Source organism: Acinetobacter sp. V115_6 (assembly GCF_031799025.1).
Classification (GTDB): Bacteria; Pseudomonadota; Gammaproteobacteria; order Pseudomonadales; family Moraxellaceae; genus Acinetobacter; species Acinetobacter pittii.
Map to the genome: position 1 here is coordinate 57,672 of NZ_JAVQNO010000018.1, position 57,671 is coordinate 115,342.

At 40.1% G+C, this 57,671-nt stretch carries 49 protein-coding genes and 2 pseudogenes (1 of these 51 only partly in view); 11 read left to right on the forward strand and 40 right to left on the reverse strand.

Annotated elements, in window-relative coordinates:
* Positions 1-1,348, reverse strand: the 5' portion of a protein-coding gene (locus RMA94_RS06205) for a fatty acyl-AMP ligase (RefSeq protein WP_075383952.1). 542 nt of this gene lie to the left of the window's left edge; the window shows 1,348 of its 1,890 coding nt (coding positions 1-1,348); the start codon lies at positions 1,346-1,348; its stop codon lies beyond the left edge, outside the window.
* A gap of 698 nt (positions 1,349-2,046) precedes the next feature.
* Entirely contained in the window at positions 2,047-2,763 is a 717-nt protein-coding gene (gene abaR / locus RMA94_RS06210; RefSeq protein ID WP_057085479.1) for a LuxR family transcriptional regulator AbaR, read from the reverse strand.
* Positions 2,764-3,546: 783 nt separating this feature from the next.
* Here abaR and RMA94_RS06215 point away from each other — a divergent pair.
* Complete coding sequence (locus RMA94_RS06215) at positions 3,547-3,963, forward strand: DUF4902 domain-containing protein (protein ID WP_311082243.1); 417 nt, start codon at positions 3,547-3,549, stop codon at positions 3,961-3,963.
* Between the two features lie 63 nt (positions 3,964-4,026).
* The gene (abaI, locus tag RMA94_RS06220; RefSeq protein ID WP_311082245.1) at positions 4,027-4,593 is read left to right on the forward strand and encodes an acyl-homoserine-lactone synthase AbaI; all 567 of its coding nucleotides are present in this window, start codon (positions 4,027-4,029) and stop codon (positions 4,591-4,593) included.
* Between the two features lie 89 nt (positions 4,594-4,682).
* Here abaI and RMA94_RS06225 read toward each other — a convergent pair whose 3' ends face one another.
* From RMA94_RS06225 to RMA94_RS06255, 7 genes are all read right to left on the reverse strand, one after another.
* Entirely contained in the window at positions 4,683-6,035 is a 1,353-nt protein-coding gene (locus RMA94_RS06225; RefSeq protein ID WP_311082247.1) for an MFS transporter, read from the reverse strand.
* Between the two features lie 120 nt (positions 6,036-6,155).
* Entirely contained in the window at positions 6,156-7,181 is a 1,026-nt protein-coding gene (locus RMA94_RS06230; protein ID WP_311082249.1) for an enoyl-CoA hydratase/isomerase family protein, read from the reverse strand.
* 12 nt (positions 7,182-7,193) lie between these two features.
* Positions 7,194-7,967: an enoyl-CoA hydratase gene (locus RMA94_RS06235; protein ID WP_199978275.1), complete on the reverse strand. Its 774-nt coding sequence runs from the start codon at positions 7,965-7,967 to the stop codon at positions 7,194-7,196.
* A 21-nt stretch (positions 7,968-7,988) separates the two neighbouring features.
* On the reverse strand, positions 7,989-9,116 hold the full coding sequence (locus RMA94_RS06240) for an acyl-CoA dehydrogenase family protein (RefSeq protein ID WP_001160774.1): 1,128 nt from the start codon (positions 9,114-9,116) through the stop codon (positions 7,989-7,991).
* 11 nt (positions 9,117-9,127) lie between these two features.
* On the reverse strand, positions 9,128-10,777 hold the full coding sequence (locus RMA94_RS06245; RefSeq protein ID WP_311082252.1) for an AMP-binding protein: 1,650 nt from the start codon (positions 10,775-10,777) through the stop codon (positions 9,128-9,130).
* 77 nt (positions 10,778-10,854) lie between these two features.
* Positions 10,855-11,745 (reverse strand): 3-hydroxyisobutyrate dehydrogenase, encoded by an 891-nt coding sequence (gene mmsB, locus RMA94_RS06250; RefSeq protein WP_311082255.1) that lies wholly within the window; start codon positions 11,743-11,745, stop codon positions 10,855-10,857.
* An 11-nt stretch (positions 11,746-11,756) separates the two neighbouring features.
* A complete protein-coding gene (locus tag RMA94_RS06255; protein WP_202724738.1) occupies positions 11,757-13,274 on the reverse strand; it encodes a CoA-acylating methylmalonate-semialdehyde dehydrogenase in 1,518 nt (505 codons plus the stop codon).
* A 165-nt stretch (positions 13,275-13,439) separates the two neighbouring features.
* Between RMA94_RS06255 and RMA94_RS06260 the strand changes: the two genes are divergently transcribed.
* Complete coding sequence (locus tag RMA94_RS06260) at positions 13,440-14,321, forward strand: LysR family transcriptional regulator (RefSeq protein WP_151302948.1); 882 nt, start codon at positions 13,440-13,442, stop codon at positions 14,319-14,321.
* Positions 14,322-14,378: 57 nt separating this feature from the next.
* On the opposite strand, the gene RMA94_RS06265 is transcribed toward RMA94_RS06260, so the two are convergent.
* The 5 genes from RMA94_RS06265 to RMA94_RS06285 form a co-directional block, all read right to left on the reverse strand.
* Entirely contained in the window at positions 14,379-15,812 is a 1,434-nt protein-coding gene (locus tag RMA94_RS06265) for an amino acid permease (protein WP_044425014.1), read from the reverse strand.
* A gap of 370 nt (positions 15,813-16,182) precedes the next feature.
* The gene (locus tag RMA94_RS06270) at positions 16,183-17,622 is read right to left on the reverse strand and encodes an amino acid permease (protein ID WP_014208093.1); all 1,440 of its coding nucleotides are present in this window, start codon (positions 17,620-17,622) and stop codon (positions 16,183-16,185) included.
* 161 nt (positions 17,623-17,783) lie between these two features.
* Positions 17,784-18,143: a RidA family protein gene (locus RMA94_RS06275; protein WP_000071347.1), complete on the reverse strand. Its 360-nt coding sequence runs from the start codon at positions 18,141-18,143 to the stop codon at positions 17,784-17,786.
* Between the two features lie 10 nt (positions 18,144-18,153).
* Entirely contained in the window at positions 18,154-19,257 is a 1,104-nt protein-coding gene (gene alr / locus RMA94_RS06280; RefSeq protein ID WP_311082259.1) for an alanine racemase, read from the reverse strand.
* A 20-nt stretch (positions 19,258-19,277) separates the two neighbouring features.
* Entirely contained in the window at positions 19,278-20,543 is a 1,266-nt protein-coding gene (locus tag RMA94_RS06285) for a D-amino acid dehydrogenase (RefSeq protein WP_002118025.1), read from the reverse strand.
* Between the two features lie 136 nt (positions 20,544-20,679).
* On the opposite strand from RMA94_RS06285, the gene RMA94_RS06290 reads away from it, so the two are divergent.
* Positions 20,680-21,147: an Lrp/AsnC ligand binding domain-containing protein gene (locus RMA94_RS06290; RefSeq protein WP_005804788.1), complete on the forward strand. Its 468-nt coding sequence runs from the start codon at positions 20,680-20,682 to the stop codon at positions 21,145-21,147.
* A 41-nt stretch (positions 21,148-21,188) separates the two neighbouring features.
* Here the strand turns inward: RMA94_RS06290 and RMA94_RS06295 are convergent, their stop codons facing one another.
* Positions 21,189-22,334, reverse strand: a complete 1,146-nt coding sequence (locus RMA94_RS06295; RefSeq protein WP_311082261.1) for a heparan-alpha-glucosaminide N-acetyltransferase domain-containing protein — start codon at positions 22,332-22,334, stop codon at positions 21,189-21,191.
* Positions 22,335-22,408: 74 nt separating this feature from the next.
* On the opposite strand from RMA94_RS06295, the gene RMA94_RS06300 reads away from it, so the two are divergent.
* Positions 22,409-24,499, forward strand: a complete 2,091-nt coding sequence (locus RMA94_RS06300) for a TonB-dependent siderophore receptor (protein WP_311082263.1) — start codon at positions 22,409-22,411, stop codon at positions 24,497-24,499.
* 45 nt (positions 24,500-24,544) lie between these two features.
* On the opposite strand, the gene RMA94_RS06305 is transcribed toward RMA94_RS06300, so the two are convergent.
* From RMA94_RS06305 to RMA94_RS06335, 7 genes and pseudogenes are all read right to left on the reverse strand, one after another.
* Positions 24,545-24,922 (reverse strand): nuclear transport factor 2 family protein, encoded by a 378-nt coding sequence (locus RMA94_RS06305; RefSeq protein WP_017387409.1) that lies wholly within the window; start codon positions 24,920-24,922, stop codon positions 24,545-24,547.
* Between the two features lie 28 nt (positions 24,923-24,950).
* A complete protein-coding gene (locus RMA94_RS06310; protein ID WP_069035888.1) occupies positions 24,951-25,328 on the reverse strand; it encodes a ribonuclease E inhibitor RraB in 378 nt (125 codons plus the stop codon).
* Between the two features lie 127 nt (positions 25,329-25,455).
* Positions 25,456-26,121, reverse strand: coding sequence for an RluA family pseudouridine synthase (locus tag RMA94_RS06315; protein WP_151302858.1), 666 nt, complete (start codon positions 26,119-26,121; stop codon positions 25,456-25,458).
* Between the two features lie 111 nt (positions 26,122-26,232).
* Positions 26,233-26,427 (reverse strand): annotated as a pseudogene (locus RMA94_RS06320) (DUF1003 domain-containing protein); the annotation flags it as partial.
* Between the two features lie 24 nt (positions 26,428-26,451).
* Positions 26,452-26,955 carry a DUF2867 domain-containing protein gene (locus tag RMA94_RS06325; RefSeq protein WP_151302859.1) on the reverse strand — a complete coding sequence of 168 codons (504 nt, stop codon included), beginning with the start codon at positions 26,953-26,955 and terminating at the stop codon, positions 26,452-26,454.
* A 487-nt stretch (positions 26,956-27,442) separates the two neighbouring features.
* A complete protein-coding gene (locus RMA94_RS06330) occupies positions 27,443-28,642 on the reverse strand; it encodes an MFS transporter (protein WP_151302860.1) in 1,200 nt (399 codons plus the stop codon).
* Positions 28,643-28,842: 200 nt separating this feature from the next.
* Positions 28,843-29,427 (reverse strand): TetR/AcrR family transcriptional regulator, encoded by a 585-nt coding sequence (locus RMA94_RS06335; protein WP_202724741.1) that lies wholly within the window; start codon positions 29,425-29,427, stop codon positions 28,843-28,845.
* Between the two features lie 249 nt (positions 29,428-29,676).
* On the opposite strand from RMA94_RS06335, the gene RMA94_RS06340 reads away from it, so the two are divergent.
* Complete coding sequence (locus RMA94_RS06340; RefSeq protein WP_151302861.1) at positions 29,677-30,378, forward strand: SDR family oxidoreductase; 702 nt, start codon at positions 29,677-29,679, stop codon at positions 30,376-30,378.
* A gap of 88 nt (positions 30,379-30,466) precedes the next feature.
* Here the strand turns inward: RMA94_RS06340 and RMA94_RS06345 are convergent, their stop codons facing one another.
* From RMA94_RS06345 to RMA94_RS06370, 5 genes are read right to left on the reverse strand one after another with little or no spacing between them, the layout of a single operon-like run.
* Positions 30,467-30,943: a hypothetical protein gene (locus RMA94_RS06345; RefSeq protein WP_032064043.1), complete on the reverse strand. Its 477-nt coding sequence runs from the start codon at positions 30,941-30,943 to the stop codon at positions 30,467-30,469.
* Positions 30,944-30,971: 28 nt separating this feature from the next.
* Positions 30,972-31,325, reverse strand: a complete 354-nt coding sequence (locus RMA94_RS06350) for a hypothetical protein (protein ID WP_309171383.1) — start codon at positions 31,323-31,325, stop codon at positions 30,972-30,974.
* Between the two features lie 52 nt (positions 31,326-31,377).
* On the reverse strand, positions 31,378-31,893 hold the full coding sequence (locus tag RMA94_RS06355) for a hypothetical protein (RefSeq protein ID WP_309171384.1): 516 nt from the start codon (positions 31,891-31,893) through the stop codon (positions 31,378-31,380).
* A 14-nt stretch (positions 31,894-31,907) separates the two neighbouring features.
* A complete protein-coding gene (locus tag RMA94_RS06365) occupies positions 31,908-33,026 on the reverse strand; it encodes a hypothetical protein (RefSeq protein WP_404976523.1) in 1,119 nt (372 codons plus the stop codon).
* Positions 33,023-35,815, reverse strand: a complete 2,793-nt coding sequence (locus tag RMA94_RS06370; RefSeq protein ID WP_311082271.1) for a type VI secretion system Vgr family protein — start codon at positions 35,813-35,815, stop codon at positions 33,023-33,025. Before RMA94_RS06370 ends, RMA94_RS06365 begins: the two co-directional genes overlap by 4 nt.
* A gap of 261 nt (positions 35,816-36,076) precedes the next feature.
* On the opposite strand from RMA94_RS06370, the gene RMA94_RS06375 reads away from it, so the two are divergent.
* Entirely contained in the window at positions 36,077-36,769 is a 693-nt protein-coding gene (locus RMA94_RS06375; protein WP_311082272.1) for a tetratricopeptide repeat protein, read from the forward strand.
* An 11-nt stretch (positions 36,770-36,780) separates the two neighbouring features.
* Here RMA94_RS06375 and RMA94_RS06380 read toward each other — a convergent pair whose 3' ends face one another.
* Positions 36,781-37,254, reverse strand: a complete 474-nt coding sequence (locus tag RMA94_RS06380; RefSeq protein WP_311082274.1) for a DUF4844 domain-containing protein — start codon at positions 37,252-37,254, stop codon at positions 36,781-36,783.
* Between the two features lie 1,043 nt (positions 37,255-38,297).
* Here RMA94_RS06380 and RMA94_RS06385 point away from each other — a divergent pair.
* The gene (locus RMA94_RS06385; RefSeq protein WP_000011816.1) at positions 38,298-38,639 is read left to right on the forward strand and encodes a hypothetical protein; all 342 of its coding nucleotides are present in this window, start codon (positions 38,298-38,300) and stop codon (positions 38,637-38,639) included.
* 227 nt (positions 38,640-38,866) lie between these two features.
* Here the strand turns inward: RMA94_RS06385 and RMA94_RS06390 are convergent, their stop codons facing one another.
* The 8 genes and pseudogenes from RMA94_RS06390 to RMA94_RS06425 form a co-directional block, all read right to left on the reverse strand.
* Positions 38,867-39,376, reverse strand: coding sequence for an NUDIX domain-containing protein (locus tag RMA94_RS06390; protein WP_311082277.1), 510 nt, complete (start codon positions 39,374-39,376; stop codon positions 38,867-38,869).
* 266 nt (positions 39,377-39,642) lie between these two features.
* Positions 39,643-40,218: a DUF4126 domain-containing protein gene (locus RMA94_RS06395; protein WP_016142554.1), complete on the reverse strand. Its 576-nt coding sequence runs from the start codon at positions 40,216-40,218 to the stop codon at positions 39,643-39,645.
* Between the two features lie 123 nt (positions 40,219-40,341).
* Positions 40,342-40,476: a zinc ribbon-containing protein gene (locus RMA94_RS06400; protein WP_001983336.1), complete on the reverse strand. Its 135-nt coding sequence runs from the start codon at positions 40,474-40,476 to the stop codon at positions 40,342-40,344.
* A gap of 338 nt (positions 40,477-40,814) precedes the next feature.
* Positions 40,815-43,037 (reverse strand): annotated as a pseudogene (locus RMA94_RS06405) (AAA family ATPase).
* Positions 43,038-43,118: 81 nt separating this feature from the next.
* Positions 43,119-45,725: a Fe/S-dependent 2-methylisocitrate dehydratase AcnD gene (gene acnD / locus RMA94_RS06410; protein ID WP_309171389.1), complete on the reverse strand. Its 2,607-nt coding sequence runs from the start codon at positions 45,723-45,725 to the stop codon at positions 43,119-43,121.
* Positions 45,725-46,882, reverse strand: coding sequence for a 2-methylcitrate synthase (gene prpC, locus RMA94_RS06415; protein ID WP_002120737.1), 1,158 nt, complete (start codon positions 46,880-46,882; stop codon positions 45,725-45,727). The genes acnD and prpC overlap by 1 nt, the downstream gene beginning before the upstream one ends.
* Positions 46,883-46,948: 66 nt before the next feature.
* A complete protein-coding gene (gene prpB, locus RMA94_RS06420) occupies positions 46,949-47,833 on the reverse strand; it encodes a methylisocitrate lyase (protein WP_004706036.1) in 885 nt (294 codons plus the stop codon).
* Positions 47,826-48,536 (reverse strand): GntR family transcriptional regulator, encoded by a 711-nt coding sequence (locus RMA94_RS06425; RefSeq protein WP_001153627.1) that lies wholly within the window; start codon positions 48,534-48,536, stop codon positions 47,826-47,828. Before RMA94_RS06425 ends, prpB begins: the two co-directional genes overlap by 8 nt.
* Before the next feature lie 45 nt (positions 48,537-48,581).
* Between RMA94_RS06425 and RMA94_RS06430 the strand changes: the two genes are divergently transcribed.
* Both RMA94_RS06430 and RMA94_RS06435 read left to right on the forward strand, forming a co-directional pair.
* The gene (locus RMA94_RS06430) at positions 48,582-48,716 is read left to right on the forward strand and encodes a hypothetical protein (RefSeq protein ID WP_311082281.1); all 135 of its coding nucleotides are present in this window, start codon (positions 48,582-48,584) and stop codon (positions 48,714-48,716) included.
* 335 nt (positions 48,717-49,051) lie between these two features.
* On the forward strand, positions 49,052-50,266 hold the full coding sequence (locus tag RMA94_RS06435) for an amino acid aminotransferase (RefSeq protein WP_005309021.1): 1,215 nt from the start codon (positions 49,052-49,054) through the stop codon (positions 50,264-50,266).
* A gap of 48 nt (positions 50,267-50,314) precedes the next feature.
* On the opposite strand, the gene dld is transcribed toward RMA94_RS06435, so the two are convergent.
* The 4 genes from dld to lldP form a co-directional block, all read right to left on the reverse strand.
* Positions 50,315-52,021: a D-lactate dehydrogenase gene (gene dld, locus RMA94_RS06440; RefSeq protein ID WP_311082284.1), complete on the reverse strand. Its 1,707-nt coding sequence runs from the start codon at positions 52,019-52,021 to the stop codon at positions 50,315-50,317.
* Between the two features lie 297 nt (positions 52,022-52,318).
* On the reverse strand, positions 52,319-53,470 hold the full coding sequence (lldD, locus tag RMA94_RS06445; RefSeq protein WP_004706043.1) for an FMN-dependent L-lactate dehydrogenase LldD: 1,152 nt from the start codon (positions 53,468-53,470) through the stop codon (positions 52,319-52,321).
* Positions 53,467-54,219 carry a transcriptional regulator LldR gene (gene lldR / locus RMA94_RS06450; protein WP_311082286.1) on the reverse strand — a complete coding sequence of 251 codons (753 nt, stop codon included), beginning with the start codon at positions 54,217-54,219 and terminating at the stop codon, positions 53,467-53,469. The genes lldD and lldR overlap by 4 nt, the downstream gene beginning before the upstream one ends.
* Positions 54,220-54,238: 19 nt before the next feature.
* On the reverse strand, positions 54,239-55,906 hold the full coding sequence (gene lldP, locus RMA94_RS06455) for an L-lactate permease (protein WP_311082287.1): 1,668 nt from the start codon (positions 55,904-55,906) through the stop codon (positions 54,239-54,241).
* A 373-nt stretch (positions 55,907-56,279) separates the two neighbouring features.
* Here lldP and RMA94_RS06460 point away from each other — a divergent pair, with 373 nt between their 5' ends.
* Complete coding sequence (locus tag RMA94_RS06460; RefSeq protein WP_311082288.1) at positions 56,280-57,650, forward strand: phosphomannomutase CpsG; 1,371 nt, start codon at positions 56,280-56,282, stop codon at positions 57,648-57,650.
* Positions 57,651-57,671: the final 21 nt, after the last annotated feature.

Below are 57,671 nucleotides of genomic sequence, written 5' to 3' on the forward strand. Positions count from 1 at the left end.
CATATAGGTCTCCGTCTTTGACAAAGCCCATATCACCCGTTCTCAAGTAGTGCACTTGACTCGGCTGACCCGCGTCATCAATGATAGTAGCCGCAAAAGTTTCCTGATTGACCTCTGGCTTCTGCCAGTAACCTGCTGTAACGCTCTCACCTGCTAGCCAGATTTCACCAACTTCATGAGCCGCTACTTCTTGACGGGTATGCGGATTGACAATACGGCAATCAATATGTGCCGAGATCTTGCCACAGCTCACCACTTGCACGGCGGTCTGATCTTGACTGGCCTGTATCAGATTGGCATTTAACTTGTCACGATCGATTGAAATTGCATTGAGAGGGCCAGTTACGCCACTAACTAAAAGCGTAACTTCTGCCAATCCATAGCATGGCAAGAAAGTATCTAGTCTCAGTTTCGACTGGGTATTGAACTTTTCCATGAAGCGTTGCATGACGTGAGCCTTGATCGGCTCAGCACCATTAAACAGCACACGTAAACGACTCAGATCAAGTGATGCAGCCTGCTCATCAGAGATGCGGTGCAGACATAATTCATAAGCAAAGTTTGGTCCACCAGTAATCGTGACACCTTTTTCACTGATAAATTGCAACCATTTTAGAGGTTTACGAATGAAGTCCAGCGGTGACATGACATAGCAAGTCAGGCCCACATACACAGTTTGCAAAACTGAACCAATCAACCCCATATCGTGGTAAACAGGTAGCCATGTAAGGCCAATATCTTCAGGTTGTGTGCCAAAAGCTTCAGCAATCATGACTTCGTTTGCCATAATATTCTTATGGGTAACAATTACCCCTTTAGGCCAACCTGTTGATCCCGAAGTGTATTGTAGGAAGCAGATATCTTCTTCAGTAATGAGCGGGAAATCTTTTTGTACCAAATCACGCTGTAGCTCAGTATCAACGGCATGTAATATTAAGCTTTCATTTTGAGCTTTTAATGTGATCAGACCTGATAGCTCAAGAATCTTTTTGGTGGTGAGTACTATTTTTGGCTCACAGTCATTCATAATATTCAAAATATTAGAAAAACCATTACGATTAAAAGGTAGGCTGACGGGTACCGCGATAATTTTAGCTTTTAGACAGGCAAAGAACGATACGATAAAGTCCAACCCAGGCTCAAACAGCAATACAGCGCGATCACCACTGTCTACAAGATTCATTAATACCTGAGCTTGATGTTGAACCCGAGCGTTCAAATCTTTATACGTAAGAGACTGAATACCACCCGATTGACGCCCTAAATACTCGAAAGCAACCTTACTTCCATTTAAATTTGCGTGGGATTCCAATGTTGCAATGATATTATCCGTATCCATTACAGCCATAACTTACTCCGATTAATTATAATGCACCCTTAAAATTCGCTAATTTAGAAATTACATTTCTCGTCGGGGCTTTTAATAAAAATGAATATATTTTTTGTTTAAAATATAAATTCACATTATATTTTATGTGTGGGTGCCATTTATTACACCTGTAAGTGCTTACAGGTTGGCCTATATTTATAAAAATCGAGAAGCTGGACACCTTTTATAAATTGTCTTACTCATTTCTATTTTTTATTTTTGCAATTAGATTAAAAATTAAATTCATTTTTATCTTTACTTTTTTAGTATTAAACAAGTATCTAAAAGCTTTCAATCCATAAGCGAATTCTTAGCTCGTATAATTCTTTTATTGATATTTTAGTTTTTGATTTTTTGAGATTTAATTTCTTATAGCAATAAGCCATTTAAGTATAGATTAACAATCCACCTATATTATTCATTTAAAAATAAATCACACTTCAACATTATAATTTCTTACAAACAATATATAATTTTACAAATCAATATAATTAACTTTGACTTTCATATAAGATCATGAATAACAAAATAATATAGAACTAAATTTTCCCATTCGGTTTAATTTCAAAATAAAATTTAGATAAATAACTTTTATAATAAGTCGTGGTAACAATTAATTTAAAATATAAATATTACAAGCATTTACTTTATTCAGATGTATTATTTATACATATACTTTATAAAAGTCCTAACATCACAGCTCGGATAGCTGCTGAAATTTTATTATTCACATTTAACTTCTGCATTGAATTTCCGAGGTGAAAATTTACTGTTCTTTCCGTCACCCCTAGAATCTGGGCAATTTCTGCTGACGTTTTACCCTCAGCAGTCCAACGCAGTGCCTCTTTTTCTCGGTTCGTTAAATAAAGATTAAACTGAGCGAATTCCACCTCATTTACAACTTTAGCAATGCTAGAATGCACTGTCTGAGACAACCAATACATATTTGTATATTGTGCCTTTTGCTCTTTTTCCGACAATTGGTCACTGGATCTTGCGAGTGTTAACATCCCTCTGGTTCCAATAAAGTCACGACTTGACTGAGCCCAACCGACATTAAGGCCATAAGAGCGCGCCTCCTCCCAGAAATCTTTTTCTTCTTGTGTCTTTGCAGATTGGCTCGACCAGACAAGAGGTTGAAGTGATACCATACAATGCTGCACAGTTGGATCTACCTTCACATAATGCTGTTCCAAATAACGCTTTTGCCATGCTTCTGGATAATTATTCAACATAATCGTTTTTGGTTCAGCAATAGATAATGGCGACTGCATACCATAAGCACAATAATCAAATCCAAGCTTTGAAGCTGTAGATTTAACGATCTCAAACAGCTGGTATTCATTTTTTACGATCAGAAATTCTGATAATAAATCCTCTTGCCAATTTTCCATTTACTCTCATTAGACTCCATTCACAAATCATTTTTTGTTCAGTTGCATATTGTGAATTCAAACAATCCAATTGAAGCGTAGGTCTCTTCGTTTACCTTTATTTCAACAAAGCTTTTAAATACCTAATTTTATTTATCTGATTTCTCAATTTCAGATTTTGAATTCATCATCTAATTAACAACTCTTTTAAGCCAGATATGGTTGCAAATTATTCAGACAAACTAAATTTATGAGAGCTTCTAAGGTTGTTATATTCCATGTGCGGATTATGCTTGAAAAATTAAATTTTACAGGATGCATTTTATTCCAAAAAATAAGTATTTTAAAAAAAGATTAGAAGATCTATTAATTATTATTAATATTCAGTTTTCATTAATTTAATTAAACAATATTTTCTATCAACTATCTAGCCGGTATAATTTTACTAATTATTATGTAAAGAAACTAAATACACCTTTAATAATTTAATAAATCAAGCAATTACATTACAACTCACCTTGCTTAGGATTATTATTTTAACAATGAGACTTGATGCATACTAAAAGATCTACAACAACTCCAATCTATCTAGCATTTTTTAAAAGGCAGTTTGCATATTAAAACTACAAAATTCTCGTTTTTTCATAAGTAAGCCTTAATATCTGAATAACTCTCTAGTAAGAACAGCTTAACGGTGTATGCCATACAATTACATTTAACCTGTTAAACATAACAGTATTTTATTGGCAATAATTTATGTTATTTATCCATTGAACCCCAATTCAAGTCACTTGAACAGGTAGCATGGTCACCATCCCCCCTCATTTCTCAATATCAGCAGATGGTTTTATTCGACTGAATGAAAACCAGCTTATGAACTATCCACTCCAACATCTCATATCTATTGTTGAATCAACACAAATTGAAGATTCTCAAATTCTCTATTATGGTTTTACTGAATGGGCAACATCACTGCCCCCAGCTTTAAGTACGGGATGGGATTGGGAATTTATTGAGTACAATGGCATCACGAGTATAAAAAGAATTGGACTGCCTCGAAGCAATATTATGCTTGTTGATGTATCTGGTACAGATATTGGATTTGAAGTTACTGAAACACTAATTGAAAAGAAAATCGATACTTTGTTCTGGGAACAGTTCATTTATGCCCAAATCAATACAACCCAAACAATGGCTAAATTAACTCCATATTTCTCTTAGAAACCTGTAAATTCTTACAGTTACCGCTTCCCCACCTGTTAAGTAAAGTCACTTGAAAAATAAGTGGAAGCACTTGTAATGAATGTTATTGCTGGATTTCAAAATAATTTTTCAGAAGGCCTATATACTAAATTTAAAAATTACCGCTATAGGGTATTTGTTGAATATTTAGGTTGGGAGTTGAACTGTCCTAATAATGAAGAACTAGATCAGTTTGACAAAATCGATACCGCCTATGTCGTCGCTCAAGATAGAGAATCTAATATTATTGGTTGTGCCAGATTACTACCGACTACTCAACCTTATTTACTTGGTGAGATATTTCCTCAATTACTTAATGGAATGCCTATTCCTTGCTCACCAGAAATTTGGGAGTTATCAAGATTCTCAGCCGTAGATTTCTCGAATCCGCCATCTTCAGCTAGTCAAGCTGTGTCATCGCCCGTCTCTATTGCAATTCTGCAAGAATCTATCAACTTCGCAAGAGAACAAGGCGCAAAACAACTCATTACCACCTCTCCTCTGGGGGTAGAGCGGTTATTACGTGCTGCGGGTTTTCGTGCTCATCGTGCAGGCCCACCCATGGTTATTGATGGCTATGCGATGTTTGCATGCTTGATTGATATTTAATTTCTTATTTGGGACTCATACCTATTTTTGCATGAGTCCCAATTTTTATATAGTCAGGTAGCAATACGATTAAGAAACATGAATACCTATTAATCAATTTTGGTTTTTAAATTTAAATTCGACTTTTTATAATAAGCTTCATCCGTTTTAGCACTCCAATCACGCGGCATAAATGACGTCGATATAATTGCGACTACAGCCATACTTCCAATATAAAACATAATTAGATATGGATTACCCTGCCCGATACTCAACAATTTAGTAGCAATCATCGGTGCCAAACCACCACCTAATACGCCAGCTAACTGTACCGAAATCGAGATTCCACTATAACGAATTTCCGCTGGAAATTGACGTGCAAAAAGCTGAGCTTGCGGCGCATACATAATTGGGAACACAACACCAATCGCTAAAACAATTGCTGTCCAAACTAATACAGGATCTTTTGTGTTGAGCATGGTAAAGAATGGATAGCAGTAAAGCGCCAATATGCATAGACCAAACATAAACATATTGCGTTGGCCGACTTTATCCGAAAAATGTCCACATAACGGCGTCATAAATAAAATGACGGCTGCGCCGCAAATGGTGGCAAATAAAATGTCTTGGCGTGGAATTCCAAGTTGTGCAGTGGTATAAGCCAATGTAAATGTTGAGGCAATATAAAACCATGCATTCTCAGCTGCGCGAGCCAAAATAATGGTGATGAGTTGCTTTGGATGGTTTTTAAAAACCTGTAAAGCAGGAACTTTGACTTCTTCAGACTGTTGTTTTACTTTTTCAAAATCTGGTGACTCAGGCACTTTTACACGAATATACCAACCTACTGCCAGTAAAATAATGCTGGCAAGAAATGGTAAACGCCAACCCCAGCTAAACAGTGCTTCTTCAGGTAATAACGACACCAGACCCAACGCGATTGAGGCAAGCATTAATCCACCACCTGTACTGGCTTGAGGCAAGCTTCCCCAGAATCCTTTACCGCCTTCTGGTGCATGTTCAACGGCCATGAGCACAGCACCACCCCATTCACCGCCCATTGCCATACCTTGAATGAATCGCAAGACAACCAAACCAATCGCAGCCCAATATCCAATTGATTCATAAGTCGGTAATAAGCCAATCAGTACGGTTGGGATCCCCATGAGCATCAAGGTCAGTAGCAACATCGATTTACGACCAATCTTGTCACCAAAATGACCAAAGACTAAGCCGCCTAATGGCCTTCCAATAAACCCTACGGCATAGGTGGCAAATGCAGCAAGCACGCCCGTAAGTGCATCTAGATTTGGGAAAAATAGCTTATTAAAAATGAGCGCTGCCGCCGCACCGTAAATAAAAAAGTCATACCACTCAATGGTGGTGCCGACCATGCTAGAGATGCCTGCTAATCGATGTGACGACTTTTTAGTATTTGAACCGTTTCCATGTATTGATTGCATCGTAATATCCTTTTTAGATTTTCTTGTTTTATCTTTTTTATGCTTATGACCAGCCCTGACCATAAGCATTTTCAGGTCTCGCTTTATCTCCTTAAGCTTTTTATGTTTTTGTAATTCGGTTTAGCTCAATTTTTCTAAAATTGGCTCAAATTTCGAATTACGTTCTTGCCACTGTGGTTGTTTGTCTTTATCGACAATGAGAGCGCGGACACCTTCAATAAAGTCACCATGCTCAAACCAGATATCTTGTAAATCACGTTCAAGCTGCATGCACTGAGGTAAAGAGAGCCCTCGACCTAAATGTTGTAGTTTTAAACTGGTTTGTTTAGCAATAAATGAGCGCTGCTGCAAAATGCTGAGCATCTTACTTGCCCAAGTTTTTAAGCTTTCATCTTTTTCATTTTCAAGACTTTGCTCGATTTCATCTAAATGCTGATATCCAAAGTGTTTACGAATACCTTCAGCCAATTGTTTTAATTCGCTTTCGGCAGGGCGAGTAATAAATCGGGTAATGATGCGTTCAATTCCCTCTTTGCTTAAACTTGGCGCTTCAACGAGAGCATCTTGCAACGCTTGTAACTGCTCGCTTGGCACATGGTAGTCAATTAAATCGAGGTAAAGCGCATCGCTACTGCTGATCTGTTCACCCGTAATTGCCATATAAACGCCAATATCATCAAGGCGAGACAGAAAGTGTGTTGCACCCACATCTGGGAAAAAACCAATCGCTGTTTCAGGCATGGCAAATCTGGACTTTTCGCTGCTCACCACAATGTGACAAGCCTGAGCCAAGCCAAAACCGCCACCTAATACATAGCCATCAAGCACAACAATGATTGGCTTTTCATATTCACGCAGTATATTTAGCATTTTATATTCGGCACTAAAGTAGCCTTTGTAATCGGCCGTGCCATTTTTATAACTGTCATAGAGATAGCGGATATCTCCACCTGCGCAGAAGGCTTTTGGACTATTTGACTTAATTAACACTGCCTGAACAGCAACATCATTTCGCCACAGTTCCAATTGGGCACCAATACTTTTAATCATATCTAGCGACAATGCATTGAGATGAGTCACACGGTCTAAGGTAATAATGCCCAACTTACCTTGTTGCTCAATCATTAAGTGATTTTCTGTATTCATTTTATTGATCTCTTATTGATTTTTAAAATTTGCCTTTCGTTTTTCAACAAAAGCCTGCATGCCTTCTTTTTGGTCAAATGTTGCAAATATTGAATGGAACATGCGTCTTTCAAAACGTAAGCCTTCGGTTAGGTTTACCTCAAAAGCGCGGTTAATGGTTTCTTTAAGCATCATGTTTGCAGTTAAAGAGCGTGCTGCAATTTTTTCAGCGGCTTGTACGGTTTGTTCAAGTAATTCTTCTTTAGTAAACACACGTGCAACTAAACCACTTTGTTCTGCTTCTACAGCGTCCATTTGACGAGCGGTAAGGCACATTTCCATTGCTTTGGCTTTACCAATCGCATGGGTTAAGCGTTGTGTGCCACCAATACCCGGAATCACACCTAAAGTGACTTCGGGTAAACCAAACTTGGCGTTATCAGCACAATAAATAAAATCACACATCAGCGCTAACTCACAGCCACCACCCAATGCATAGCCACTCACCGCTGCAATTAGAGGTTTACGGCGCTGCGCAATACGGTCTGCAAGATGAAAAAAATCATCTAAATAAATATCAGGGAATGCCAAATCAGCCATTTCTTTAATATCGGCACCTGCGGCAAAAGCCTTTTCAGAACCTGCCAATACGATGCAACCAATTTCGCGGTCTTTTTCGAGCTGATCTAATGCCTGATTAATTTCACTAATTAATTCGCTGTTTAAAGCATTGAGCGCTTGAGGGCGATTTAATGTAATCAGTCCAACCCCATTACGCTTTTCTAATAAAATACTTTGCCACTGCATTATTTATTCCTTGTTCTGGTTTTATAGACTACGTGCAATCACTAAACGTTGGATATCACTCGTGCCTTCGTAAATTTGGCAGATACGGGCATCACGATAGATACGTTCAATTGGGAAGTCTCTGAGATAACCATAGCCACCAAACACTTGTAAGGCGCTCGAACACACGCGCTCCGTCATTTCCGAAGCAAATAACTTGGCCATTGAAGCTTCATTGAGACATGGTTGCCCCGCTTCTTTTAAACGCGCAGCGTAGTGAACCAGTTGTCTCGCTGCTTCAATTTCAGTTGCCATGCTGGCAAGGCGAAACGCGATGGTTTGATGCTCAAAAATTGGTTTTCCAAAAGTAATGCGCTCTTTGGCATAGCGAGTCGCTTCTTCGAGCGCCGCACGTGCTAGACCGACTGCTTGTGCAGCAATACCAATACGCCCACCTTCTAAATTGGCGAGAGCAATTTTCAGGCCTTCGCCTTCTTTACCCAGCATTAAGCTTTTATGGATACGTACATCTGTCAGCGCAATTTGGCAGGTATCCGACGCATGCAGACCTAGTTTTTCTTCAACACGAATCACTTCATAGCCTGGAGTTTCGCGTGGAACTAAAAAGGCACTAATGCCCTTTTTACCTGCGCTCGGATCGGTCACGGCAAACACAATAATGACACCAGCATTATCACCAGAGGTAATAAACTGCTTGGCACCATTTAAGATGTAATCGTCACCATCTTTCACTGCTCGGGTTTTTATGGCTCCCGCATCTGATCCAGTATGTGGTTCAGTTAAAGCAAAAGCGCCGATCATTTCACCTTGCGCCAGAGGTTTTAAAAAGCGCTCTTTTTGCTCGTCGGTACCAAACTTTAAAATAGGCACACAACCAACCGAGTTATGTACACTCATGATGGTTGAAGTTGCACCATCTGCCGCCGCAACTTCTTCGAGTGCCAGTACATAGGCTAAGTTACCCGTGTCTGAACCGCCCCATTGCTCTGAAACAAGCATACCCATAAAACCGAGTTGCCCCATTTGAGTCAGAGTTTCTTTTGGGAAAGTTCCGTCTCGGTCCCAATCGCTAGCATTAGGCTTAATTTGTTCTTGGGCGAAACTTTTCGCCATATCACGAATGAGTAATTGTTCTTCGGTAAATTGCATTATTATTTCCTTTACCCTGCTTTAGCTTGTTGTTTAGCAATTTCTTGATTACGCAATAAAAAGCGCTGAATTTTACCACTTGGAGTTTTAGGTAATTCACTCACAAATTCAACTAAACGTGGGTATGCATGTGCAGAAAGCCGTTTTTTTACAAATTGACTGAGTTGTTCAGCAAGCGTATCGGAAGGTTGAGCATCCGCAGCTAAAATTACGAAGGCCTTAACCACTTCGGTACGGTCCGGATCAGGCACACCAATCACTGCTGCTTCAATTACAGCATCGTGTTCGAGTAGTGCGCTTTCTACATCGAAAGGCCCAATACGATAGCCCGATGTAGTGATTACATCATCACTACGACCAACAAAGCTCATGCTGCCATCGGCATGAAGCTCGGCAGTGTCGCCAGTTAAATAGTAGTGACCCACGAAAGGCGATTTTCGGCTTTCTTTATAGCCGCCGAACCACATCATTGGAGACTGGCTAATGTCGACTGCTAAAATTCCTGGGGTGTCCGCTGGAAGCTCTTCACCTTGTTCATTGACAATCGCAACACGGTAGCCCGGGCTTGGGAAACCTGCTGAACCTGCATGAATTTCATGTTTTAAACCATGATGATTACACACCACCATACCCACTTCAGTTTGTCCGTAATGGTCATAAATCGGAGCATCAAGCACTTGTTTAAACCAGCGTATTACTTCTGGATTCAGCGGTTCACCGGCACTGCTCACTACACGGAACTGCCCTTTTAAAGGCGCCATTTGTGCTGGATCAGCCGCCATCATCATACGGTAAGCGGTTGGTGCACCTGCCAAGTTGTTAACTTTATAATCTTTCACAATTTGGCATAGGCTATCTGTGCTGAAACCACCTTCATAGAACAAAGTAGCGTGACCCAAGAATAACGGCCCAGTAATCGCATAGTACAGACCATACGCCCAACCCGGATCGGCAATATTCCAGAATGAATCTTCTTCGGTTAAACCAATAGCATCTTGCATATATCGACCAAAGGCAATTAGTGCTTTTAATGGCACTTCCAATGGTTTAGCTGGCCCTGTAGTGCCTGAAGTAAACATGAGCAAGAAAGGATCTTGGATGCTACGCATGACCAAATCACATTGATCTGACTGCTGCTTCACTTCATTCCAAAAGTTAAAATCGCCTGCTTTAAGCGGAGTACCTTGTGCGTCGGCGACAGTCACAATTGCAGGGCACTTTTCAATTTCATCAAGCTTGCTACGGTTGCCCATATCGGTCACCACCAGCTTACTTTGTGCAAGCTGAATACGGTGCTCAATCGCTTTTGGGCCAAATGCAGTAAATAGTGGTTGATAGACAGCACCAATTCGCCAAGCTGCAAAAATAGTCACGATCAATTCAGGTGTTCTTGGTAATAGACCTGAAATACGGTCGCCTGCTTTTACCCCTTGTGATTTTAGAAAGTTGGCAAATTGACTCGACCACTCTTTTAATTCACGGAAGGTATATTGCTCTTTTCGCCCGTCTTTTCCTTGCCAATACAGCGCAATTTTGTCGCCATCTACGTGTCGATCACAGCATTCATAACAAGCATTTAAGGCATCAAGTGAACCTGATAACATCTGTTTTGCAGTGCTTTCCAAATCGAAAGTCTGTGCAGCATTTTGATAATCCATCATATCTTTTCCCTCAGTCCGGATTTGTTGTTATTCACGACAGGGTTTAATGTGTTTAAAGCCATCCTTTGGCTTTACCGTTATGCCTCTTGTGGCAGGTATTGCTGAATAATGCTCGAAAAATCGAGATTGGCATTACCGCGCATGCACATTTGCTGATACAACTGTTGCACCATGCCACCTAATACAACGGGCTGTTTGACTTGGCCTGCCGCTTCGACAGCGAGTCCTAAATCTTTTAGCATCAGCTGAGTTGCAAAGCCGTCTTGGTAACCTCGAGATGCTGGCGCATTTTCATTAATATGTGGCCATGGGTTACACACATCCGAGCTCCAGCAACGACCGCTTGAGGTGTTAATGACGCCTGCCAATGCTTGTGGGTCGATGCCCAGCTTTACACCGAGTGCCATACCTTCGGCAACAGCAGCCATTGAAATACCTAAAATCAGGTTGTTGCAGATTTTGGCAATTTGACCTGCGCCGACATCACCACAATGAACAATATTTTTGCCCATGTGGCTAAGCACAGGTTTTACTTCGTTAAAGGTTTGATCATCGGCACCCACCATAAAGGTTAAGGTTCCTGCTTGAGCACCAATGGTTCCACCAGAGACGGGTGCATCACAGATTTTAATATTTTTACTATGCGCAATAGCAGCAATGTCTTTAATGGTTTGTGGGTCAATGGTACTGCTATCAATGCATAAGCTACCTGCTTTTAGTACTTCTAAAACACCATTTTCACCCAAGTAAACTTCTTTAACATGCTTGGCCGCAGGCAACATGCTAATGACCACATCAGCTTGTTTTGCTGCTGCCTGCGGGCTGTCGCAGACCACACCACCTGCCTCGGCAAAGTGCTGAATAGCAACGTCACTGAGGTCATAACCATAAACTTTGATTCCGGCTTTTAGTAGGTTATGGGCCATTCTGCCGCCCATATTGCCTAGACCGATAAAGGCGATATTCATCCGTGATCCCCTTAACGTAAACTAATGGTTGTATTTACACCGCCAACTTCATGGCTATCTTCAAACCAGCGACTGGTAATGGTTTTAGTTTGGGTATAGAACTGCACAGCCTGTTTGCCGTATGGTCCCAAATCGCCGAGTTTTGAACCTCTTGAACCCGTAAAACTAAAGAAAGGCACTGGCACAGGAATTGGAATATTGATACCAACTTGACCAATATCAATTAAGTTTTGGAAAGTACGTGCAATCGCACCGCTTTGTGTAAATAGACCTACCCCGTTACCAAATGGGTTGGCGTTGATAAGCGCAATGGCTTCATCAAGTGTGTCTACACAAATAATTGAAAGAACTGGACCAAAGATTTCTTCTTTATAAATACGCATGTCGGTATTTACGCCACTAAAAATCGTCGCGCCGACAAAGTTACCCGCTTCATAGCCTTGTACTTGAACATCACGACCATCGAGTAGCAACTCTGCACCTTGCTCAACACCGCTATTAATTAAGTCTAGCACTCGCGCTTTAGCACGTTTTGAAATGACAGGGCCAATATCAGTATTTGGCTCATGGCCTGCGTTTACTTTTAAGGTTTTCGCTTTTTCGACTAACTCTTGAATCCATTGTTTGCTGTCACCCACCATCACTGCAACCGACAATGCCATACAACGTTGCCCTGCTGCACCAAACGCTGCGCCGACTAGAGCATTTAAGGTTTGTTCTTTATTGGCATCAGGCATGACCACAACATGGTTTTTTGCACCCATCATCGACTGGACGCGTTTACCATGTTGCCCTGCAAGGTTATAAACATGTGTTCCAACTGCAGTTGAACCTACAAATGAAATCGCTTTAATGTCTTTATGTGTGCACAAACGGTCAACCACTTCTTTGCCACCATGCACAACGTTAAGTACACCCGCTGGAACACCTGCTTGAATCGCAAGCTCAACCAGCATCATGGTTGATAACGGATCTTGTTCTGATGGTTTTAAAACAAATGTATTGCCACACACGATTGCCATTGGGAACATCCAAAGTGGAATCATGGCAGGGAAGTTAAACGGCGTAATACCCGCACAGACACCCAAAGGTTGCTGCAAGGTATACGTGTCTACACCACGCGCAACACCTTCAACATATTCACCCATTTGCAAAGTGCCGATCGAACAAGCATGTTCAACAACTTCTAAACCACGTTGAATATCACCTTCTGCATCTGCCAAGGTTTTGCCTTGTTCAGCCGTTAGTACTTGCGCAATTTCTTTCATGTTGGCACGGATTAAGTCTTGTAACTTAAGCATGATGCGCATACGTGCCTGAATTGGAGTCTGACGCCAAGAAGCAAAAGCATCTTGTGCAGCTTGAATAGCAGCGTCAACTTCTTTAACCGTTGCAAATGGTACGCGACCAATCACTTCCTGATTCGCAGGATTAACAATGTCTTGCCATTCCTGTGTTTCAGATTCGATAAAATTTCCGTTAATGAGTAATTTAGCGGTTTCCAATTCGATTTTTTGGATTGTGTTCATAACCTCTCCGTAGGCCATATTTTTATTGTGTTCAATTATTAGAAAATACTTATCTATGTATTTTCTTTATTCCAGTTTCAATTGAGACTAGCAAAGAAAACTTTGACCACCAACGGAAATTCATGCACGATTGTTGTGCAAATATGCACAAGGATGACAACAAAAATGAAAGTGGATTGGGATCATCTACATTTTTTTCTGGTTTTAGCACGCACTAAAACTTTGACCAATGCTGCGCGGATTATTGGTGTTGAGCACAGTACAGTGGCTAGACGGATTCAGGCCCTAGAACTTGCCTTGGGTACAACGCTGTTTAAGCGTGAAGCGACAGGTTATGAGCTAACACTCGAAGGGATGGCACTGGTTCCTCGAGTTGAGCAAATGGAACAAGCTTTCTTACAAATTGAAAAACCACACCAACCTTTGCAAGGTCGTGTGCGAATTGGCACACCTGAAGGTTTTGGTACTGCTTTTTTAGCTCGGTTATTGGCTGAGTTCTCGATTCAATATCCACTGCTCACCATCGACCTAATTCCAGTGCCAAAAATGATTAAGCTTTCACACCGTGAGGCAGATATTGTTGTGTCAATTGATCGTCCTACGTCTGGCCCTTACATCATTACGCGATTATCAGATTATTGTTTAAAAATTTATGGTAGCAAAAACTATCTGACTCAAAACCCGCCTATCCGTACCTTAGAAGATTTAACCCAACATCGCTTTGTGAACTATATTGATGATCTGGTGTATAGCCCTGAGTTGTATTGTCTAGAACGTTTACCTTTAAAGCTGAATGCTAACTTCCGTAGCAGCAGTATTTTGGCCCAACAAATTGCGGTGAGTGCTGGTGCAGGACTTGCGATTTTACCCAAGTTTTTGGCAGATGATAAACCAGAACTTGAAGAGGTGTTAGAGCAACAAGTTCGCTTTACCCACACGTTTTGGATGCTGACCTTTGTTGATTTACAACATGAACCGCGCATTAAATTGGTTTGGGATTATCTACGGAAACAAGCCGATAAATATCAGCATTTGTTGGTTGATTAAAAAACCTAAATAAAAAAGCCAATCTTGATAGATTGGCTTTTTTGAAATTATGAATAATTAATCAAAAGTTTCTTGACCTAGTTTTTTCATGCGTGGTTTATAAAACACATGATAACTAACGCCTAAAACAACTAGCCACAATGGACTCACGTATACAGCTTTTAATGTATCTGGCTCGAGTGCCAAAATCACTAAAGTAAACAAGAAGAATGCAATGACAACATACGCCATTAACACGCCACCTGGCATTTTAAAGGTCGATTTAGCATGTAACTCCGGACTTAACTTACGGTAACGTAAATAGCATGCCATGATCAGAAGCCATACACTAATAAAGAGAATCACACAGAGTGAACTTGCCAAAGTAAATGCTTCCATCGTGTTTGGAACAAAGTACTGAAGCACTGCCCCACCCATAATGAAAATACATGAGAAGATTAAACCATTTGAAGGTACGGCACGTTTTGATAAACGCCCCAATGCACTCGGTGCCTGTCCATCTTTCGATAAACCGAACAGCATACGACTGGTTGAAAATACACCGCTGTTCATTGAAGACATCACCGAAGACAGTACAACCAAGTTCATGATGATGGCTGAAATCGGAATACCCGCATTTAAGAACAACTCAACAAATGGGCTCTTATCTGCACGGATATGATCCCAAGGTGTCACTGACATAACGATAAAGAGCGACAAAACATAGAACAGGATAATACGTAATGGAATAGCATTAATCGCTTTTGGCAGATTCGTTTGTGGATCTTTCGTTTCAGCAGCCGTTGTACCAATCAATTCAACGCCAATGAAGGCAAACACGGCAATCTGAAAACCTGCCAAAAATCCACTTACACCTTTTGGAAATATGCCGCCATGAGACCACACGTTACTTACACTCACAACCTCACCATGCGGAGCTTGGAAATGAGTAAAAATCATGTAGCCACCTACTCCGATTAGGCCAATAATGGCTAAAATCTTAATGAGTGCGAACCAAAATTCAACTTCACCAAATAGCTTAACGGTAAGAAGGTTAAGCCCTAAAATGAATAGTACACAGCCTGAACTAATCATGGCTTGTTGCATGGGTGAGAAACTGGCACCTTCGGGCAGCCAGAAACTTAAATAGTTAATGACCGCAGACAAATCAGCAATACCGACCAGTACCCAGCCTAACCAATAAGTCCAGCCTATATAATAGCCAGCCCATGGTCCGATCAAATCATAAGCCATATCGACAAATGATTTGTAATGTAAGTTGGCAAGCAGTAGTTCACCCAATGCACGCATCAGAAAAAAGAACATGCCACCAATTATCATGTAGATAACGAGGATTGAAGGACCTGCGAGGGAGATGGTTTTGCCCGAGCCCATAAATAAGCCGGTTCCAATTGCACCGCCAATTGCAATCATTTGTAGATGGCGATTATTTAATTTCCGTTGTAAATGATCAGGGGAGCTTGCCTCATCAGAATGATGAACCATTGTCATATTAGAAGTCCTTTTTATATTTTGCTTAACTTAAATCAGCAACCTATAGGGAGAAAAACGAACCGTATATCGTGGGTTGCTGAGTCTATACCTCAGGACAAGATGTTCAAGTATATTTTTTCCTTAATTGATAAATCGTTTGTCCTGATTTTTTTAAGTCACATTATTTATGTACTGCCTTCACGGCAATTTTAATTAATCAATCTGGGGTTCCAGATTAGCCGAAGTGTAGCATGTGATCCTGCTATATGTACTTTTCCAATACCCTCCAAACTGCTCTATTGATCCAAAAATAAACAATATTATTCCGATAAAAAATCTAATAAAAATAAAAAAAGCCAATCATGTTTGATTGGCTTTTTAATAAAACTTAATGATCGTTGACGAGTTCACGTCCTAGTTTTTTCATACGTGGTTTATAGAGCACATGATAGGTAACACCTAAAATGACCAGCCATACTGGACTGACGTATAAAGCTTTCAATGTATCTGGCTCTAATGCCAAGATGACTAAAGTGAAAAGCATGAATGCCAAAACAACATAACTCATCCAAACACCACCTGGCATTTTGAATGTTGATTTTTCATGTAATTCAGGACGTAATTTACGGTAGCGTAAATAGCACACCATGATGAGACTCCAGACACTAATGAATAGAATCACACAGAGTGAACTTGCCAAAGTAAATGCTTCCATTGTGTTTGGAACAAAGTACTGAAGTACCGCCCCGCCCATGATAAAGGTACAAGAGAAAATCAAACCATTTGAAGGAACTGCACGTTTTGATAAACGACCAAATGCACCCGGTGCCTGACCATCTTTTGATAATCCAAACAACATACGACTGGTTGAAAACACGCCGCTGTTCATTGAAGACATCACCGAAGATAGCACCACCAAGTTCATGATGATTGCAGAAACTGGAATACCCGCATTTAAGAACAACTCAACAAACGGACTTTTGTCTGCACGAATGTGATCCCAAGGGGTTACTGACATCACAATAAATAGTGCCAACACATAGAACAAAATAATACGTACCGGAATCGCATTAATCGCTTTCGGTAAGTTCTTCTGCGGGTCTTTGGTTTCAGCAGCCGTTGTACCTACAAGTTCAACCCCGACAAAAGCAAATACAGCAATTTGGAATCCTGCCAAGAAGCCTTCTGTACCTTTCGGGAATAAACCACCATGTGACCAAACATTACTGATGCTTGCGACAGCGCCTTGCGGAGCTTGGAAATGGCTGAAAATCATGTAGCCGCCCACTCCGATAAGGCCAATAATCGCCAAGATCTTAATGAGAGCAAACCAGAATTCGATTTCACCAAATAGGCGTACTGTTAAGAGGTTAAGGCCCATCACAAACAACACACAGCCTGCACTAATCATGGCTTGCTGTATTGGTGAGAAACTTGCACCATCGGGTAGCCAGAAACTCAAATAGTTAATGACCGCTGAAAGGTCCGCAATACCCACCAGCACCCAACCTAACCAATAAGTCCAGCCCAAATAATAACCAGCCCAAGGACCAATCAGGTCATGAGCCATATCAACAAAAGATTTATAATGCAGATTTGCAAGGAGCAACTCGCCCATTGCACGCATTAAGAAAAAGAACATTCCTCCAATAATCATATAGATCAAAAGGATTGAAGGACCTGCGAGGGAGATAGTTTTGCCCGAACCCATAAATAGGCCGGTTCCAATTGCACCGCCAATAGCAATCAGTTGTAAATGACGGTTAGACAGTTTTCGTTGCAGATGATCAGGAGAATTTTCCGTATCTGAATGACGAGCCGTTGTCATATTAAAATTCCTTTTTGAATTCCTTTGTTAAGATCAGCAACCTACGGCGAAAATTGAACCGTATGCCATAGGTCACTGAATCTGTTCACCAAAAATGACTGGTTAAACCGTATCTATCTTCCTTCTGTTAGATACATCATCATTTTTGGAGTAAAAACGAATTACTTTTGTGCTGCCGTCACGGCAATTTCAATTAACCAATCTGGATTGACCAAATCGGCCTGAATTGTGGCACGCGATGGAGCAACACACCCTTTTAACCAGTCAACCCAAATTGCATTTACGGTTGAAAAGTCAGAAAGATTTTTCAAATAGAGCTGTGCAGAGAGCAAACGAGATTTATCTGTATTGGCTAACGCCAAAAGTTCATCAATCGTTGCAAGAATTTCACGAGTTTGGCCTGCCACATCTTGCTCGGTATTTTTAGGCACCTGACCTGACAGATAAACCACTTTGTTAAAAACAGTCACGGCACTCATGACTTCGTTAGTATTGATCTTTTGTATATCTGAATTTGACATTCGGATTTCCTTATACCTGATTAATAAATTGAACACGGGCGGTGACAGCACACATCAGTTCATAACCCACCGTACCGGAAGAAACTGCGACATCATCAATAGGCAAAACAACACCTGTACTTGATTGGCCCCAGAGCACGACTTCACTGCCGACTTTTGCACTCTCAATACCCGTTAAATCGACTGCCAACATATCCATGCTGACGCGGCCAATTGTGCGAGTTCGGACTGAGTCCACTAAAACTGGAGTACCTGTTGGTGAAATACGTTGATAACCATCGGCATAGCCACAAGCAACAATTCCAATCGTCATCAGTTGCTCTGCGACAAAGTTTGAGCCATAACCCACGCTTTCATTCGGCTCTAAATGCTGAACGGAAATAATTTCACTGCGTAAGCTCATGGTCGGTTGTAAGCCCCAATCCGCAATACTATGCGTTGGGTAGTCTGGCGAGCTGCCATAAAGCATGATGCCACTACGGGCATAATCTGATTTGAGCTGATCTTGATAGCGCAGAATTGCCGCACTATTGCTTACCGATCTTTCACCCGGTAAATCCTTCACAATTTCTTCAAAGGCAGTAATTTGATAATCAATACCTTGCTGGCCGAAACGCTCGCCATCTGCATCTGAAAAATGCATCATGTGCGTAATCTTGAACACATTCGCCAAGTTGTTTAAACGTTCCCAAGCCTGAACATAATGCTGTGGTTTAAAACCAAGACGGTTCATACCGCTGTTCATTTTCAAAAAAACATCAAATTGGGCCGCATAAGGATGCTTTTCAACCCACTCAATTTGCGCTTCACTATGAATGGTGAAACTGAGTTGATATTGCACACAATCAAATAAATCTTGAGGAGAGAAAATTCCTTCGAGCAATAAAATTGGACCTATCCAACCTAAAGCACGAATGCGTTTTGCTTCATCAAGATCAAGTAAGGCAAAGCCATCTGCTGCTTTAAACGCTTCATAAACACGTTCAATTCCGTGTCCATAAGCATTGGCTTTTACAACAGCAAAGACCTTACTGTTTGGCATAGCCTTGCGTACCACCGCCAAGTTATTTTGTAAGGCTTGACGGTGGATGACTGCGGTAATAGGACGAGGCATGATTACTTTCCTAACGTCCGTTATGCAGCATGCGCGTGTGAATAACGCTGAATTGAAAGGCCATCGGTACTGATATCAGTTTTGTGATTCAATACTATGTCACTGATTAATTTTCCTGAACCACACGCCATCGTCCAGCCTAGAGTACCGTGACCTGTATTCAAGAACAGATTTTTAAAGCGAGTTGCGCCAATAATCGGTGTACTGTCTGGTGTCATTGGACGTAAACCAGTCCAGAAAGACGCCTGTGCCATATCGCCGCCCGGGAACAAGTCCTGAGTCACCATTTGCAATGTTGCACGGCGGTCTTCGTTTAGACCCAAATTGAAACCGCTTAACTCTGCCATTCCACCTACGCGAATACGTTGGTCAAAACGAGTAATCGCAATTTTGTAGGTTTCATCAAGCACTGTAGATTGTGGAGCAAAAGCAGGGTCAACAATAGGAATCGTCAACGAATAACCTTTCACAGGATATACAGGTAACTGTAGATCGAGTGGTTTCAAGAAATCACGTGAATAGCTACCAAATGCTAAGACATATCGATCTGCGGTTAAGACCTTACCATTGACCTGAACGCCCTTAATTTCATCGCCTTCAACAATCAATTTTTCTACGTTCTGGTTGAACTGGAAGTTAACACCCAACTCTTTAGCAATTTGAGCTAAAGCATTGGTAAATAAATAACAGTCACCTGTTTCATCATTTGGTAAATGTAAACCACCAACCAGTTTATCTTGTGCATTTGCCAACGCTGGTTCTACACGACCAAGTTCGTTGCCATTTAATAATTCGTAGCTTACGCCGCATTCTTGTAGCACGCTAATGTCACGTTGAACTGCTTCCATTTGTGCTTCTTTACGGAATAACTGCAACGTGCCTTTTGCACGGTTTTCGTAATTAATGCCTGTATCTTTTCTGAGTTCACGTAAACAGTCACGGCTGTATTCAGCCACGCGCATCATACGTTCTTTGTTCACCGCATAACTTTGTGGATTACAGTTTTTCAGCATTTGTGCCATCCACTGTAATTGCCACATGCTGCCATCTAAATTAATCGCAAGCGGTGCATGATGTTGGAACATCCATTTCACAGCTTTAAAAGGAATTCCTGGTGCTGCCCAAGGAGTCGAATACCCAGGCGAAATTTGACCTGCATTACCAAAACTTGTTTCTTCGGCAGGACCTGACTGGCGATCGAGAACAGTAACCTCAGCTCCTTGTTGAGCTAGATAATAGGCACTTGCCACTCCAATAACGCCGCTACCTAAAACAATTACGCGCATTTCCACTCCCTCACGCACACCAGTTTATTTAACTAGTATATTTCTGCTTCAATAGTTTATTTCACTGTTTTTCAGGCTATAATCTAGGTAAATTTATGTTTTTCTCGCGAGAATTTAAAAAAAAGAGGAAATATCTATGCGCCCCTTAGATCGTATAGATCGCATGATTCTGGACATTTTGCAGCGTGAAGGACGAATTGCGATTAGTGAATTGGCATCGAGAGTTAACCTGTCGACCACCCCTTGTTCAGAGCGTGTAAAACGCCTAGAACGCGATGGCATTATCATGGGTTATTACGCTCGGCTAAACCCAGCCTTTGTGGACCGTAACCTGCTTGTCTTTTTAGAAATTAAGTTATCTGCCAAATCTGGCGATGTGTTTGATCAGGTGGCTAGAGATTTAGTTGAGATTCCTGAAGTGCTTGAATGCCACCTCATTTCTGGCGAATTTGACTACCTTGTAAAAGCGCGTTTAAAAGAAATGAGCGCATACCGCCGCTTATTAGGAGATCTATTAAAGAAACTCCCTGCTTCGGCGTCTTCACACAGTTATGTGGTTATGGAAGAAGTCAAAGAAACTCTATATCTCGATGTAAGCAAGTAAAGCGAAGCTTCATTGAATTCGCTTTACTCACGTTTTGAAAATTAGAAATATTTTAAAATCGAAATATGTTTGTTTTGATGTTTGAACTTCGAGAACCATTTAACTGCTGGATAGAGCGCAAAAGACAACACAATCGTGATTAACCATAGCATCCACACATGATTGACCGACAAATAGTTTCCGTAGTTAGCTCCCCACACACTGAGTGCAAACACATACATGAGTTTCAACACATATAAATGCAGTAAATAAAAGAACATAGGCACCGAGCCAAACACCACCAAGGGTTTTAGGAATGAATATTGCTGCATACGCTCAAAAGCCACCAGCACAATCAAGCCAATTCCAACATTCAGCAAAATAAATAATAAAGACGGTGGATACTTAGTGAGGTTAAAAAAGCTCATAAGGCTAAGTTGTAATGACTCAAAATGTTGCCACGGCTGGTCGCCATAGACATTGATAAAACGCAGTAAAACAAACAATCCAATACTTACTAAACCAAGGCTAAGTAAAGTGCGGCTTCTTTGCTTTGCTGAATATTTTGAACTAAAGAACTGACCTAGCGCATAGCCCAATAAAATCACGCCAATCCAAGGTAAAACAGGATAGCTTATGCGAAGCTTGATGCCTGCAAACTCAAGCCAACCACGGTCATGTAAAACAAACCATATATTTTGTAAGATGCCTTGAGAGAAATGTACTGAATCTAATAAATTGTGCCCAAAAATAATAACCAAACCTGCACCCGCAAGAACAGGCAAAGGCAAACTTACACAGCAAGCCAAAACCACCATGCTAATGCCGATTGCCCAAATTACCTGTAAATAAATGACTTCGGGTGGAAAGGTAGCTGTCCAAGCAAAGTTCACCAGCGTGAGCTCAAGCCCAATCAAAAATAAGCCACGCTTTAATAAAAAAGCTCGAGTTTGCTGTAAGTCTTGTTTTTTTGATTGAAATAAAAATGCAGAAATACCGGTTAAAAGTACAAAAACCGGAGCACAGATATGTGCCAATAACCGACTACCAAATAAGGCGGGTTCAGTTGCGGTCACATCCATTGGATCTATGACCTGCTTATGCAGATAGAAAGTTTCTCTTACATGGTCAAGTAGCATAATCAAGATAACTAAACCGCGTAAGGCATCAATCGGCTGTAAACGCTCAATATTTTTTTCTAAAGGCATAGCGATAATCAACAAAATAATGTAACGTTATACTATTACATTTAATTCCTTTTGTCTTTTATGGCTGTTCATTTATGCAACACAAATTAGGTTTGTTGTCTTCGTTAGGTCTATCATTTATATCGACCCTCACTTGGGGAGAGGAAACATCAACGGTACTAGAAACCATACGTGTTCAGGCCGAAAGCACCCGAGAAGATGTGAGCCAAAATAGCTCAGCGACTAAATTTTCTCACGATGTTTTGGACGTCCCTTTTAACCGTGCTTATGTTTCAAAACAAATGATGGAACAACAAGACGTTCAACGGATTGATGACGCATTAAGCTTAGTGAGTGGGGTTTTTCATCAAAATAGTTTTGGTGGTGGCTTTTGGGATAATTACTCTTTCCGCGGTTTTAGTACCGATCCCAATTTAGGTGCCTCAATGATCCGTAACGGCTTGAGTGTCAACCGAGGGATTAGTGCGCCAAAAGATGTAGTAAATATTGAATCTTTAGAGTTTTTAAAAGGACCAATGGCGGCTTTATATGGTCGCGGCGAAACAGGTGGTTTGCTGAACCTCAACAGTAAAAAGCCACAGTGGGAAAGCGAAAGTGAATTTAACCTACGCGTCAATACCCAAGAACAATATCGAATAAGTCTGGAGCATACTGCCCCTATTAACGATGAACTGGCCTATCGTTTAGCAGTGGCTCACGAAGATAATCAAAGCTTTCGTGATCATGTCAGCAGTGAACGCTGGTTCTTTTCACCACAGCTCACATGGAAAATTTCAGACCAAACGCAACTCGAGTTTGACAGTGAATTTACTGAGCATAAAGGTACCTTTGACCGTGGTGTAAGTACAGTCAATCATCAGTTTGTGATGGACCCGAAAACCTTTACAGGTGAGCCTGATGACGGCGATTTGAAAATAAAAGATTACTTTTACCAATTGCGTCTTAGTCACGAATTTAACCCTGACTGGAAACTAAATAGTGCGGTCAGTTATAAAGATGCACAAATGGTCGGCTTTGCGACCGAACCTCGTCGTATGCAAGCCGATGGCCGCACTCTAGAGCGCCAACGTCGCTATCGTGATTATACAAGTGAAGATGTTCTGGCTCAGACAGAGTTACTTGGCAAGGTTGATACGTCTTGGGCTCGCCATGAAATTTTACTTTCAACCGAGCTTGGTCAACTCGACTATAAACAAAACCAGCTTCGTCGTAATCACAGCACAAGCTCAACAAACACAATTGATATCTACCAACCTGAATATGGCAAATATTTACCAAACCTAGCACCGTTTACCAACACCAAAGAGCAACAGCGTTACTTTGCACTCAATATTCAAGATCAGATCTTTTTCAATGATCAATGGAGTGTTCTATTTGGCAACCGTTTTGATCAGGTCGAACAAGACTTTAAAAATCACCTCACTCAGACCAAAAGCAACCAGACACTTCATCAAAATAGTCCACGTTTCGGAGTAAACTTTAAAGCCTCTGACCAATGGGCTTTTTATACGAACTATGGCCGCTCATTTGCCATGAACAGCGGTATGAACCGAAATGGTCAAACTTTTGCTCCTGAAAAAGGAGAAAGCTATGAAGTCGGCACCAAATATAAAATAAACGACCAAAGTGTGCTGAGTCTCGCTCTGTTTAAAATGAAAAAACAGAATGTACTGACAACCGACCCAATCGACAGTAATTTTCAAACCGCAGCAGGTGAAGTGAGTAGTAAGGGGATTGAGTTTGACTTAAATAGCCAAATCAATGACCGCTGGTTCGTCAATGCCAACTATAGTTATACTGATGCTCAAATTGAAAAAGACCAAGACTTGGCAAAAGGCGCTCGTCTGAGCAATGTTCCAAAACACCAAGGCTCAGTAAGCACCAATTATGAGTTTCTACAAGAAGGTCCACGAAAAGCAGGTGTAGGTGCCAACCTCACCTATGTCGGTGAACGCAGCGGGCATAATCTAGATAATGGATTTAATTTACCAAACTATACGCTGGTCAATTTAAATAGCTACTATGCCCCATCTGATCGTTTACGTTATCAGCTCAACGTAAATAATCTGTTTGATAAAACCTACTATGTTTCAAGCTATAGCGACTTATGGGTTCAACCAGGTGAACCCCTGAACGCCTCAATTTCGGCACAGTGGAAATTTTAATTCATACATAAATAAAAAAGCCCGAATTATTTTCGGGCTTTTTTATTAGAACATACCATTTTCATTGACGAGTGGGTCGGGCTGTACTTGCCCAATATCCCAAAACTCAGCAATTTTACCCTTTTCAAAGCGGCAAATATGAACCACGGCCAAGGTGGTTAACCCATTCATTTGCATTTCAAGTTTTGAATGCACAGCAACCAAATCGCCCTCTTCAATGACATGTTGAACATCAAAGACTTTGTTAGGCGTTTCAATTGCACTTTCACGCATCCCTTCCTTCAAAGAAGTCGCATCACCCGCATAATAAGGATTGTGATGCTTGAAGTTTGGCGCGGTGTAATTGCTATAGGCTTCATCGACTTCACCAGCTGCGGCAAGCTCTAAAAACCGTACTGCAATTTGTTTTTGAGATAAGTTCATATTTATCTCCTACTTTTTATTTTAGACCTTACTGCAACAGATCTTCTTCGTCGTCTTCCTCGAAGACATAGGCCATACAGCCCCATCCATCATATTCGCCCTGAAATTTCTCAGCGATACTGGCAAACCATTGTTCCAAATCAACAATATCTGAATACTCAGGTTCCATGTTAACGAAGATGGTAATCACCCATTCATTTGGCTCAACAGAATCATCTTGAAAAAGTGAAACTTTTTGTTCTTGGTAAAGCAAATAGAGTGCACATTGCTCTGCATTTTTCTGATCATGAAAAGCAATAGAAAATTCAATTTCATGCAGTTCGGTTAAATCATCCCCGTCTTCAGCCATTTGCCAAAGTACATTGCCGTTATCATCATCTGGAAATTGTTCGTAGTCACGAGTCATAAAGTGATCCTTGTTGTTGTTGCGGTATTAATATTATTCGACATCAAGAATACCCGACTTTTATTGCAGTTTGGGTATATATTCAGTTCCCAATTGCATCAAATTAATTTTTTTAATTATATAAATTTTAAAAAGGCACTTGTGACTCAATCACCACATCCGTTCCATTTAAGGGATGTTGGAAAGCCAAATATGCGGCATGCAAGGCCATGCGGTTTAAGTGAAAACGTTTAGGCTCAGGGTGATATAACTTATCCCCCATAATCGGATGTCCTATATGCATCATGTGCACACGTAACTGATGCGAACGCCCTGTTACTGGTTCAAGTAACACTCGACTTTGATCTGTTGTTTCATCATAAACCAACGGTTGAAACAACGTTTTAGCATGTTTGCCTAGTTCAAAATGTACAATTTGTCTTGGGCGATTTTCCCAGTCGGTAATGAGTGGAACTTCAACACTTCCCTCTTCTGCGACTTGGCCTTGTACCAAAGCAATATAATGTTTTTTGACTGTTCTGGCCTGAAACATTTTACTTACCGCAACTTCTGCATCACGATGTTTGGCAAACATGAGTAAGCCTGATGTCGCCATATCTAAACGATGCGTGACCTTTGCTAAAGGAAACTTTTCCAACACCCTTAAATAAGCGCTGTCATGATGCTCAGGTAAACGCCCCATCACCGACAACAAGCCAGCAGGTTTATCAACCACAATCAAATCATCGTCTTCAAATAAAATTGAAAGCGGATCTTGTGGCGGAGCGTAAACAAAATTGTCGTTTAAAGGCATGGTCGTAGAAGCAGCAATGGAGCATGGCGGCAAATCATAAAGAAATTTCGAACCTACCGCAAAATAATCTATAACGCTCTACTCATGTTCCACGTGAAACTCAGAAAATCTTTATCGTTTTTTATTCATTTCAGCTAGAAGATCGAGCTGAATTTCTTGAATGTATGCAAGTCTTTCCCATTGATGCGATAAAAGATGGTCCATTTTTTCATGCAAATGGCGGATCTCAAGCTCGGCTTTTAAATTAATTTGATAGTCATATTGAGAACGTAAGCGGTCTTTGGCTTCTTGGCGATTTTGGTTGATCGCATCGTAAATAAAAATAATGTTCTAACCTAAAATCTGTAAAGTCGCTGGTACTATTTTTCGATGTGCAGGAATCACAGGCACCATATAAAGTCGTCCTAGCCAATTTTTAATATGTACCACTGTGGTTACGGTAAGCACTTTGGTCTTTTCATTCTTGTATATAGATAAAGTCACATTTAAATGCTTGTCATCGTCTCCAATCACTAATTCATTTTCTGTACGCTGCAACAAGGTAAAAATTCCAATCCGGTCACCTGCGACATACTCATTTTCTTTTTTATGAGTATCAATTTGCTTAAAACTTCCTAAATCCTTAAGCCCAATCTTTGAAGTAATTTTATTACGCATATTCATGCTCCACTCTACCCACTGTGGAGTGTGCTGAAATAGCTTAATAAGCTGCTCAAATACATTCAGGTCAGGTTGACCAAGTACAATGCTCCACGAGTCGTGGAAGTAGGCATTGTTCAATTGAGATGAGATTTGACTATCGGCAGGTAAAGCAGAAAGATAAGGCTTATTCATAAATTATATTCTTGTAAAGTATCGTTTTTATTATAGAGAATTTTTTAGGGTGTCAAGGGAAAACATCTATGGTTTACTTCAACAATCATAACTTTGTAAGTTATAACCTTGTGCCTATAAACTTTTGATCTATAGCGTCCTAAGCCGAATCGAGACCTTTTGGGTGAGTACACACTAACGTTATACGTTTTGGTGCATGCTACTCTTTTCGATCCCTATCACACCCTTGAGATATAGTTTAGCCAGCACCCTGCGGGATTGTTTTTCTAAGAAAAGCTAATTTTTACTATTTTTGGGAATTTTTACGCCATTAGACAAATTTAAAAGAATTTATTCCCATTTACCCATAATTAGTTATATTTAAATTCCACTTTATTTGTGTTTTTCGGTTTATTTTACCAAATCATCCATTGTTTTGACCAATAGGACATCAGGCTATAAAAAGTAAATTACCCTTCATTTTTTAGTCATGAAGGGCAAAAGCCTTTTATGAAGAGATAAAACCATGTTTACGGGCTTGGTAAACGGTACATAATGCGATCAAGGCAAAAGCTAGCATAAACCATGGAAAAGAAGCTGCCCCAAAACTTTCAAGCAGTCCCCCGCCAATCATTCCACCGAATGCAATAGCAAGGTTAAATACAGTGACCAACATAGACTGTGCTACATCTGCTTCGTGTCCCGCAGTATTTGCCAGAGCTGTTTGTAATAAGGTCGGAGCTCCACCAAAAGTGACTCCCCATAACACTACACTCGTGAGCACGACAAAATTTGAAGAACTATAAACACCTAACAGCGCTGTTGCGATTGCAAAGATAAATAAGCTCAAAAGTGTTATTTTTCTTAATGAATGATCGATAAACACCCCTGTAATGAGAATGCCTACAATTGAAGAAATGCCGAATATAAACAGGATAGTCTCAACGTTGTATGTCTGCCCTGTCGAGACCAAAAATGGTGAAATATAAGTATAGAGAATGCTATGTGCCAATATCCAAAGAAAGACGACTGCTAAAATAGCTCTAATGCCCGGCATTAAAAGAACTTTTAAAATAGGTAACCTTTTTTGTGCTGACTGTCCTGCAAAATCGGAAATACTAAAGCGAATCCAGAAAAATAAAATCAATGCCAATAAAGACATGATCCAAAACACGCCACGCCATTCAAACAGCGTTCCCAACCACGCACCCAAAGGCACACCAATTGATAAAGCAATTGGCTGCCCAACGCCAGCAATTGCTAAAGCTCGACCTTGATACGATGCAGAGACCATGCGTCTTACATAACCCGCTAAAAGCCCCCAAATAACACCCGCTGCCATCCCTGCAATAAAACGAGCAACTAAAGTCAGAGTATAGTCATTTGATAAGGCAGTAATCGCGTTAAATAAAAGTAACCCTGCAATCGCACTGAGTAATAAGGGTCTCCGATTCCAACTACGGGTAAGGCTAATCAGCGGTATTGCTGCTAAAACAGACCCTAAGGCATACAATGCTATAAGCTGCCCTGCATAAGCTTCTGAAATATGTAAGCCTTGACTGATTTGGGGCAAAAGCCCTGCTGGCATGGTTTCTGTCATGATGGTCAGAAAGCCTGCAACTGTAAAAGCCAACAATTTCCAAATCGGTAATTGAGTAGAGAATTCATTAGTTAGTTGATGAGATGTTCCATCACTCTTAATATTCATAAAGGTTTACACTCACATTCTTTTACAACGTACTTACTCTGCTCTGTCTTGCTATAAGCTTGTTTTATAAGGTTAGTAGGGTAGGAAGGCATTTGTTCTCCATGTGAAGTAGAATCATTATTCTGGAATGTTCATTCCAATTTAAGTTAAATAAAAACCCTAACTATTCAGCTCAACCATAGTTAAGGTTTAAATGAGTTTTATAAAACGTTTAAAGCAACCTCGACCACATCCATTAAACATTGCTTTCTTTTTTCATGAGGACTGCCTTTCCCTAAAACACGCAGACCTTGCATAGTATTTAGAAAGAAACTTGCTAACGCACGCGGGTTTTGAGTAGAAGCAATTTCACCAGATTGTTGAGCTTTAATTAATAAATTTTCTAAAGCATGTTGTAGTTTCTGTAGATTAGTTACAACGAATTGAGAGACATCTTCATCATGTCCAGCCAGTTCCAAACAAGCATTTGCAACGAGGCAGCCTTTGTGTTCTGAATCATTCAGCTCATCTTCGACCACATTTACCAGTAATTGTCGAATAAGTGCCTTCGGTGAACCGGAACCAGATAACAGCTTCACATTATTAAGTGTAGTTAAAAGTTCATAGCGCTGTAACGCTGTTTGATAAAGACCCTGTTTGTTTTGAAAGGTACTGTAAAGGCTACTTCTAGATAGCCCCGTACCGTCAACCAAGTCTTGAACTGAAGTTGCAGCATAACCACGGCGCCAAAAAACCTGCATTGCAGCATCAGCAATATCATCAGTTTCAAATTCTTTGGTTCGCATAAAACAGACCTAACAGGAACGATCATTCCAATTAATTTAAGATATACCTATAAAGAAGTCAAACTAATAATTCTTTCAACAGCCTATGTTTAGCCGAATAACTCATGTAAAGCTGACTCCCTAATCCCCACTTTTAAGCATTTTATTCTTTGGGTACTATTCTTAGAGATAACTTTTGTGCTTGAATAAATTATAAAAACATATTATAAATTATTTCTAACCAAATGATTGGTTTTTTGGCACTTTATAATGAACAACAATATTATAATTTTTGGTTATGGAACGGGTATTTCCCAAGCCGTAGCACATAAATTTGGTAAAGAAGGCTATAAAATCGGTTTAGTAGCACGAAACGCTCAAAAACTTGAAAAGGCTATTCTAGAGCTTAAAACTCAAGGTATTGAAGCTTACGCTTTTACATGTGATTTAGCGGTTCTTGAAGATATACCAAATCTTATTAATCGTATTAAAGACCGATTAGGAGAGATTAAAAATATTCATTGGAATGCTTTCCATGATATTGAAGGAAATATCTTAGAAACCCCTCCACTAGAGCTCACCAAAAGCTTTCATATTCGTGTTTCGAGCTATATTGCGACGGTTCAAACTTGCTTAGGTGATTTAGAGAAGAACCACGGTAGTATTTTATCAACAAATGGAATTTTTGCTTTCGATGCAGTGGGTATCGACTTGGTGGCTAAAGAGTACTCATCATTAGCAATTACTGCCGCTGCTCAATACAAAACCACCAATTTACTTGCTCATAGTCTCGCTGACTCAAATGTTTATGTGAGCCAAGTGATCGTGAATGGTTTCGTTGATGGAACATCTGGAGCACAAGATAAGACCTACACGGTACATCCAGAAACCATTGCAGAGCAGTTCTGGTACTTACACCAACATAAACAAGAAACTGTCTCCTTTTGTGGTGAAGCAATTCAAGCTGCTTAAAATTATTTCTTATGACAGAAGAAGCGTAATCAATTACGCTTCTCTGAACTTTTTTAATTTTATGTTTCTATGCCCCAGAAATATTTAATTATTTTTCATACTCTGAAGGATCAATTGTGTATTCTTTGAATAAAATTGAACGCACAGAGTCTTTTATACGTTCATCATGTTTAATAATTAAATAAATATCTTTTTTAGTCAGAGGAATTTCTTTTAGTAAATCAGGCAAGTCCTTCGACCTTATACCACTGACTTCACTAGGTTGTTTTAAGATATCTGGGTCTTGTTCTTCGAATTTAAAATCTACACCTTGTAAATTGAAATAAACCATAACCCTTCTGTTCAAAGAGTCACTATCATCATATAAAACAGTACCTTCTGGTAAAATATAATATTCTGGCAAAGTGCTATTTTTCGAATATTTACCTTCAAACGAATATATCTTTAAAGGTTTTTCTAAAACATGAATTTCGGGTGTTTTTGTGCGGTTCCAGAAGTAATAATTTAATAAGGACTGTATGATGAAAATTGAAATTAGTACGGTAATTAATAAATTCTTTTTCATATCCTCTTCTTATTAAAAAGATCTTTTATTATTTAACTACAAATTCATAGGTTTTAGTTAGCTTATCATCGCCTCGCCCATAAAAATATGTATTAATTACAATTTTGTATTTTCCTTTATATTTAGGAATACCTTCTATTTTTATGTGATTGTATCCATCTATATCATCTACTGGAGTAATTTGGAAACCCTGATTTTCTGGAATATTAGAAGTTAATTCAAAATGTTGTTCTGAGAGTTTACCACCTGTAATTTTAATAAATTGACTATATGACTTTCCTACATAAGCTACTGGGAGCTCATGTGGTTCAATCTTGTAATCGCTACTACACCCTAAAAAACTTGTCATTAAAAACAATATTATTAAGTTTTTAAAGTTCATCTTTATTTCTCTAGATTTCGGGCATAATTATAGCCAACCCATCCTAAATCTTTTAAAAAATTTTCCACCATTGCTTGTTTTTTCTCTGCTCTTCCGCATCTTTGATAGCTTTATTAATATTAGCTTCTATTTTATCTTTATTATTATCCCATATCTTATTTAATACCTGCTCAAGATCTTCTCTGCTCCATAAATGAAATAAGCCACTGCTTTCACCCATTGCTTCTATAATTTTTTCATGAACTTTCTGGTTATCATAATTTTTTATTTTTTTATTAAACATATCAACAACCAAATCATTGATATTTGGCTTTATGTCATTATAAAAATCTATTGTCGTATGATCTTCTAAATTATCATCTTGTATAACCCATTTAGGTACAGGTAAATACAGATTAGTAACAATGATTTCTATCCGTATAATATTTTTATAATACATAGTCCGCTGCGTACCATTAAATCGAATTGCTATTATTTTTTCTTCATCCCAAGATAATTCTTTCGTTAAATATGGAGAAGATTTTTCCTCTTTATGATTACTTTCTTGTTTAAAAAAATTAAATAGCATTGTTTTACCTCTTTTTAAAATACAGTCCAAGCAGTAAATGCTTCTAATTCTTTATCAAATGCATCTACCAGTTGATATGCAGCAATCCCCCCAATTGCACCACCAATGAGGATACCAATACCAGAACATATAGGTGATCCTGGACCACAAATTCCTCCTGCTATTGCTCCACCTGCCGCACCTCCTGCAATACCAGCACCAATAGAGGCGCCTTGTCTGTAAATTTCTTTTTCTTTATTTTCCGCGTTATAGATTTCATAGCCTGCATACGCAACAGAGAAAACTACAATTGCTCTTCCCCCCCATTTCATAAATGAGATTTTAGAATTAAACCCAGCATTCGTTTTCCCTGAACCTTTTAATATGCTGTAAAACACTCGGTTCTTTTGTGAATCATTAAGCGATTTAAAAATAGGGTTTCCTTGTTTTGCAGATGCCTTAACATAACTATCTATCGCACTACGCCCCTTACTTTTAAGCTCATCAAACAATTTGGGATTTTTCTCTTGTAATGCATAGTACTCCATGAATTCATCCATTGTTTTTGTGAGCAGTTTTTCTTTTTCTGCTATAGCACGCCCCACTGGTGAATTACGTTTTCGAATACCTTCTAATATTTCATTTCTTAAACTTGTTGCCTCTGATGCTGCTTCTTTTACTGTCATCTTTCCTTCTTTGACTAACTGAAGGTAGCGGTCACTCATCTTTTTCACTTCACGGATATAAATTTCACGTAGATGAGAATCATGAGCTAGGAAATTATTTCCAAAATAAACAGCAGTACCATTTAAACTATCTAATGCTATTTCAAGTTCATTTTTTACTTTAACAGGTACTTTATTAGTATCAGCCTGTTTTGTTGAGCCACTCGTTGTTTTTAATTGAAAAGTGGATTTATTAAACTCTCCATTTTCCAATGCAGGAACACGAATTCTCGCGAGCTTTGAGTTATTTAAAAGGAGTTCAATAAAAATTAGATCTAACTTGTTACATGGATAAACTCTCGTACATCCATTCGAATCAAGCTTACCTCCATAGTTCTGTTTTGTTGTCGTATTTGTAAAAATATAATTTAGCTTGGTCAGAATTTCTTTATTGTCGCAAAATACCTTTAAACGAGCAGTATAACTCACTCCTTTTCCTCCCTAGCTTCTACATCATACTTATGAACCATGAGGGTATATTTTTCTTCTTTATCCGACGAAGCGACACGCACAATTCCGTCTTTTGGAACACTACCAGTTCTAACATTACCGTTAGAGTCTATAAGGCTATATGTTGGTAAGCTTTCTAATGCCACATTATCAAGTTTATGACGAACATCAAATTCCAATATATACTTTCCATTAGGTGATGAGGGAAGATTAGGAAGATCGGTTGTTACTGTTTGACTGCCACTAAATTTATGCTGTCCAGCCTTCACTTCAAACTTACCGCCTGTCGTCATAAAAATGCCTGAACCGGTAATTTTGACTTGAGAGCCGCCTGCGGTGAGCACAATTTCTTTGGCTGCTGTCGCCTCAATTTTGTCTTCTGCTGAAATAATCTGAACAGCTTTACGAGCAATTAAATCTGCTCCGTCACCTTGCGCTTGTATCTCGACTTTTCCTTTGCCTGCATATAGTCTTGCGCCTTCTTGCGCTGCAAAAAGGCTGATTTTATTTTGCGCATGTGCAATCAAATTCTTTTGTGTAGACAGATTTATGCTGTCCCCAGCAGTTTGGTTTAGCTGCCCATCTGCGCTTAAGTGAATGTCTTCGTTACTGCTCAGCGCGATGCTATTTGGGCTCGCTAGCAGCATAATCGCCTCTTTAAAGGTTTTGGCTTTTGCGTTGTCTTGCTGCTCAAGTTTTTCAATAAAAGATTTTAGGTTTTCTAAATTTTCTAAAGGGTCAGTTTGCTGGTTTTTAGCAACTTCACTGAGAGCCTTGGCATTGTTAAGGCCACCGTCTATTTGTTGCTTGGCCTCATTTGCATCGAGGTGTACGCCTTGAGCTTGGTCCTGTTTGTGGGTACTAACAAGTAATCCACTGCCAGCTCTCACCGCACCCCACTGATCTGTTCTTAGCTCAAAACCTTCTCCACGGCCTTCGCTCTCTGCCTTGTCTTTTGGATGGCTTAAGTTACCCAAGTTGAGCTGGCTTGCCGCATGGCTGCTTTGTAGCTGGGCACTGATTTGGCCTGTGGTGTCATCAAAACGGAGTTGGTTAAAACCTTTGCCATCCACTTCTTCTGAACGAATACCACTGAGTTTTTTGGTATCAGGTAGCTGGCCTTTCTGATCGAATTGGGTGGGGTGACGTTCAGCTTCGTGAATGCTGCCCCCCACAAATGGACGGTCAATATTGCCGTCAAAGAAGTCGATCACCACAATCTCACCGACACGTGGCAAGAAACGGGCACCATAACCTGCGCCTGCCCACGGGGTCAGCACATCGACCCAAGCCGAGTCGGTGTCATTATCGTTACTGCCTGCTCCACCGTCATGACTATGGTCGTCAGCTCGAGTAAACAGGAAACGGACTTTAATACGTCCCCATTGGTCAACATGAATGCTTTCACCTTCCAGTCCCACCACTTTAGCTCGCTGCGGGTAAGCCGCGGGGCGATGCTCTAGCGGGTGATATTCAGGCACAGCTTTAACATTGCGACGAACCACGTTCAGCTCAGCAAAGTGGCGTTGCTCAGGATTTTGGCTGTCGAGTTGGGCTGCCTTGAGTTTGTCTTTTGGTAATAGTCGCTCAAGTTGCTGTTGTAATTCTTTCGGTAAATTATTCTGGTTATAGTAGTGCTTACTTAAGATTAGGAATTCTTTATCTGCACTGTCATGTTGGTCGAGTTCAGGATGGTCATTGAGTTCAAACCAGTAGCCCACCTGTGCATCACGGACGTTACCTGAAACGGTAAACTGTTTAGAACTCAGGTGATGGTAAGCATTGATGTGCTGGTTAAGTTGTTCAATCTGACTATTGCCTGAAGCTGTAGCTTGGTCTTCACCGTTTAAGTCCTGCATCCAAGCGGGGCTAACATGCCATGCATCTTCAAGGTTTAGGCTAGCATTATCATAGTGTTCACTGTGCTGCTGCGTGCCTTGTACGCTGCCGCTACCTTCTTCTTGTTGTAGGGCATCGGCTTGCCAGCGTTGCACATGAACAGAGGTCGGCTGTAAGCGGCGCTCAGCTTTAACTTGGGTAATGGTATCAAACTGTTCTGTGGCACTGCTGCGTTGGTAGCGGAGGCTACGGCGTTCAAGAGCTTGATAGTTTTGGTTATCGTCAATTAAACGCAACACTTGTGGCTGAATAGAAGCATTCGGGTCAGCGATAAAAAGCTGTGATTCATCGACCAACCAGTTAATGCCTTCACTACGCCACAAACGGGTTAAAAAGTCATAATCGCTTTCGTTTGACTGCATCACAAATGGACGCACATCGTAGTCTTTAGTTAAGCCAGATGTATCAAGCGTTAGGCTTGCGGCAAATAACGGGCTTTTACCCTGCCATTCTTTAAACAGAATTTCGCTAATATCCCGCACACTTTTATTCATAAACACGCGGCTATTACGGCGTTTATGCCAGAGTGCAGTTGGGTCTTTTAAAGTTAAATTATAAATGGTGAGTGAGCCGTCACTTTGCCCTTGGCTCGCTTCGGTAATAATGCCCGTGGTTCTAAAAAATTGGCCTGTGTCGGTGACTTGATCGACGGCAACCTGACAGCCAATAAATTGTTTTAATGCAATATGTGCGTTTGTCGACAGACACAGCAACTCAGCAACGCTGCCTTGGTTGAGCGTATGTTCGCCCTCGATGCGTTGCAAGAAGACTTGCTGATTTAAAGACTGATTTGAGAATTGGATATGAACAGCGCGATTTTGTGAAACAAGGCCTAAACGCTCCAATATACTCGACACACTCATCTGCATTTTTATTATCAATCAAACTTATATTTAGGCCGCATTTTAATTAAAAAAAGACTAATCTGTCTATCTATACTCATTTTCAAAATGTAACTAGTCTAAATATGCGGTTTTAGGTTAATTTCTTATTAAATAGGTATTTAAACCGTAAAATCAGATCATTTTAAAGCGCTATAAACCTACCAAATATATTTAATATTTTTCTTTTATATTCAAACAGATATTAAAGAAAACAACTACTCAAATTAATAAAATTCAGGATGAGATATGAAAATAAAAAAGTCTGGTTTTTATATATTTATGGTGATTTTCTCTCTTCATTCTTCAGCATTTGCTGAACCGAGCGTGGCCGATATTCAATATCGTGCAGAGCAAGGGCAATCCGTTGCTCAATATCATTTGGGGATGATGCTTTTAAGCGGCGAACAAGGTGTTGTTAAAAACTATGAGCAAGCGTTTAAATGGCTAACTATGGCTGATCAAAATGGAAGTATGGGGGCAAAATATAGTTTAGGGATGATGTATTACACAGGCACGGGCGTAGAAAAAGATGCCAAGCGCGCTTTTGATTATTTTACTAAGGCTGCGGCCAAGGACCATGCGAAAGCGCAATATAACTTAGGGGTGCTATATGACAGAGGTGAAGGAACCGCGCAAGATTATGGAAAGGCGTTTGAGTGGTTTAATCGTGCTGCCGAGCAAGGCTACCCGCCCGCAGAATATAATTTAGCTCATCTATATAAAAAAGGTCACGGCGTCTCACAAAGCGATGAGCAAGCACTTAAGTGGTACACCAAAGCGGCTGAGCACAATGAAAGCGATGCTCAGTACAACTTGGCCCAGATGTATTTAAATGGTGAAGGCACGCCGAAAAACCTACAACTGGCAAAGAAATGGTTTCAGCAAGCTGCAGATGCAGGCGATGTAGATGCGAAAGAAATGCTTAAAAGTTTAGAATAAGGTATTAAAACTTAATGTTTATCTAGCTCTAATAACTTACTAATTTCTTCACCATATAGCCATTTATTTAAAATATCTTCCGAACTTTCTAGGCCTACAATATCTAGAAAGCTTTCAAATGTAGTTGCCACTTGTTCTCGATCTTCTGTATCAAGCTTGTCAGGATCGATTTGGCTAATTCCATGAGCAAGAACATGTAAAAGTTCTGCCTTAGTTGGTTCATTCTTTTGTTGATAGAGTCCAATAAAAGCTTGTGCAGCATCAGCCACTTTTTGGTTCAAGCTCATACGTAATGTAGGATTTTGAACCCCTGTATATAGTTGTCCATCTCCAGCAAAATGATCTTGAGCTTTAAACTTTTCTAATTGTTGAATAACAATAGAGTTTGAATTTTGAATACTCATTTCTGTTTTATTGTCAGTTTTTTGGGCACAACCAACTTGTGAACTTAAGATGGCCATGACTAAAACCAAAAGCTTTTTCATAATTTTATTACTTTTATATTTGCCTGCATTAAATATAAACTAAATTAATTATGATTTTCTATATCTATGAAATTTTATTTTATTATTTATTTTTTCTAATTAAATACACATATTAATTCTATTATTTTTAAAACACCTTTAGCTTTATTATTAAATCAAAAATATTTTAAATATTAAATTGACGTAATTAAAATCACCAATTATTATTTCGTTGCTGGCCTACATTGCCAGACGGTTTTGACAGACCGTAACTCGTGGCGGATTATAGTTCTACTATGATTCGTTAGACCCTTGCGTCCCCTTTTCTTTGCGGTAGGACGGGAGGGGGACGCCCCGTGCGTGCTGGTTCTACGAGTCCAGTCTGTCAACCCCCTTTCGTTCTACCACCATAAATTAATTCGCGGTAATCTGGTGGTAGGACTCCATAAATTATAAGGAGTTGACCATGGCATTTTTCAAACTTACTTCCTCTTTAGATTAACTATTTTATTTATTTAAAATTTAGGCTTTCTATTATCTATTTTTTAAATTTATAAATTATTTTTATTTTAAAACTTTAATTATTATATTTTCCTAAATTTATGGGAGGATTAATTATTACCTAAAAATTATTTTAAACCTCAAAAAAAATTATATTTTTATTCTACTCATAGATATAAATCATTATGAGAATAATATGACAATTTATAAACCTATTTTGGCTTTAAGTTTCGTTCTAGGTAGCTATGGTTTTTCAGTTTGCAAAGTTCTGTTCTCCCACGGGACTTTGCCCCTACTTTTCTGAGCATCATGCAGCGGTGTGACAAAAGTAGTATGGGTTAAGCGTTTGGCTTGGCCCCTCTATCTCTGTGTTGCAATGGTTTATTACTTTAAATCAGCGCAAAAGATTAAAGTCTGTTGCTGCACAGAGGCCTAAAGAAGAATATTTTTAAGAAATTTGAACTCTTATAGTTTAGATATTTCTATACTCAGCTCGTTTTTAACGATAAAGTCATGTTTAATAAGTAGTATTTTTTAACATTAATATCATAGAGTTAATAAAAATGAGTTTTTATACAGAACTACAAGTCCGTTATACAGATTTTGACACGATTGATTTATCTACTGAAAAGCAGAATATCCTAGAAATATTAACTGAAGATTCAATCCACGAAGATGTTTATAATGCTTTAGTAGATGCCTTTTCTAATGGTCAGGCAGGCCTTAATGTCGATCCAGTTTATTGCCTAGAACTCATAGAAAAAATTACCGCTCTATTTCCAAATGCAAATTTTGAATGTCGAGGACTAGGAGAAGAGTACTTCTATACGTGGATCCTCTGTGTTGAAAATGGCCAGATTATTTTTAGTAGCAAGCCTTGGGAAACTGAAAATCCTTTTATATAAGAATAACCCTATCCATTTTTGTACGTTTTAACCTACAAACTTTTAGGGATTTTGCGGATTGGCGACACCCCTCTTTTTTCCTAATATGAACTCATACAGGAACAGGATGTTCCGGAACATAAAACAACAATAATAGGTTCAAGCACCAGGAGCGTGAGATACGACAGGAGTCATATCTAGCAACCAAATACGAAAAAGCTCGACAGGATGTCGGGCTTTTTTTATATCTAAATATTTAAAGGTTTAAAAATTTCTGGGAGGCTATCTATAAGAATATTAGGAATGTTGTTTGGATAAACAATCTCGTCAGTTTGGCTTAGTTCATCAAATGTCCACCAACGACTTTTACTAATCACAAGTTTTTCTTGTTCAGTCCAGTTTGCTGTATTCACTTCTTCATTTTTAATAAAAACAATAAAAAGTCTTTCATCAGAAATCACAATTTCCGCACTTGGTAACATCATTTCAAAATTGCGTGTTGCAACATGAGTGCCTACATTTTGTCGTACTACGCCCAACTCTTCATAAAGCTCTCGGCAAGCTGCTTGCTCGAAGGTTTCCCCTTCTTCAAGCCCGCCACCTACGGTTGCCCAATGTGATTGTCCAGCCAAAGCATCATTTGTATGAGTAAACTGAAATAACAGGATTTGATAATTTTCATTAAGAACTAATAGTCTTGAAGATTTTCTAATACGCATTTGATTTTTTCTTAAAGTAACAAGGTTGCTATTATTCATATTCACTTTAAAAAGTTAAATTATTTCTGAATGTACGTTTTATCCTACAAACTTTTAGGGATTTTGCGGATTGGCGACATCCTACTTTTTTCCTAATATGAACTCATACAGGAACAGGATGTTCCGGAACACAAAACAACAATAATAGGTTCAAGCATCAGGAGCGTGAGATACGACAGGAGTCATATCTAGTACCCAAATACGAAAAAGCCCAACAGGATGTTGGGCTTTTTTTATTGCTGTTTAAAAATATGTTTAGGCTAAACTTATAGAGGACTATGCGCCTGTTCTTGCTTTTTATGGCGGATCCAACGCACCACCCAAATAACCGCAATCAGCACTACTACCGCAACAAGTGCAGGCACTAACATGGCCGAAACCGAAAGTAAGATTGCTCCAATCCATTCACCTGTCGCGACAACAAAATTCCCTAAGCCACCCGTGGTTGCAGTTGAAACACCACGTGCAGCGACTGTACTCATTTGCACCACACCAGCCGTACCACCGCCCACAATAATCGCTGCCGCCCAACTGGCAAACTGAGACATTTCTCCGCTGCTAACCGCCATTGTCGCTAACGTACCTGCAATCATCGCCGCAGGAGTTGCGACTGTGTCTAAGGCATTATCGACCCAAGGAATATAATAAGCTGCAACTTCACACACCGTTGCCACGCCTAAAGCTAAACACACCGATGGTAGAGCTAACCACTCAAAGCCTTTTGATGGCTCAAACCATCCCATCATTGTTGCAATGCTCATGACCAACAATGGCACAAACACGCGAAAACCGCAGGCAGCGCTCAGGCCCACACCAATACATAAACCCAATATTGTTTCCATAACGGTTTCCTTTTTCATGCCCATCACGGGTCTTGTTATATAAGTCTTATTTTTAAATTAACAAAAAGCCCCATCGGGTGACAGGGCTTTTTGTTAAATGCGAACGCAAATATTATTTCATTCTTAACGTTTAAATTGGGTGCAGTAGCATTTCGTGCAAGGTGGTAAAGGGTCGGTATTAATTTCTAAAAACACTCTATGTCCGCACTGAGCACAGAAATAGAAGCCTGTTCCGGGTTTTTCGCCAGCTGTTACCATGATTACATTCCTATAATCGTATATATATTAAACAGGAATATAACCCACTTAAAGTGAATGTCAATTGTCCATTTCGCCCAATGATGATGGCATAAATGCAAAAAATGTTATTTGTACGATTTATCTTACACAGATTTAGGGATTTAGCGGATTGGATGTCCCCTGCTTTTTTTCTATGATGAACTCATACAGGAACAGGATGTTCCGGAACATAAAACAACAATAATAGGTTCATGCATCAGGATCATGAGATACGACAGGAGTCATATCTAGCAACCAAATACGAAAAAGCCCGACAGGATGTCGGGCTTTTTTTATTAGAATGGCTCTTTAACAAGTCATATTGCTATCATCTTTTTATAATGCTTCTCATAGCCAGCTACTTTGAAAAGTTCTGCAAAAGCATCACGAAAATCTTGATAATTAAACTCTTTAAAATCAAAAATATTTTGCCCTAAAGAATGTGACTCCCGATTTATATATCTATAAAAAGCTTGGTATCTATTTGAGCTCAATTCTCCCAGTTGGAAAAAATTATTTAAATCCTTTTTTTCAACAAAATTAAAGAAATACTCAATTACATTCCTCATGCAATTCGCAATTAAGGCCGCTGGTTGCTGACTATCTCTTATGATAAACCAATAAGCTTGATAATCATTTTGAATTTCTTCATATTTCATAGGAATAAAAGCACTTCCTGTATCATTCTTTACTAGTCGAAACAGACTTTGAGTTTCCTTCCTAACATCATGATTAGTCTCAGTAACTTCATAGAAAAAATATAAACTATGAGTTAAAATAAAAACTTGTTCATATTTATAGTTCCATGCAGTTTCACTACAAGAAGTTTCAGGATTTACTCTAGTACTTTTCTTTCCGAAAAATTCATTTTTAATCAATCTTCCAACATTAAAAACATATATATGAGACAAGCTGGAAATTGGATCATCAATAACAATTATTTTCTTTGTACTTGTTGCTGTTACTTCCTTCTTTCCTCTACATAATTCGAGAAAATAAAGAAAACTAATAATCATTTTTTCGCCTTCACTCAAAGAGTGAAAAATTCTATCCTCTTTGTCTCCCCTTACTATTTTATAGAAATTATCAGAATATTTTTTAATCTCAAAATCATTAATTCCCAACTCAATTAAACCATTTTTTATATTTTCAATTGCTCCCTCAATATTTACTGTCTTTTTTTGTTGCTCAGAAATAATTGTTTTTTGTATATCAATTTTTTTTAAATTCTGTCTTATATTCTCTTCTATTTTTTCTATTTTTGATTGCGATATTAATTTTTTAGCCTTAAATGAACTAATAGTGAGATCATACTCCCAACACATTATTTCCCAAAAAGATTTTCTTATATTTGCTTTTACTACTTCTTTTTGTTCAATATTTTTATTATGTTCATTAACAAGTATGTTAATTCCCATAATAACTTTATTTAATTCTTCAAGAGCTTCTACAGAACTTTTCAGAGCAACTGAAATACTTGGATTCTTGATTTTATCTTCAATAATCTTATGATTATTTTCAATAATTTTTATAAATTCATGATATCTAATCTCGAAATCTTTGCTATATACTTCAAACTTTGGATGTGATTCAAAAGTGGATTTATTAGGGATAGATTGAATTTCTTGTGAATAAGTTTTAAATAAATAATTCAAAGCTACTATATCCGCTTCATAAGAAGCATCAAAATAACTTTTTATATTTTCTATTAATATATTTGAGATCGTCTTTTCTTGACAAAATGGACAATTCAAATTTTCATTCAAGTTATCTTGAGGTATATATTTTAATCCTGCCTTTACCCAGTCAGAGTTACCAAGCATCTTGATGAGTTGTGAAACGGTACTATTTTCATTACCTACGATATGTTTACTAAATAAAGATTCAATCTCTATATTTTGAGATGAAAAATTAATTTTAGGTAAGCTTAGATACTTCTGTGGGTTATCACCTGAAATAGATTGAAAATCATTTTTTAAATCATCAATACTTTTTTGAGGTTTTATAGTTGGTTTACTTAAACCTAAAAGATAATTAAATAAACTATCTTTTGAACCTTTGTAGCCGTCTAAACAGAATTCAAGAACCCTGTCACCACCACTATAATCATTTTTTATTTTCCAAACCGTTTCTTTTGCAGCATTTTGCTCTTGAACTATTATTCTTTTCTCATCCTCAAGTTCACTTTTTTGTTTTTCTACTTCATCTTTAAGTTTTTGAATTTCTTTCAAAGCATTAGAAATCTTAGTTTCAGCCTCTTTATTCTATTTTGAAAGAGTAAAAATCCCTTTTAAATTTTCAACTTCAAAAAAGTTTTCTTGAATAAAATTTTGATTATATACAAGAACTTCATGATCATCTTCCAAACCATCTATCGAACAATCTTTATATTTCGGATCTACCCTTTGATGAAAAAAATTTGAAAAAGTACTTTTACCTGCACCATTTAAACCATAAATAAGATTTATCTTTTTATCAGTTTCTAAAGTAGCATTACTTTTATAGCTTGCAACATTTTTAAGATTTATTAATCTAATCATTGTTTATCCATTTACAATAAAAAACCCCATCATCAAGATAGGGCTCTTTTGAATAATTTTCAATCAGTTATAGACTAAATATTAAGCCACTTGGCCTTCTAAAAAGTCTTGCGCAAAACGCTGTAATACACCGCCTGCTTCATATACAGAAACTTCTTCTTCTGTATCTAAACGGCAAGTCACAGGCACTTCAAGAATCTCTTCTTTACCATCCGCTGTAGCACGTTCAATCACTAAAGTTAAAGTCGAACGCGGCGCAATATTACCAATCACGCTATAAAGCTCTGTACCATCTAGTTTTAAAGTCTTACGGTTTACACCCGGTTTAAACTCAAGTGGTAACACGCCCATACCCACCAAGTTAGTACGGTGAATACGCTCAAAACCTTCTGCCACAATTGCTTCAACACCTGCAAGGCGTACACCTTTCGCAGCCCAGTCACGGCTTGAACCCTGACCGTAGTCAGCACCCGCAATAATAATTAACGGCTGCTTGCGGTTCATGTAGGTTTCAATTGCTTCCCACATGCGCATCACTTCACCTTCTGGCTCTACACGCGCTTTTGAACCTTGCTTAATGGTGCCGTCTGAGCGAACCACCATTTCGTTATAGAGTTTCGGGTTGGCAAATGTTGCACGTTGTGCAGTCAAATGGTCACCACGGTGCGTTGCGTATGAGTTGAAGTCTTCTTCTGGTACGCCCATTTTGTGAAGGTATTCACCCGCAGCCGAGTCCATCAAAATCGCATTTGAAGGCGACAAGTGGTCGGTGGTGATGTTGTCACCCAAAATCGCAAGCGGACGCATGTTCGCCAAAGTACGTGGTGCAGCCAATGCCCCTTCCCAATATGGTGGACGGCGGATGTAAGTACTTTGCGGACGCCAGTCGTAAAGTGGGCTTTTCGCTTGCTCAACTTCGCCCAAGTCAAACATTGGAATGTAGACTTTACGGAACTGTTCAGGCTTTACGGCTTGCTTAACTAACGCATCAATTTCAGCGTCAGATGGCCAAATGTCTTTGAGGTAAATCGGGTTACCGTCTTTGTCATGACCTAACGCATCTTTTTCGATGTCAAAACGAATCGTACCTGCAATTGCATACGCTACGACAAGCGGTGGAGATGCCAAGAACGCTTGTTTTGCATAAGGATGGATACGACCATCGAAGTTACGGTTACCAGAGAGTACTGCTGTTGCGTACAAGTCACGATCGATAATTTCTTGTTGAATGACTGGATCTAACGCACCCGACATACCGTTACACGTCGTACAAGCGTAAGCCACAATACCAAAACCAAGTTGTTCTAAGTCTTTTAGAACGCCTGCTTCTTCAAGGTAAAGTGCAGCCGCTTTTGAACCCGGTGCAAATGATGATTTCACCCAAGGTTTACGAACCAAACCTAGCTCATTTGCCTTACGTGCCAACAAGCCTGCCGCCACGGTGTTACGTGGGTTAGAAGTGTTGGTACATGAAGTAATTGCAGCAATAATGATTGCGCCATCTGGCATTAAGCCATCAGAACGGTTTTCAACAACACCCGCAATACCTTTTTCTTTTAGGTCGGCAGTTGATACACGTGCATGCGGGTTTGATGGACCAGCAATGTTACGTGTGACTGTCGATAGGTCAAAACGAAGTACACGTGGGTACTCTGCTTTGGTCATGTCAGACGCCCAAAGGCCGATTTCTTTTGCGTACTGTTCAACCAATGCGACTTGAGTATCTTCACGGCCTGTTAGACGTAAGTAGTCGATCGTGTTTTGGTCGATGTAGAACATCGCAGCCGTAGCGCCATATTCTGGAGTCATGTTCGAAATGGTTGCACGGTCGCCTACAGACATGCTGTCAGCACCTTCACCAAAGAACTCAAGGTAAGCACCCACTACGCGCTCTTTACGCAAGAACTCTGTTAGAGCAAGTACGATATCCGTTGCAGTAATGCCTGCCTGACGCTGACCTACAAACTCAACACCAATAATGTCTGGTAGACGCATCCAAGATGCTCGGCCTAACATTACGTTTTCAGCTTCTAAGCCACCAACACCCACAGAAATTACGCCCAAAGCGTCTGTATGTGGTGTGTGTGAGTCTGTACCGACACATGTGTCTGGAAATGCCACGCCATCACGCGCCTGAATGACCGGAGACATTTTCTCTAGGTTAATCTGGTGCATAATACCGTTCCCCGCAGGGATCACATCGACATTTTTAAATGCGGTTTTAGTCCACTCAATAAAGTGAAAACGGTCTTCGTTACGGCGGTCTTCAACAGCACGGTTTTTAGCAAAAGCGTCTGGGTCAGCACCACCGTATTCCACTGCTAAAGAGTGGTCAACAATAAGCTGAGTCGGTACAACTGGGTTGACTTTAGATGGGTCACCACCTTTGTCAGCAATCGCATCACGCAAACCTGCAAGGTCAACCAGTGCAGTTTGACCTAGGATGTCATGACACACTACGCGCGCAGGATACCAAGGAAAGTCTAAGTCCTGACGGCGCTCAATTAACTGCGTTAAATAAGCAGTTAAATTCTCGGCATCGGCACGGCGTACCAATTGCTCTGCAAGTACTTTAGAGGTGTAAGGCAGTTTTTCGTATGCGCCTGGCTGAATATCTTCAACGGCTTGACGCACGTCGTAATATTCAAGCTGGGTGCCTGCCAGCGGCTTACGGTATTTAGTGTTCATTAACCACGCTCCGCCAATGGTTTAAATTCAAGATTTTCAGGGCCTGTGTAGTTCGCGCTTGGACGAATGATTTTGCCGTCTTGGCGTTGTTCAATCACGTGCGCTGACCAACCTGCTGTACGTGCAATTACGAATAATGGTGTGAACATTGCAGTTGGAACACCCATTAAGTGGTAGCTCACCGCACTGAACCAGTCGAGGTTCGGGAACATGTTTTTCACTTCTTTCATCACTGCTTCTAAACGCTCAGCGATGAGGTACATTTTGGTGTTCTCTTGTGCTTGCGCTAAGTCATGTGCAACTTTCTTGATGACTTCGTTACGTGGGTCAGAAACTGTATATACAGGGTGACCAAAACCGATCACAACTTCTTTATTTTCAACACGTTTACGGATGTCAGCTTCTGCTTCGTCTGCGTTGTCGTAACGTTGTTGAATCACGAATGCAACTTCGTTTGCACCACCGTGCTTAGGTCCGCGAAGTGCACCAATACCACCTGTAATTGCCGAGTACATGTCAGAGCCTGTACCTGCAACCACACGTGAAGTAAATGTTGATGCGTTGAACTCGTGCTCAGCATACAAAATAAGAGAGGTATGCATTGCTTGAATCCATTCTTCAGATGGTTTTTCGCCATGAAGTAAATGTAAGAAATGCGCTGCAATTGAGTCGTCATCTGTTTCAACTTCAATACGACGACCGTTATTGCTGAAGTGATACCAATAAAGCAGCATTGAGCCTAGGCTTGCCATTAATTTATCAGCAATATCTTTTGCGCCAGCTTCGTTGTGGTCTTCGTGTTCTGGTGTTAAACAACCTAGCACTGAAACACCTGTACGCATCACGTCCATTGGGTGTGCAGACGGTGGTAATTGTTCAAGTGCAGTTTTAAGTGCTGCAGGTAAGCCACGAAGTGCTTTTAATTTTGCTTTATACGCTTTGAGTTCAGCTTTGTTTGGTAATTTGCCATGTACAAGCAAGTGAGCAACTTCTTCAAACTGGCTACCTGCTGCAAGGTCAAGAATGTCATAGCCACGATAGTGCAAGTCGTTACCGCTACGTCCTACGGTACACAGTGCTGTGTTGCCTGCAACTTGTCCGCTAAGTGCAACTGATTTTTTTGGTTTGAAGCCTGTTGTTGTTTCATTTGAGCTCATAAGATTGTCCTTTCCTATCTATTTAAATTATTTGGGAAACACGGCATATGTACCGTGTTTTACTTCTTATTTCTTTTTAGCAAATGCGTTGTCTAAGTAGTCTTCAAACGCATAGTAGTTGATGCGTTCATACAACTCTTTACGCGTTTGCATAATATCAACCACGTTCTTTTGAGTGCCTTCTTTACGTAAGGTTTCATACACAGTTTCGGCTGCTTTGTTCATGGCACGGAAAGCAGAAAGCGGATAAAGCGCAAGGCTTACATCGGCAGATGCTAACTCTTCAGTGGTAAACAGTGGTGTAGAACCAAACTCAGTAATATTTGCCAAAATCGGTGCGCCAGTCTTCTGAGCAAATTGCTTGTACATATCAAGCTCAGTGATTGCTTCAGGGAACAACATGTCTGCACCCGCTTCAATGTAGGCACCCGCACGGTCAATTGCAGCTTGTAAGCCATCTACTGCCAATGCATCGGTACGTGCCATAATCACGAAGCTGTCATCACCACGCGCATCAACCGCTGCTTTAATACGGTCAACCATTTCTTCTTGAGTCACAATGGCTTTGTTCGGACGGTGACCACAACGTTTTGCGCCCACTTGGTCTTCAATGTGCATTGCCGCAGCACCAAACTTGATAAGTGCTTTTGTAGTACGAGCAATGTTAAATGCAGAAGCACCAAAACCTGTGTCGGCATCGACCAATAATGGAAGGTCACATACATCAGTAATACGGCGTACGTCGGTCAACACATCATCAAGGTTACTAATTCCCAAATCAGGTAAGCCTAAAGAACCAGCGGCCACACCACCACCTGATAAGTAAATCGCTTTATAACCTGCACGTTTTGCCAAAAGTGCATGATTGGCGTTAATGGTTCCAACCACTTGTAATGGCTTTTCTTGGGCTACTGCATCGCGAAATAGCTGACCTGCGGATTGTTTAGCCATTGTTATGTTCTCCTTGTGCTTGTAGCAGTGTTTGCTCAATAATTTTGTAAGAAGCATTGATATGTCGATGCATGAGCAGCTCGGCAAGTTCACCATCGCCTTCTGCAATTGCATCTAAAATACGGATATGTTCGTCCCAAGCTTTGCTCGGTCGATCGGGTGTGTTTGAAAACTGAATTCGGTACATACGGATGAGGTGATAAAGCTCATCACACAGCATTTTTTCTAGGGTTTTATTGCCACTACTTTTGATAATGCAGTAGTGAAAATCGTCCTGCCCTTCTTGCAAGTAATATCCTTTACCTGCTTTAAAGTTTTCATCTTCGGCATGCATACGCAAAACATCACGTAGTGCCAAGATTTGCTTTTTATCAATATGCTGTGCCGCAAGTTTGCAGGCCAAACCCTCTAAAGACGCACGAATCTGGTAAAGCTCTTTAAACTGTTGCAGTGAAAGCGAAACCACGCGCGCGCCCACATGTGCAGTTCGCTCAACCAAACGTTGCCCTTCAAGGCGATGAATCGCTTCACGCAATGGCCCACGACTAATGCCATAAGTGCGCGCCAGTTCAGGCTCAGAAATTTTGCTACCTGCCGGAATTTGACCCAAAACAATCGCCGTCTGTATTTGTTTAAATACATTCTCGGTCAGTGTTCTTCCCTGACTTTGTAATGGCTCTGGTGCGAAGGTCAAATCTTGCATATTGTCGACAATTTTTAATCAATTATGAGTTTTATAGCGGTATGAATGAAAAAAATCAAGGTGATTGTTGACACTTTACAGAACGCATCAGGTCAATTTTTATCGTTTGACCTGTTCTCTCACCTTATATTTAAACCACTAAACCACTTGCCAATTAGTATTTATAAAACAGATATTTAATATTATTTTACCTATAGTTTTATGGCACTTCTTTAGCTGCTTTTCGACCGCTAATCTTTTGTTTCAAACTTTAGTCTACAACCAATGTATTACAGCAAGATTGTAGACAATCTGCTTGAATGAAAGCATGAGTTATAAATTAGTATCTATTTACCGTAATTTCTTTTAAATCTTTTTATCATTTTCATCCAGAAAATATCGATATTAGTGAAATTATCAGGTGCTTCACGGTAGCTTTATTGATACATTATTGAACATCGACATAGTTGTGGCGTATTTTTCGAGACAGAAAAAACCCAGCACTATGCATATTGTTGAATGAAAGGACTTTTTTGATGTTTCAACATATCCCCCCATACGCAGGCGATCCAATTCTCTCTTTAATGGAACAGTTCAACGCTGATACTCGTTCTGGAAAAGTGAACTTGAGTATTGGTCTTTATTATAACGAAGACAGTATTGTTCCTCAGTTAGAGACCATTATTGAAGCGCAAAAGCGTATCGAGCCTAAAAACGGTAAAACCAAACTTTATTTGCCAATGGAAGGCTTCAAACCTTACCGTGAAGCAATTCAAGCACTTTTATTTGGTGCAAACAGCCCAGCAGTTAAAGCTGGCCGTGCTGTAACCATCCAAACGCTTGGTGGTTCAGGTGCATTAAAAGTTGGTGCGGACTTCTTAAAAACTTACTTCCCAAATTCTGACGTTTGGGTAAGCCAACCAACTTGGGACAACCACGTTGCGATTTTCAATGGCGCTGGTATCAAAACTCATTTCTACCCATATTTCGATAACGAAACACGTGGTGTAGATTTTGACGGTATGCTTTCTACACTTAAAACTTTGCCTGAGCAAAGCATTGTGTTGTTGCACCCATGCTGCCACAACCCAACGGGTGCTGACTTAAACCCAGCGCAATGGGACCAAGTAATTGCAGTATTAAAAGACCGTAACCTTATTCCATTCCTAGACATCGCTTACCAAGGTTTTGGTGACGGTATGGAAGAAGATGCGTATGCAATTCGTGCTTTAGACCAAGCGGGTCTAAACTTCATTGTGAGCAACTCGTTCTCTAAAATCTTCTCTTTATATGGCGAGCGCGTTGGCGGCTTAACTTTCGTATGTGACGATGCAGAAGCTGCTCAGTGCACATTCGGTCAGTTAAAAGCGACTGTACGTCGTATTTACTCTAGCCCTCCTACTACAGGTGCTTGGTTAGTTGATGAAGTGTTAAATGACGCTGAACTTAACCAACAATGGCAAGGTGAAGTGAAAGAGATGCGTGAGCGTATTATTAAAATGCGTAGCATCTTGAAAGACGAGCTTACTAAAGCATTACCAGACCGTGACTTTAGCTACCTTGTAAACCAAAAAGGTATGTTCAGCTACACAGGTTTAACTGCTGAGCAAGTTGATATCTTGCGTGAAGAATATGCAATCTACTTAGTACGTAGTGGTCGTATTTGTGTAGCAGGTTTAAACATGAACAATGTTTACACTGTTGCTAAAGCAGTTGCAGAAGTACTTGCTAAATCTGTAGAAGCTGCATAAGACATCTGTAAAAAAAGGCGCTTCGGCGCCTTTTTTTATGTCTCAATATTACGATTTAGCCTTGCCCCAATACTTCAGTTTTGAGGTATGCCCAATCCCCACATTAAAGCTATTGGTTGGGTCGAGTTTTTGGTAGAAGTTCGCTAAGGCAGGTTTGGCAATGTAGAGATGCCCGACATTATGCTCTGCTGGATATTCAGCACGGCGCGCATCGAGTAATTTCCACATTTGATGTTCCATTTCTAAAGGGTCATTGCCCTTTTTAAGAATATAGTCCTGATGGAACACATGACAAAAGAAATGCCCATAATAGAGTTTATGGATAATTTTCTTTTCCATCTCGGCTGGCAGTTGCTCTACCCATTCGCGGTCATTACGACGTAACGCAATATCAAGCGCGACAATATCTTCAACTTCACTACGGTGCGTATCGCGATAACGAATAGCCGCCCCTGCAATCGCAAAACGGTGTAAGAACGCTTTTCGCCCTTCTTCTTCGCTACATACGAAATAGCTGCCTGACGGATGCACTGCAAAATATTCTTTTAAAAACTGCTCAGTCTGTGCTTTCGAATTATTTTCGACACGTAAAACTAAATGGTGCTCATAACGATCTCGATATTCGGTCATACGCTTCGGCAAATGACTCGGTAAAAAGAAGGTAATGGCCTGCAAAATATGATCTGTTAAGCCTTTAATTTTAAATTTTTCTAAAAAGCCATCAACTTTATCTTTCATCGCAAAAGCTTTTGGAACATTGGCTGTGCCAAATTTCTCAATAAATAAGAATGTGTCTTTTCCGTACTTTTCACCAATTAAGTAGGCATCTCGGTGAATATACTCACCCGCAATCGGCAAGCTTGGTAGTGAGGTCAGTAAGTAACGACGAATCGCTGTTAAATCATCGGCATCATTAGTACCAATATAAAAAACATTGCTCTCTACTTTTTCATAAGTATCAAGGCGTACAGCAAACACACAGACTTTACCTGCCGAACCCGATGCCTCAAACAAACGTGATGGATCTGCATTAAAACGAGCAGGCGTATCTGCATCAACTTGAGTCACATCATGCGCATAGCGATGGTCCGATGCCTGCTTTTCACTATCATCTAAAATATCTACAGCTTGGTATTGCTGTTTCTCTAAACGAGTCAAAATCTCTTCAGGAGTCGAGCCTAAATTCACCCCTAAATGGTTCACCAGTTCTAACTGACCAGTAGCGTTCACCTGAGCATATAACGCCAGTTCAGTATAAGCCGGTCCACGGCGTACCAACGCACCACCAGAGTTATTACAAACACCGCCTAGTACTGATGCCCCAATACAAGATGAACCAATCACCGAATGAGGTTCACGGTCATAGCCCTTTAAAATTTGCTCTAAATTATCTAAGGTCGCACCCGGTAAACAAATCACTTGCTTACCGTCACGAATGACCTGAATGCCCTTTAAGCGGCGCGTACTCATGACCAACACAGGACGATCATAATCATCGCCATATGGCGTTGAACCACCAGTGAGTCCTGTATTTGCTGCCTGCATAATCACAATACAGTCTGCATCAATTGCAGCCTGCAACACTTGCCATTGCTCTAGCAAGGTACCCGGCACCACCACAGCAAGTACTTTCCCCTCACCAAAACGACGACCTTGACGATATTGACGCGTACTTTGGTCATCGGTCAAAACATAAGAACGCCCTACAATATTTTGTAAGCGTTCGATCACTGCTTGAGGAGAAAATGTTTGCATGATGGTTTCCTTTTGGTCATCCATTTATAAAATTAGACCAACACGACGGGATCTTACCGTTTGTAATTTATAATTTAATTAGCTCATTCTCTAATGGGAATCAGCCCTATATTTACTATCGTGGTTGGCGGCAGGGATGCCGCCTGTTGAGCAACTGTACAAGGAAGTACGGTTTGCTCAACAAAAGGTTTTTGGTTACTTTTGACCTTTCAAAAGTGACAAATGCCTATATGTAAAACATTAGCAAATCACCAAATTCTGAGGCTGTGCTTATTGCTTCACTTAAAAAGTTATTTCTTAAAAACCTTGTTTCATCGCTTGCACTAAACAATCCGCATTAATATCCGAAATCGACTTAGCACCCGTCAACGTCATCGCAACACGCATTTCTTTATCAATCAAATCAAGCAAGTTCGACACCCCTTGCCCACCTGCTGCTGCCAAGGCATAAACAAATGCACGGCCAAGTAAAACCGTATCGGCACCGAGCGCTAACATACGCACCACATCTAAACCATTACGAATGCCTGAGTCAGCCAAAATTGCTAAGTCCCCTTTGACGGCATCAGCAATTGCAGGCAATGCACGAGCAGACGACATCACGCCATCTAACTGACGACCGCCGTGATTTGATACCACAATGCCATCTGCACCAAAACGCACCGCATCTTTGGCATCTTCAGGATCTAAAATGCCCTTAATCACCATTGGGCCATCCCAAAATTCACGAATCCACTCAAGGTCTTTCCATGAAATGGATGGGTCAAAGTTCGAGCCTAACCAGCCGATATAATCTTCAAGCCCAGTTGGTTTACCTAAATATTTAGAGATGTTACCCAAGTCATGCGGACGCCCCATTAAACCGACATTCCACGACCAATGTGGATGGAACATAGACTGCATATAACGGCGCATCGCAGCATTTGGTCCACTCATACCCGAATGAGCATCACGGTAGCGCGCACCCGGCACAGGCATATCTACGGTAAATACCAGTGTTGAGCAGCCTGCTGCTTTTGCACGTTCCAAAGCATTACGCATAAAACCACGATCACGTAATACATATAATTGGAACCACATAGGGCGATTAATTGCAGGTGCAACTTCTTCAATCGGACACACTGAAACCGTTGAAAGTGTAAATGGTATGCCCTTTTTATCGGCTGCCATTGCGGCTTGCACTTCACCACGGCGTGCATACATACCTGTTAAACCTACAGGCGCCAATGCAACTGGCATCGATAGCGTTTCATTAAACAGTTTTGTCTCTAAACTTAACGCTGACATGTCATTCAGCACACGTTGACGCAATGCAATTTCTGACAAATCTTGTACGTTACGCTTTAAGGTATATTCCGAATACGCTCCACCATCAATGTAGTGAAATAAAAATGGAGGTAAGCGACGTTGTGCCGCAGCACGATAATCATTGCCAGAAGAAATAATCATTTTGAATCAACTCTATTTAAACGATTTGCACGTTTCTGGCGAGCTTCATCTTCATCCAGAGAACGCACATGGTTAATCACAAATTCAATATGACCGCAGACAGCTTGGCGTGCGGCCTCGGGATCTTTACGATCAATAGCATCCATCACCTGAAAATGCTGCTCGCTCAGCAAGTCACCATTTACAGGGTCGTTATAAACTTTCTTACGCCCTAATAAGACGTTGTATTGCAGCAAATCAAACAGGCTACGCATCATTTGAATCAGCACCACATTGTGAGATGCTTCAGCAATCGCTAAGTGGAACTCAGCATCTGCCACCGCAGCTTGCGCCGAGTCACCCGCATTTTGATGGCGACTAATTTCATTAAAATAATGATGGATTTTGGCGCGATCTTCAGGCGTTGAGCGTAATGCGGCATACCAAGCAGTACCACCCTCAAGTAATAACCGCGCCTCTTGCACATCGAAACGGTAGAGTGGATCTTCTTCAATCAGGTTGCTAATCGGGTTCACAATCAGTTGCTGTGGCCACTGTTCAGGTAACTGCTGAATATAAGTCCCATCGCCGCGGCGGCTACTGAGCACCCCTTGACTATTGAGCTGTTGAATTGCCTCACGCAAAGACGGACGAGAAACCCCTAAGCTAGTTGCAAGCTGGCGCTCGGCTGGCAAGCGGTCACCTTTTTTCATGTGCCGCTCTTGAATTAATGCCTGCAATTTCATGACCACTTGATCGGAGATTCTCATCGCGTTTCCTTCACTGGAGTTATGGAATCATCCACGGAACCAGATAAGCCTGAACCGTAATAATGATGCCAACAAAGACAGTGAATATGATGCTATGTTTTACCGTGAAACGGAACAAGTCAGACTCTTTTCCAACTAAGCCCACCGCTGCACAAGCAATGGCAATCGACTGCGGAGAAATCATCTTCCCTGTTACGCCACCACTGGTATTAGCAGCCACCAATAACACTTCGGGAATACCAATTTGCTGCGCTGTGGTCGCCTGTAAAGCCGAGAACAAAGCGTTTGAAGAGGTATCTGAACCCGTAAGGAATACACCAAGCCAGCCCAAAAATGGTGAGAAGAAAGTAAACGCATGACCCGTATGCGATAGAGCCAAAGCCAATGTTGCAGATAAACCTGAATAGTTCGCAATAAAAGCAAATGCCAACACCATACCAATCGAGTAAATCGGTGTTTTCAGCTCATTGAGTGTTTCACCAAAGGTCGTTACAGCTTCACTTGCTTTCATTTTTAAGAAAATAGCAGTGATGATTGCAGCAATAAAAATTGCAGTACCGGTTGCAGAGAACCAATCAAACTTATAAATCGCTTCATATGGCTTCATCTCTGCCACAATTGGTGGCATTTTTTCGACCAATTTATGCAAATACGGTACTTCAAGTTTAAAAATCCAGTGCTCAAGAGCACCATCTTTTGCAAATAATGCTTTAAATGGCTTAACACTCCAGATGGTGACCATGACTGTTAAGATGGCAAATGGAGACCATGCCTTCACAATTTTTCCAATGCTATAACTTTGAACCGTAGTAGGTTGCTGAGTCAAAGTTTGACCCGCTTCAGGTTCAAAGCGGAAAATATGTTTTGGTTTCCAAACCCGAAACAATAAAGTTAAGCTCACCAATGACGCAATTGCAGCGGTAATATCTGGTAATTCAGGACCAATAAAGTTAGATGTAAGATATTGGGCAATCGCAAAAGCTCCACCACCCACTAATACAGCAGGCCAAGTTTCCTTAACACCACGCCAGCCATCCATAATCGCCATGATCCAGAACAGCACAATAATGACTAAAAATGGCAACTGACGACCAACCATCTGGCTAATTTCCATGGTCTCTACACCAGAAACCTGCCCCGCCACAATAATTGGAATACCCATTGCACCAAATGCCACTGGCGCTGTATTTACAATTAAACATAAACCAGCAGCGTAAAGTGGCTTAAAGCCTAAACCAACAAGGAGTGCAGCGGTAATTGCGACAGGAGCACCAAAGCCAGCCGCCCCTTCAAGGAAAGTACCAAATGCAAAACCAACCAATAGCATTTGCAGACGTTGGTCTTCGGTAATCGACAAAATGCTTGAACGAATAATCTCAAACTGACCTGTTTTTACCGAAATTTTGTATAGAAAAACTGCCCCGATAATAATCCATGAAATTGGCCATAGACCGTAGAAGAAACCGTAAATGATTGACGCAAAGGCCATTTGACCCGGCATTTGATAGAAAAAGAGCGCAATCAATAATGCAATAATGACTGTGCCTGTACCAGCAATACTGCCTTTTAAACGAAAAACAGCCAATGCTAAAAAGAAGAAAATAATCGGGATTAATGCAACCGCACTGGACAGCCAAATATTATTTAAAGGGTCATAAAGTTGTTGCCACATATTGAGCATTGTCATCTCCTTGAAATGCCGGGGCGAATTTTTTTACCTTAAATTCTTAAACATTTAACACAATTGGTATGACCAATTAAAAATTAAGTGCAAATGTTGTTCCTTAAACCACAGACCGCATCATAAACACAGATATTGGTAAGATCAATCATTAAATAATTATCATAATTGGTAAGACCAATAGTGCTAAGTAAAATCAAGCTCTTTCTAATTTAGAAATTTTCTTATTAGACTAAAGTCGTAAAAAACTTTCTTATAAAATTAAATATGACTTACAGAAATGAAGTGAAAAATTTGAATATAAAAACTATAAACATACCAATTTGATGATCTATGTATAATGTGCGTACAACTCAAACCACATGTATTGAATTGAATAATGACTACTTTAACGTGTTTTAAAGCTTATGATATCCGAGGCAAACTCGGCACCGAATTGAATGAAGAAATCGCCTATAAAATTGGCCGCGCTTACGGACAAATCTATAAACCAAAGACTGTGGTTGTAGGTTGTGATATTCGTCTAAGCAGTGAGGCTTTAAAACAAGTGACCATCCGCGGGTTAAATGATGCGGGTGTCAATGTTCTTGATTTGGGCATGACAGGTACTGAAGAAGTTTACTTCGCCGCTTTCCATTTAGATGTACAAGGCGGTATCGAAGTTACTGCTAGTCATAACCCAATGGACTATAACGGTATGAAATTGGTTCGAGAAAATGCTCGTCCAATTAGTGCCGATACAGGTTTAAAAGAAATTCAAGCTTTAGCAGAAACTAATAACTTTGAAGAAGTTAGCCAAAAAGGTACAACGCAAAGTTATAACATTTTGCCTGAGTTCGTTGATCACTTAATTACCTATATTGAACCAGCAAAAATCCGCCCACTTAAGTTAGTGGTAAACGCTGGTAATGGGGCTGCGGGTCACGTCATTGATGCGATTGAAGAAAAATTTAAAGCGCTTAACGTACCAGTTGACTTTATTAAAATTCACCATGAAGCAGATGGTACGTTCCCAAATGGGATTCCTAACCCAATTTTAATTGAAAACCGTGACAGTACTCGAAATGCTGTTCTTGAGCATAAAGCGGATATGGGAATTGCTTGGGACGGCGACTTTGACCGCTGTTTCTTGTTTGATGAAAAAGGTCAGTTCATTGAAGGCTACTATATTGTTGGTCTACTGGCTCAAGCATTCTTGATTAAACAATCAGGCGAGAAAATTGTGCATGACCCACGTTTAGTGTGGAATACGTTTGATATCGTCTATGAATACAAAGGCATTGCCGTACAATCAAAATCTGGTCATGCATTTATTAAAGACGTTATGCGTGAACACAATGCTGTATATGGCGGTGAAATGAGTGCCCATCACTATTTCCGTGACTTTGCTTACTGCGACAGCGGCATGATTCCTTGGTTACTCACTGTTGCCCTACTTTCTGAAACGGGAAAATCACTTTCAACACTCGTTGAAAATATGGTTACCAAGTTCCCTTGTAGTGGTGAAATCAACTTTAAAGTAGCTGATACACAAATCACTATTCAAAAGATTTTCGATTTTTATACCGATCAAAATCCACAAATTGACCGTACCGATGGTGTAAGCCTCGACTTTGGCGCATGGCGTTTTAACGTCCGTGCTTCAAATACTGAACCGTTATTACGTCTCAATATTGAAAGCCGTGCAGACCGCCAAGCTCAACCTATGCAACATTATGTAGATGAGTTGACTAGGTTGATTCAGTCTTAATAGACCTCATCTCAAAGAGAT

Excerpts from the sequence above, each read along its gene's own strand:
- abaR (WP_057085479.1), bottom strand. The coding sequence starts at position 2,763 with ATGGAAAATTGGCAAGAGGATTTATTATCAGAATTTCTGATCGTAAAA.
- RMA94_RS06215 (WP_311082243.1), top strand. The coding sequence starts at position 3,547 with ATGGTCACCATCCCCCCTCATTTCTCAATATCAGCAGATGGTTTTATT.
- RMA94_RS06225 (WP_311082247.1), bottom strand. The coding sequence starts at position 6,035 with ATGCAATCAATACATGGAAACGGTTCAAATACTAAAAAGTCGTCACAT.
- RMA94_RS06230 (WP_311082249.1), bottom strand. The coding sequence starts at position 7,181 with ATGAATACAGAAAATCACTTAATGATTGAGCAACAAGGTAAGTTGGGC.
- RMA94_RS06235 (WP_199978275.1), bottom strand. The coding sequence starts at position 7,967 with ATGCAGTGGCAAAGTATTTTATTAGAAAAGCGTAATGGGGTTGGACTG.
- RMA94_RS06240 (WP_001160774.1), bottom strand. The coding sequence starts at position 9,116 with ATGCAATTTACCGAAGAACAATTACTCATTCGTGATATGGCGAAAAGT.
- RMA94_RS06245 (WP_311082252.1), bottom strand. The coding sequence starts at position 10,777 with ATGATGGATTATCAAAATGCTGCACAGACTTTCGATTTGGAAAGCACT.
- mmsB (WP_311082255.1), bottom strand. The coding sequence starts at position 11,745 with ATGAATATCGCCTTTATCGGTCTAGGCAATATGGGCGGCAGAATGGCC.
- RMA94_RS06255 (WP_202724738.1), bottom strand. The coding sequence starts at position 13,274 with ATGAACACAATCCAAAAAATCGAATTGGAAACCGCTAAATTACTCATT.
- RMA94_RS06260 (WP_151302948.1), top strand. The coding sequence starts at position 13,440 with ATGAAAGTGGATTGGGATCATCTACATTTTTTTCTGGTTTTAGCACGC.
- RMA94_RS06265 (WP_044425014.1), bottom strand. The coding sequence starts at position 15,812 with ATGACAATGGTTCATCATTCTGATGAGGCAAGCTCCCCTGATCATTTA.
- RMA94_RS06270 (WP_014208093.1), bottom strand. The coding sequence starts at position 17,622 with ATGACAACGGCTCGTCATTCAGATACGGAAAATTCTCCTGATCATCTG.
- RMA94_RS06275 (WP_000071347.1), bottom strand. The coding sequence starts at position 18,143 with ATGTCAAATTCAGATATACAAAAGATCAATACTAACGAAGTCATGAGT.
- alr (WP_311082259.1), bottom strand. The coding sequence starts at position 19,257 with ATGCCTCGTCCTATTACCGCAGTCATCCACCGTCAAGCCTTACAAAAT.
- RMA94_RS06285 (WP_002118025.1), bottom strand. The coding sequence starts at position 20,543 with ATGCGCGTAATTGTTTTAGGTAGCGGCGTTATTGGAGTGGCAAGTGCC.
- RMA94_RS06290 (WP_005804788.1), top strand. The coding sequence starts at position 20,680 with ATGCGCCCCTTAGATCGTATAGATCGCATGATTCTGGACATTTTGCAG.
- RMA94_RS06295 (WP_311082261.1), bottom strand. The coding sequence starts at position 22,334 with ATGCCTTTAGAAAAAAATATTGAGCGTTTACAGCCGATTGATGCCTTA.
- RMA94_RS06300 (WP_311082263.1), top strand. The coding sequence starts at position 22,409 with ATGCAACACAAATTAGGTTTGTTGTCTTCGTTAGGTCTATCATTTATA.
- RMA94_RS06305 (WP_017387409.1), bottom strand. The coding sequence starts at position 24,922 with ATGAACTTATCTCAAAAACAAATTGCAGTACGGTTTTTAGAGCTTGCC.
- RMA94_RS06310 (WP_069035888.1), bottom strand. The coding sequence starts at position 25,328 with ATGACTCGTGACTACGAACAATTTCCAGATGATGATAACGGCAATGTA.
- RMA94_RS06315 (WP_151302858.1), bottom strand. The coding sequence starts at position 26,121 with ATGCCTTTAAACGACAATTTTGTTTACGCTCCGCCACAAGATCCGCTT.
- RMA94_RS06325 (WP_151302859.1), bottom strand. The coding sequence starts at position 26,955 with ATGAATAAGCCTTATCTTTCTGCTTTACCTGCCGATAGTCAAATCTCA.
- RMA94_RS06330 (WP_151302860.1), bottom strand. The coding sequence starts at position 28,642 with ATGAATATTAAGAGTGATGGAACATCTCATCAACTAACTAATGAATTC.
- RMA94_RS06335 (WP_202724741.1), bottom strand. The coding sequence starts at position 29,427 with ATGCGAACCAAAGAATTTGAAACTGATGATATTGCTGATGCTGCAATG.
- RMA94_RS06340 (WP_151302861.1), top strand. The coding sequence starts at position 29,677 with ATGAACAACAATATTATAATTTTTGGTTATGGAACGGGTATTTCCCAA.
- RMA94_RS06345 (WP_032064043.1), bottom strand. The coding sequence starts at position 30,943 with ATGAAAAAGAATTTATTAATTACCGTACTAATTTCAATTTTCATCATA.
- RMA94_RS06350 (WP_309171383.1), bottom strand. The coding sequence starts at position 31,325 with ATGAACTTTAAAAACTTAATAATATTGTTTTTAATGACAAGTTTTTTA.
- RMA94_RS06355 (WP_309171384.1), bottom strand. The coding sequence starts at position 31,893 with ATGCTATTTAATTTTTTTAAACAAGAAAGTAATCATAAAGAGGAAAAA.
- RMA94_RS06370 (WP_311082271.1), bottom strand. The coding sequence starts at position 35,815 with ATGCAGATGAGTGTGTCGAGTATATTGGAGCGTTTAGGCCTTGTTTCA.
- RMA94_RS06375 (WP_311082272.1), top strand. The coding sequence starts at position 36,077 with ATGAAAATAAAAAAGTCTGGTTTTTATATATTTATGGTGATTTTCTCT.
- RMA94_RS06380 (WP_311082274.1), bottom strand. The coding sequence starts at position 37,254 with ATGAAAAAGCTTTTGGTTTTAGTCATGGCCATCTTAAGTTCACAAGTT.
- RMA94_RS06385 (WP_000011816.1), top strand. The coding sequence starts at position 38,298 with ATGAGTTTTTATACAGAACTACAAGTCCGTTATACAGATTTTGACACG.
- RMA94_RS06390 (WP_311082277.1), bottom strand. The coding sequence starts at position 39,376 with ATGAATAATAGCAACCTTGTTACTTTAAGAAAAAATCAAATGCGTATT.
- RMA94_RS06395 (WP_016142554.1), bottom strand. The coding sequence starts at position 40,218 with ATGGAAACAATATTGGGTTTATGTATTGGTGTGGGCCTGAGCGCTGCC.
- RMA94_RS06400 (WP_001983336.1), bottom strand. The coding sequence starts at position 40,476 with ATGGTAACAGCTGGCGAAAAACCCGGAACAGGCTTCTATTTCTGTGCT.
- acnD (WP_309171389.1), bottom strand. The coding sequence starts at position 45,725 with ATGAACACTAAATACCGTAAGCCGCTGGCAGGCACCCAGCTTGAATAT.
- prpC (WP_002120737.1), bottom strand. The coding sequence starts at position 46,882 with ATGAGCTCAAATGAAACAACAACAGGCTTCAAACCAAAAAAATCAGTT.
- prpB (WP_004706036.1), bottom strand. The coding sequence starts at position 47,833 with ATGGCTAAACAATCCGCAGGTCAGCTATTTCGCGATGCAGTAGCCCAA.
- RMA94_RS06425 (WP_001153627.1), bottom strand. The coding sequence starts at position 48,536 with ATGCAAGATTTGACCTTCGCACCAGAGCCATTACAAAGTCAGGGAAGA.
- RMA94_RS06430 (WP_311082281.1), top strand. The coding sequence starts at position 48,582 with ATGAAAAAAATCAAGGTGATTGTTGACACTTTACAGAACGCATCAGGT.
- RMA94_RS06435 (WP_005309021.1), top strand. The coding sequence starts at position 49,052 with ATGTTTCAACATATCCCCCCATACGCAGGCGATCCAATTCTCTCTTTA.
- dld (WP_311082284.1), bottom strand. The coding sequence starts at position 52,021 with ATGCAAACATTTTCTCCTCAAGCAGTGATCGAACGCTTACAAAATATT.
- lldD (WP_004706043.1), bottom strand. The coding sequence starts at position 53,470 with ATGATTATTTCTTCTGGCAATGATTATCGTGCTGCGGCACAACGTCGC.
- lldR (WP_311082286.1), bottom strand. The coding sequence starts at position 54,219 with ATGAGAATCTCCGATCAAGTGGTCATGAAATTGCAGGCATTAATTCAA.
- lldP (WP_311082287.1), bottom strand. The coding sequence starts at position 55,906 with ATGACAATGCTCAATATGTGGCAACAACTTTATGACCCTTTAAATAAT.
- RMA94_RS06460 (WP_311082288.1), top strand. The coding sequence starts at position 56,280 with ATGACTACTTTAACGTGTTTTAAAGCTTATGATATCCGAGGCAAACTC.